Consider the following 57,671-nt stretch of genomic DNA (forward strand, 5'->3'; position numbering starts at 1 on the left):
AATAGAGGCTAATGATTTAAGTCCTTTCTTTTGCATTGACAAGGTTGTTAATGCACGACCAGGACCAACCTCTAGTAAAACAGGATCTTCCAATCCTAAAACCGTTTCCATAGCACCAGAAAAATTGACCGCTTCTCTCAAATGATTGGTCCAATAGGTAGAACTGGTTGCTTCTGCATCGGTAAGCCAATCTCCTGTGACTGTAGACACAACCGGCAAACGCGGCACATTTAGAGTCACTTTTTTAACTTCGTCTTCAAAAGCTCCCAAAACCGGATCCATCATTGTAGAATGAAAGGCATGACTCGTTAATAACAACATATTGGCAATACCCTTGTCATTTAGGGTTTTTGAAAACGCTTCGATGGCTTGATCGGGACCTGAAATCACCACTAAGCGATCAGAATTTATCGCTGCAATTGATAAGGTCTCAGGAATACTACCATTGAGACTTTCAATATTTGCACGTACCGATAACATACTTCCTCCAGGCAATGCACTCACTAATTTTCCACGAACGCTGATTAAATGCAAAGCGTCTTCTAATGAAAATACACCTGCTAAATGAGCGGCTACAAACTCCCCAATACTATGTCCGCAAAGTAAAGTCGGTTTTATTCCCCAACTCATCCAAAGTTGAGAAAGGGCATATTCTATTACAAATAAAGCCGGTTGGGTAAATTGGGTATCTTTTAATTGTAATTCGGCATCACTGCTATTAACCTCTGGATATATAATTGTTCTTAGGTCTAATTTTAATTCCGGTTTAAGTAACTCAGCACAATGATCTACAGCAGCTTTAAAAACAGTTTCGTTATCATAAAGCGCCTTCCCCATTTGTAAGTATTGCGAACCTTGCCCAGGAAATAGAAATGCCACCTCGCCAGGACTCACTTTTAAGCTATTGCTCTTAACAGCCTTAGATGCCTCAGAGCTTAATAATTCACTCGTTTCCGTAGCCTCACTAACTACAGCAAAACTACGATGCTGAAAAACTTCTCTTGTTTTATGTAACGAATAAGCAATATCTGCGCGTACGGTTTCGGGATTGTTTTGTATAAAATCTCCTAAAGCCTTTTGGTAGCCTTTTTGACTATTTTCTGATTTAGCCGACCATGTAAGGAGTTGTAATGGTCGTCCTATGTCAGATTTTTTTTCTTGGTTTTGGTAGTCTTCTAAAACAATATGAACGTTTGTACCACCAACGCCAAACGAGCTCACTCCTGCAATTCTAGACGAATCTGAAGTCCAATCTCTTAATTTATTATTGACATAAAATGGGCTATTTTCAAAATCTATGGAAGGATTCGGTGTTTCAAACCCTAAGGACGCCGGAATCTGACGATACTTCATAGCTAAAACTGTCTTAATAACACCGGCTACACCTGCTGCTGCTGTGAGGTGCCCTATATTACTCTTAACAGATCCTACAGCACAATATCCTTTAGTGTCTTGATCTCCAAAAGCCAAACGCAGACCTTCAATTTCAATAGGATCTCCTAAAGGAGTAGCGGTTCCGTGAGCTTCTATATAACTGACTTGCGAAGGTTTAATCCCTGCGTCTAATTGCGCACTCTTTATCGCTCCCGCTTGCCCCTCAACACTAGGTGCTGTAAAACTTCCTTTAGCACTTCCATCGTTATTAATACCGATACCTTTTATAACCCCGTGGATAATATCTCCATCGCGTTCAGCATCCTCTAAACTTTTTAGAAGAACCACACCAGCGCCATCACAGAACATGGTTCCGGTCCCCTTGGCATCAAAAGATCTACATTGTCCATTAGAACTCAACATAGAACCTTCTTGGTATAAATGACCACTATACATGGGCGATGTTACGCTAGACCCTCCCGCTAAAGCCATATCACATTGTCCATTCCGAATAGCTTCCACAGCCTGCGCTATAGCAAGTGAAGACGTCGAACATGCAGAATGTACGCTAACCGCAGGGCCTTTTAAATTTAAATGGTAAGCCGTACGTGTTGCGATGTAGTCTTTATCATTAGTGGTATTCGCCTGAACTTCCCCAATTTGACTCATTAATTTTTTGTTGGGAAACACATTATGTAAAAAATAGGTATTGGTATAGACCCCTGCAAACACTCCTATTTTACCATCATAAAGACTTGGCAAATAGCCTGATTGCTCTAAGGCTTCCCGCGCTATTTCTAAAAATAAACGCTGTTGCGGATCCATGGCCGAGGCCAACTTTGGGTTGAGTCCGAAAAACTTCGCATCAAATGTTCTTGCCGAAGGCACAATACCTCTAGCGCCAACATAAAGCGGATTATTACGAATCGATTCTGGAATACTTTTATCTAATTCTTCTGGTGTAAAAAATGAAATAGTTTCTTTGCCTTCTCTTAACACCTCCCATAATTCTTGGATGGAAGAAGCCCCTGGAAATCTTCCTGCCATGCCCACAATTGCAATATCAGTATTTGTTCGTCTTTTGTGTTTGGGTTTAGCTTCTGAAAAGGCCGTTTTATTCTGATCTCTATCAAAAAAATTAGCAAGTCCAAAAATCGTAGGGTATTGATAGATTTTAGTTACCGGAACCTTCACTTTTAGGCTTTCCGCAATTAAACTAGCTACTTTTTGCGTTAGGAGTGAATTCCCTCCCATTTCAAAAAAGTTATCATCAATACCGATCTGTGGAATATGTAAGGCTTTGCTCCAAATCTCTGCAATACGCTTTTCTGTAGTTGTCCTAGGCTTTCTTAAAAGTGGCGCATTAGACGGTCGTTGAAACTCAGGAACCGGAAGATTTTTTTTATCAATTTTACCGTTTGTTGTGGTCGGAAACTCATCAACCCACATTATTAATGAAGGGATCATATAAGCCGGAAGAATCTCGGAAAGTTGCTGACGTATGCTATTGGCATCCTTGTCCGTATGTTCAGACTCTATATAAGCCACAAGCTTGGCCTCATCAAAATTATGACTAGAAATTACACAAGCTCTTTTTATATTGGGAAGCGTGAGCATAGCCGCTTCAATTTCACCTAACTCAACGCGGTACCCTCCTATTTTAACTTGGTCGTCTTTTCGGCCTATAAACTCTATATTTCCATCTGGAAGCCATTTGGCCAAATCTCCAGTTTTATACATCAGGCTGTTTTCCTCAAACGGATTCGCGATAAAACTTTTAGCAGACAGTTCTGGTAAATTCAAATACCCTTTAGCAAGAGCATTTCCAGATAAATACAAATCACCGATCTCACCGATGGGCACTAATTTTAAATCTTCAGAAAGAATGTAGGTTTTTGTATTAGGTATTGGCCTTCCTATGGGTAACAAATTACCATAATTATCTTTTGGGTCGTACTTATATAATAGAGAGGTTACAGTGGTTTCCGTAAGACCATAAGCATTATAAAAGTCGCATATTTCACTTAAGCGTTGCGCTAATTTAATGGAACAGGTTTCACCCCCCGCAACAATTCTTCTAAGTGTTCTTATTTGTGATAAGTCGGCAATTGTTTCAAGATAACTAGGAGTACTATTAAGGTGCGTTATGGCATTTTTCTCAATAAAATCTAGAATTGTATAATCTTTAATGGTTTGCTTATCTACAATAATCGTGGTGGCGCCATTCAGTATGGCTAAAAAGATTTGTTCTATAGACGCGTCAAAAAAATAATTAGAAAACTGTAATATTCTATCGGTACTATCTAAGCCGTAATTTTTAGTCTGAAAGGTGATTAGGTTAACGACAGATCTATGTTTAATCATCACACCTTTTGGATTCCCCGTCGTCCCAGAGGTGTACATAATATAGGCGAGATCATCAGGTGTATTGCCAATATTTAAAAGTGGAGTGTCATCGTAGTCTGCTATAGAATTTCTAAACGTTGTAAGTATTGAATCATCAATAGTGAATTTACAACTACTATCGGTTTTAATAAAGGTTTTACGAACAGCTGGAGCTTCAATATCAATAGGCACATACGTGGCACCTGCCTTTAAGATTCCTAATATGCTTATTATAATCCATTCGCTTCGCTCTATCATGAGGCCAACAAAATCGTTTAATTCTATAGAATGCTTAGCAATTAAATATTTTGCGAATTGATTTGAAACCGCATCCAATGTTTGATAGCTGATTTCCTTGCCTTCAAAAATGACAGCGCTATTATCAGGAGTTTTTTTTGCCTGATTTGAAAATAAATCTACAATTGTTTTATCGTTAGGAAATTCAGCGTTAGTCTTATTAAATTCCCCTAATGAAGCAAGTATCTCTGGTTGGGTTAAATCCATAGTATGACATTATAATGTATAAAGAATTAGGCATTTAGCGTGTTCTTTAATTCAATTTGTATTAAATAGAGAATATTATGAGGGGTAGACTAAAGTTAGTACTAATATTCATTTAAGTAAAAACTATTAGTCATAACACATTTTTCTCTGTTAAATAACACCACACATATGTCCTGCAAAGTGATTTTTTTTCACAAACCTGTTTTTGATGCTGAATTTCATTAATCGACTGACTTATAACGACCTAATATCTACGTTTGTTTAGGCTGATTTAACAAAACAGAATATTGGTTATTTTACGTCTGAACATCGCCGGTATGCTGCAGGTAAACTCCTCGGGTTTGAGATAAATTAAGGGAAAATGAAAGAAGATTTTATACTAAGTATACCTTTAGACGTACACTTTTTGAACAAACTTAGAACTTAACAATCGCGCTACTGCGATATAGTTTAATCTGAATTTTATTTTATCACCGACTTTATACTTTGTGGTATTCGCTTTGGTCTTGTTATCACCTACATCAATAACCACCATATCCGAAGTGGCCCCTACAAATTGAAAGGTATCTTCAGCTTGCAAATCGGCTCTATCAACATCTAATAAGCCGAAGTCTAAAATTGCTTTATAAGATTTAAGCGTCTTATGATTGTTACAAGGTTTTATAGCAGATCCATGACTATCCTCTGCTGTATGACCTCCTGGCAGGATCTCTTTTTCTATAAGCTCAATGATATTTGCATAAAATTCAAAGGTATCTTTATGTAAGCCTTTAAATTTCTTACCTTCTAAAGGACAGATCCCTAAAAATGCAGCTTCACCGACCCTAAAGTGATTGATTGCTTTGGGCACTAAATCGGCTTCTAATAATGGAAGTGTTATAGACGTTCCTCCCGATATAAATTTCAGGTTTTTATTGCATTTTGAAGCCACAAGCTCTTTACTTCGATCTAATTGCATTAACTTATTATAGCTTGGCTCTACCCCAAACATACATCCTAAATTTGAACCAATGCCAATAACTTCGATATGCGATAAGTCAGCAACCTGTTGATAAAACGCTTCTACATCGTCATTGCTAATCCCTTCACGCAACTCCCCTAACTCTATCATTATAATTATTTTATGAATGATATTTTTTTTCTGGGCAGACGCATTTAATGCGGTAATGGTAGCAACGGAAGTGTTTAAGGAAATATCTGCATAGGCGATAACCTCATCGATATGGGTTAATGCAGGAGGATTGATATAAATGGTTTCTAAACTGGGATAGACTGCTTTTAGTTTTTTTAGACTCTCTAGTTTAGAATCACTAACCGACTTTATATTTTCAATAAGATCCTTAGTTAAAATGGTTTTAATAAATGTGTCATCTCCGGAAAACACTTTGGTCACCAAACTCCATTCAATATTATGCGTTTTAAAATAATCATTTAAAAACTTAATATTGTCTTTTATTTTTTCGGAATGTATAATTAACTCTGCCATTGCAATGTGTTTTTATCTAAAAATTGAAAAGCATTACTTATTTAATACATAAGCGACTTCAGCATTTTAGATGCCACAACTTTTATTTTTCTAATCGCATTTCTAAATACTTATTGGTAAATCCTAACTTTTCATAGAGCATTTTAGCAGGATTATCTTTTTCGCAATGCAAGGCTATACTCCCTTCACAATTACGAATTGCATACTCCATTAATTTTTGTCCGAAGCCTTTTCTTCTATGGTCTTTATGGGTTGCGATATAGACCAAAATATTCTCTGGAATATATTCATCCATTCCGGTTTTATTAATCACTACAGCGCCTACAATCTTTTCGTCCTCTTCCATTACAAAGACATATCCTCCTAAACTGGGACGATCTTTTACCGCATAGTCAATGGCCTTTTTTATGGCCGTTATAGGGTCACCGTATTTTTCGAGATGGGTAAATATAAAATCTGCAACACGCTCCCTTTCGGAGGCGTTTATTTTGTTTAAAGCGTCATATGTGGTTGTCTTCATTTTCTAATTATTAGGTTAGTTTTTAACAACTTTTAAAACCTTTTCATTCAAATTGCTATTCTGAAAATTAGGCTTAAAAGTTTTTCGCCCCTACAATTCTTATCTTGTAAGGGTGTCCAGCTTCATTTTTTGCATCTGAATACCAAACATTGAATTTCTCATCTTTAAAAAGCTTTTCGTAATTATGAGAAAACGACCCTTCTACACCATAGACTTTAGAATTTGGAGACGTTTCATAATTATGTGCTGCATCTGTGGGTTCTATAGCAAAGAATATAATAGATCCTAAAGCATTTAGTTTTTCGAAAAATGCGGTTAATTGTTGTTGTGTAAAATATTCTAAAACTCCTCTAAAGGTTAAGAATACATAATTACCTTGCTGCTGCTGTTCTAGCCAATCGAGAACATCACCTCCAACAAATTTCAGCTTAGGATTATCTTTGTAATTTATTTGGTTAATTTTGGTTTGTTCCTTACTAAGATCAATGCCAATAAAGTCTTTTACACTAGGAAAAGTGGTTGATAAATAATTTAAAACACTCCCATTACCTGTCCCGATCTCTACCAGTTTATCAAATGCCAAAGGCGCATTTAATATTTCAGCATTAAGAACCTCGAGTGTAGCCTTATACGCTGGCAAGTGAACATTTTTCAAATTAGCTTCTGTATTGTTTACAAAATCATCGCCTTGTTTGGCCCAGTAGGTTTTATGCAGTTGCGCTAACTGCTCGTAGTCTTCATTTTTTTCGATGTTATTAAGAATAGCTCTTCGCATTAAACGCTCTGATAAACTTAAATTATCGCCCAATACTAAAGTTAATCCTTTTTCGGACAACTGTTTTACTTTTTGAGGACGTAAAGCCACGAGCATACGCCCTACAGTATTTGTAAGAAACCCCACGAAAACAGACCTAATTTTTCCTTTCATCTTAAATTAATATTGAACAATAGTTATGAGCGCTCTAATTGCAATGTTTTCTTTTTTTTATGTTTTATAAGGTAATCGCCGCCCCAAAGTCCTAACATGGTTAAAAAATAAATAATTCCGAAGGTCGTATATGTAGGCGCACCACCATTGGTTGGTGAAATAGGAAAAGACACCAAGGTTAAATTCACCATAGATTGTAATAGCAGTACACAGAGGCCACTTTTGGTATGGCTATAAATAAAGGCACACATACCGGCCACACCGAACATAAAAATAAAGGCTGAAACAATAGGTATTTCAGGCAATATTCCCTCACCCAATAGAATTACAGGAATAAACCACAAGGCCCAGAATACAGCAACAATCTGACCGGCATAAAATGGTTTTATATTTTTTGATAATTCGCGAATACAATAACTTACCCAAACCACTTCTCCAAGAAAAGCCCAAACAAAGAAAGCGATATAAGCCCTAAGCGTTGTGATTTTGATGGTAATAAACGTATCTACTTCAACATCATAATAAACACTTTTTAAGACTAAAGTTATAAGTGCTATAGTCGAGGGAAATATTAAACTTAAGAGATACCATTTTGGAGGCACTTTCCAAGTTAACATTGGTTTAAACAAATTAACGACGCCTTTGAGGCCTCGGGTGTAGAGCAACAAACAAATTAAAATAAATAAGAGGATACAAAACCGACCGGTATTATATATCGATGCTGAAATCAAGCCTTCTATTCTTGCCTGAACAAAGGGTACGTTTACCAAAGGGCAAAGCACTAAAAATATCCAAACTTCATATTTTTTTATAAAATCTCCCATACGTTATCTCCCATAATTATTGCTTCATAGTTTACAACCTGCAAATTCATTTTGCACCAAACAATTCGAAATCAAAAACTTAAATTCAAGTCAAACTCCGATAATGGAAGTTCAAAAAAAAGTTTAACAAATCAATATATTTCCTATGAAAAGCGAGAATTTAGGCTGAGTGACTAAGAATCAATTCGCAAGCAAACAATCTTCGCATTTTTCAATACCCCAAATCAATTCTAAGCTGAATTTTTGTTGCATTTAGATTAGCAAATCCAAAATCCTGTTGTACATCTTAGTTTAGCGCCTCGTAGTCTCAAGCGAAAGATTATCTTTGAGCCATATATGGATTCACTCACACAAATTGTTTTAGGAGCCGCTGTTGGCGAAGCTGTTTTAGGTAAAAAAGTTGGAAACAAAGCCTTGTTGTATGGTGCTATTGCGGGTACCATTCCAGATTTGGATGTTTTTGCGTCTCATTTCACCGATACGGTGACGGCCTTAGCCATTCATAGAGGCTTTACACATTCCATCTTATTTTCTGTGCTCTTTGCTCCCTTATTGGCTTGGTTGGTCTCTCGCTATGAAACTTATAAAGATTTTAAAGGTTGGGCTTGGCTCTTTTTTTGGGCTTTAATTACACACCCTCTTCTTGATGCGCACACCACTTGGGGCACACAGTTTTTCTGGCCTTTAGAATTGCGATTAGCCTTCAAAACCATTTTTGTGATAGACCCTTTATACACCTTACCTTTTTTAATATTTTTAATTCTAACCATGTTTCAAGGTCGAACCACAAAGAAAAGACGTCTTTATAATGGTTTAGGGCTTGGATTAAGTACGGCCTATTTAGCAGTCACCTTTATGTTGAAGGATGTGGCTCAGACCCAATTTAAAGCGGAATTAGACAAACAAAACATCAGTTATAAAGCGCTAGATACAAGACCATCCGCTTTAAATACCATTTTATGGAATGCCAACGTAGACACTGAAAATACCTACTTGCTAGGACGCTATTCATTTTTTGATACACAACCCATTCAATTTGAAGCCTACCCTAAAAATCATCAGCTGTTAGGCGATTTAATTCAGAATGAAAAAGTACAACGTATGATTGCCATTTCCGAAAGTTGGTATACCATAACCCGTGAAAATGAGCAGTTATATTTTAACGACTTACGCTTTGGTGTGTTAAGTATGGAACCGCAATCACAAGACTTTGTATTTAAATATTTAATTAGCACCGATGCCTCAGGAGAAGTGTTCTTTACGGAGCAGGAAAAAGCAACACGACAAGGTAAAAAACTCATTGCCGATTTATGGGAACGGCTTCAAGGGAATTAAGACAGCGCTTACTTACCACTAAACCACTTAAACTCATTGGTTCTTATAACATAACCAATCCTGATCATACTCTGTGATTGTTGGTAGTCTAAGAGGCCTTCCGCTTGCCCTACATACCACTCGAGCATGAGGTACTGATTAGAAATATTATTGTCAAAAGGATTAAAATAAATTCGTGTACGCACGGAACCTTTCCCTTCAAAATTAAGTCCTTTTCGTAATCTTAAATCAAAAATAAGTTTATCCGGTTGGTAAGTATGTGAAATATTAATTTGCCCTAAACCTACGTATTCTAATAGATCTGGGTTCCCTTCTTTATAAGCAAAAGGCAACCAAGCTTTAAACGTCGCAACGGTATTTTTAGCCACATTGGTGGTGTACTCTGCACTAATCCGGTTCCAGCTTCGCGAAGCAATACTATCTCTACCATTAGATTCATGCTCAAAAGATAAAGTCCCAATCCCTTTCAAGCGATTATCTTTTCCATAAAACGCCTTTCCTAAAGCGATAGACGGATTAAAATTAATATCGTTAAATGGAAAGGATTCAGCATAGATATTCCAAAATGACTTTTGGGTATAGGTTAAAAATAAATAGGTATCTAAAGGTAATTTACTTCGCGTTAAGATCTGCTTAAAACTAATTTGATATTTTGCATTTGCCGTTTCGCTATTAATGCCTCTATTGGTAGGCACACCTGTAATAAAGTAATTGTCCTTATGAATAGAAAAATAAGGTTGCTTGGCTATTGAGTCTTCCAAAGCTTCCTTGGTATAGGCCTGAGAAAACACCGATGTGCCTGCTAAAAGCATAAGAATTAAACTATAGGTGTTGCGAATTACTGGGTTAAAGATTGTTTTAAACATAGAAAAACGAATAAGATAAAAGGGTTGATTTCAGGTTACAAATTTGCGTAAATCTATTGAAGATGCTTAACTCATGTCGTGCTAATGTGAGTCTATTCCCTAAACTGAAAGGTCATTAGAAAGGCTATAGACCCATCATTTTTTCGTAATTATAGCAACGAAATATTGATTTGAGCACCTTTTCTATTTTTTCTTTAATTAACTTTAATAGCATATCATTATGCCATGGAGCTTTCAATATTATTGGTTTTTATCATTATCGGTTTAAGTATCATACTCTTTGTTACTGAACTTTTTCCTGTTGATAAAATTGCCTTTTTTATCATTGTTGCTTTGGCCCTTCTTCAACTCACAACACCAGAGGAAGCCATTAGCGGTTTTGCCAATCCGGCCACCGTAACTGTACTTTCTTTAATGATTTTAGCGGTAGGTCTTGAAGAAAATGGCGTTATCCAGTGGCTTTCTAATGGCATTAAAAAGTTAAGAGTCTTACCGCTCCTCTTGCTTACACCAGCCTTTATGATTATTTCCGCTAGTATTTCAGCCTTCATCAGCACGACAGCCGTGGTAATTATTTTTATAAAAATCATTAATAGATTATCCATTGCATATGGGTTTTCATCCTCACGTTTGTTAATGCCCATTTCATTTGCAGGAATTTTAGGCGGAAGTTGTACCTTAATGGGAACCTCAACAAATTTAATTGTCAATGCTATTGCTCAAGATCAAGGCGAAGTAGGGTTTCGTTTTTTCGAATTTTCAGGTTATGGTATTGTATTTTTCACCATTGGATTGGTGATTATGACCATCGCTACTCGTTTTCTCCCGAAAAACAAAAAAAGTAATTTATCCTCGGATTACGATATTGAATCTTACATGTTTACCATTAAAGTTAACGAAGATTCCCCATTTATTGGACAACAATTTGGAGCTATTGATTTTTTAAATGCTGAAGATTCTAGAGTTTTAAAACTAATTAGAGATGAACAAGTTATTAATGATCCCGGAAAATACATTGAATTGAAAGCTAATGACAATTTAGTTTTAATGAGTAATCTAGATAATTTTCAATCCTTTCTTAAAGAAAATGGATTTGTTTTAAATGAAAAACGTCAGAAGCAACATATTGAGAACTTTAATAGCGGCGACCAAGACCAAAAACAATCTGATGTCACTTATATTGAAACCCTGATCCTTCCTGGTTCTAATCTTATAGGAAAAACCTTAAAAGGTTTAAGACGAATTTCTTTTGAAGGGGCTTTCCCCATAGCCATTAAAAAACGTCGCAACTTAAGAAACACCAAAGAACGTCTACTACGTAAAGACATTGAAGACATCAATTTAAAACCCGGCGATCGGGTCTTGTTAGAAATGCAAGAACACAAAATATCTGACCTTTATCATATTGAAAATATTGCCATTTTAAATGAACATGATTTTAAACCTCAAGTCCCAAAATCTAAAACCATAACCGCTTTAATCATTTTAATTGCAGTAATAAGTTTAGCCGCCACAAGTGTGCTTTCTATCTTAACAGCCGCTTTAGCAGGCGTCGCCGCTATGTTATTAACGCACTGTATAAAACTAGAAAGTGTCTACCAGAAAGTGAATTGGCAAATTATAGTCTTATTAGCAGGTATGATTCCACTAGGAACCGCTATGACTAATAGTGGTGCCGATATTTGGCTCTCCGAACATTTATTAACATTAATGGACAATCAGAGCGCTACGGTGGTTTTAAGTTTAGTCTTTGGCGTTACAATTTTATTATCTGGAGTTATTTCTAACAATGCTACAGCTATTATAATGACGCCAATAGCTATTGCTGTTGCTAGTGGTTTAAATTTAGATATCAAACCTTTTTTACTCGCTGTAATGTTCGGTGCAAATTTTAGCTTTTTCACCCCGGTTGGCTACCAAACCAACACGCTTATTTACGGAACGGGCGCCTATAGGTTTAAGCACTTTTTGTATATCGGAGGCTTATTATCCTTTACCTTATGGCTGGTAGGCTCCTTAATGCTCTCTATAGACTTGTAATTTAAAACGGAATCAAAAAATACGAATCAAAAATTAAGAGGCATTTTTAAGCTTTTCGTTCTGTGCTTCATTAGCCAATTGACGTCGCATTTGCTTTACCGTTAAGGTGCTTCCATCATGACTCCAACCTGGAGGTCCAAAAACGTACATCCATTTATGGTACCAATTTTTAGATTTCTTCATATCCTCCCAAATGTTCTTGTATTCATGAGTTAAGATCACAAATATATTGTAAGAATTTGGAGGTGTAGACACACCATATTCAATGTCAATAGACTCATCAAGTTCTTTCCAAGTACCAAAAATTCGGTCAAAAACATTAAGAAACCCGCCATGGTTTTTATCCATATACTCCAAGTTTCTTGCATGATGTACTTGGTGCATAGTATGAGTATTCAAGATTTTTTCAATGAATCCCATTTTCTTAATATACTGGGTGTGCAGTTGAAATTGCCATAGCGCCTCAATCCCCAAACACACCACAAGCATTTCTGGCGGAAACCCAATCATCACAATCCATACATAAAACAAAGGCTTATAAAAAATAGTAAACCAACCATTACGCACTGCCGTACCTAAATTAAAATTATCTGAAGAATGGTGCACAATATGTGCTGCCCAAAAGAAACGCACCATGTGGTTTTGTCTATGAAACCAATAATAGGTGAAATCATCTAAGAGCATACAAATCACCCAAATATACCAAACATACCCAAAGGACTCGTATCCCATAATATTGGTACGCACGCCATTAACCATCGGATTAAAAAGGTCGTAAGCAAAATTAAAAATCACGACGATTGACACCGTTTTGATTAAGGCACCAAGTATGGCCGATCCCACACCAAGAGAAACACTAGAAATTAAATCTTTCCAATGGTATAGCGACTTATTATCATCTAAAACTTTACTGTATGAAAGCTCTAAGGCAATAAGACCTAAAAAACACGGAACTCCGTATACTAAAGGGTTAGTAATGTCCATTTATTCTATTTTTAAAAAAAGGCTGATTGGTTAATTTGTGTATGCATTAAGACCCTATAACGTAGTTTAATACCCCGTATTTAGCGTCTTTTGGTTATTTTAAGAGCGTGAATATACAGCATCATGCATAGAAATCCGAATTTTACACCTAGGTTTTCTTTAATTCTGAAATTCTTGATCTTTAATCGATACCTTAGAGTAAGTTAACCGCATTGACCTTTTATTATTTTATATCGGTGCCATTTTTAACACAATTTTCTTATTTAAAACCTCGCCCTTGTGGCTTCACTTTTCCTAATTCAACTTAAAAAACCTCTAAAATTGAGTCTTATTTCTGTTAAACTGCTTAAACGTTTTATCAGCTTTACATAGGCTTTATTTACAATATTAACCGAAATATTTGTAGGATTAACCTTAACCCTTCATTTCATGTTAAAAAATACTTAATTGGTCAACGGCTTACTTTGTTCGCCTCAGAGATTATTAACTTAGACCCTCACCGAAAACCCATAAACATGAAAAGTAAGTACCCTGTTTCACGACGCGATTTTATTAAATTATCAAGTATGGCAACTGCCGGAGCCATGTTTTTACCTTTCGATGTAAGTTTCTCTGATAAAGCACCCGCTGCAATGATGAGACCTTTTGGCCGAATGAAAAATAAAGTAACCACATTAGGTTTAGGCGGACAAGCCTCTATTCAATGGACGCCAGATGATGTAGATCCGGTAGCCATCATTGAAAAAGCTTTTGACTTAGGCATTAATTATTACGACACCTCTAATGTCTATGGTCCTAGTCAGATGTATTTCCATAAAGCTTTTGAGAATTTAAACCTTATACCAGGAAAACCCAATTACAACAAGAAATTAAGGGAATCCATTACCTTAACAAGTAAGACTTTAATGCGATGGGGAAAACCAGGTTGGAAAGAAATGGAAAATGTTAGAAATAAATCTAACGGCGAGGATGTAGAAACGGCTGCACAAGATATAAAACGAACCATGTCTCAAATATTTGGTGATGGCAAAGGCAATTACCCTGAAGGGTCTTATGTAGACATCTTTTTAGTACACAGTCTTACAACTATAGAAGAGGTTGATGTGCTTTACAAAGGTTTAGAAACACCACTTCATCCCGATGAAAATTGCGGTGCTCTAGCCGTTTTAAGAGATTACCGAGACGGCACCGACCTTACGGGAACCAACCCGAAAAATGAAAAATTAATAAAACATATTGGTTTTTCCGGACATAACAATCCTGAGGCCATGATAGACATGTTGCAACGTGACGATTATGGTTTATTAGATGCCTTATTAGTGTCTATGAATTCTAATGATCACCTGTATTTTAATATGCAACATAACGTTATTCCTCTGGCCAAAGCTAAAGGTTTAGGCGTTATAGGTATGAAAGTCTTTGGAGCAGGAACCATGTATAATGAAGTTCCTGGATTCTCTAGAGACCCTGACCAAATTTATAGAAAAGTAGGATCGCCAACCTTACCAAGTGATAAACTCATAGAATACGTCTTAACCTCTGAAGGCATTGATACCCTAATTATCGGAATTGGACAAATTGATGACGATCCGTTAAAGTGCCAACTGACTCAAAACTATTATGCTTCTCAAGTAAAACCAAACGCGATGTCCTTAGAAGAACGCAAAGCGATAGAAGTAAAAACAGCACAAGTCTCTGGTGGTCGTACCAATTTCTTTCAACTTGATAATGTGGGACTCACCCCACCTAGAGCGGTTAATCAAGTTGAGGTAGACGGCAAAACCAGACTGACATGGCAAACGGCTTATGCGGGTGCCAATCCGATTTCGCATTACGAAATTGTGAGTAACGGAACCGTTTTAGGTACCGTAAAACACCAACCCCAAGTATTAAAACGCCAACCCTTTGTATTTGAGAGCAGTCAGCTGAATCTCACTAATATCACCGTTAAAACCGTAGATTCTGAAGGGAATAAGGCCTAAATCTAAAATCGCTTAAGCCCAAATGGCCTAAGTAAAAAACAGCATAACATATGTCTAAATTAGCTTTGCTAAAACAATGGTTTAAAGACCATAAAGGAACGGTTACAGCCTTTTCTGGAGGTGTTGATTCCTCTCTAGTTTTGTATGTTTCAAAATTAGTGCTTGGGGATGCTGCTTTAGGCTTAATTTCAAATTCTGAAAGTCTAAAATCTAAGGATTTTAAAGTGGCCACGGATTTTTGTAAAACCCATCATATTCACTTAGAAGTCATTAAAACTTCAGAATTAGAAGACCCGAATTACACCGCGAATCCGGCTAACCGTTGTTTCTTTTGCAAAACCCATCTTTACGAAGCTATGGTAACTATAATTCAAGACCGTTATCCCGAGTATACCATTTTAAACGGTACTAATTATGATGATTTGGGGGATTACCGCCCTGGCTTAGAAGCGGCTAAAAATCATCAAATAAAATCGCCCTTAGCGGAACTGAATATTACCAAAGCAGAAGTTATTGAAATGGCCAAGGCCTTAGGTTTAGAAACAGCTTCTAAACCACCAAGTCCTTGTTTAAGTTCAAGGATTCCTTACGGTACAAGGGTTAATAATGAACGCCTAAAGCAGATTGAACACGCCGAATATGTTCTTAATCGCTTCGGTTTTCAAAATGTAAGAGTTCGTTATAAAGGCGAAGAAGCTTCCGTAGAAGTCCCTATAAACGAACTAGAAGCCTTAAAAAGTCAATTCAACCCCATTACAGAAGCCATCAAAGCCATCGGATTCTCTAAAGTGACTTTAGATGAAGAGGGATTTGTTTCTGGTAAACTAAATCGTGTATTAAATGAATAAAGCCTTTATCATTGATGAAGATAGAAAACGCCGATTAGGTTTTGAAGAAGTCATCTTCGGAGCCTCAAAAAGCGTGGCATTACTTTCAGATTTATTGAAAGATTATGTTGAAAAAAATAAAAATGTATTAATCACAAAACTACAAGCTGAGAAAGCCAAACACTTATTAGAAGACTTTAAAACGGCATTTTACGATGATGAGTCTGAGATTTTTATGCTCTCTCATCATGAAATTTCTGATGAGAGCCCAACGAGAATAGGAATTGTTTCCGCCGGAAGTTCAGACATCGGTGTAGCCAATGAAACTTATTATACCCTGGAATATATGGGTGTTAAATCGGAAGTTATACATGATGTCGGCGTAGCTGGCTTACAGCGATTGCTCGATCATTTAGAGCATCTAAAAACTTTCGATATTTTAATTGTTGTTGCAGGTTTTGAAGGCGCTTTACCTACAGTTGTAGGTGGACTTCTCCCCCAGCCTATTATTGCTGTACCAACTTCGGTCGGTTACGGCACTGCCAAAGCAGGAGAAACGGCGCTGCATGCCATGCTGACTAGTTGTGCCAATGGTATTACTGTGGTTAATATTGATAATGGTTATGGAGCCGCCATGAGTGCTTTTAGAATGTTAAATCTTATAGAAAAATGAAGACCATATATATAGAAGCCTTTTCGGGCCTCTCCGGAAATATGTTTTTGAGTGCGTTTAGTGAATTACTAGGCGATTACGACCAGTTATTGGACCTTCCAAACAAATTACATTTACCTGATGGTAAAATTGAAATTAAACAGGCCGATAAAAACGGAATTACCTGCCAATATGTGGAGGTAATTGATTTAAATGACCATCCGGATTCAGACTCAGACGCCACAACGCATAACGGTCATGACCATTCACACAGTCATGAGCATTCTCATGAGCACGATCACCATCATACGCATGAGCATTCTCACGAGCACTCTCATGAACATCATCATGGTGCACATCGGCATTTAAGAGATATTCAACGCATCATAGACCATGCGCATATCAGTGCTAACTCCAAAAAAATAGCACATGAGATATTCTTGATGATCGGTGAAGCGGAATCTAAAATTCACGATATGCCCTTAGAAACCATTCATTTTCATGAAATCAGTGGCGTCGATTCTATTATTGACATTGTGGGTAATGCCGTGCTTATAGACCAACTCAACATCTCCAAAGTCTATTGTACTCCGATTTGTACGGGGTTTGGAATTGTAAAAACACAACACGGTATGTTACCTGTACCTGCTCCGGCTACTGCCGAACTTTTAAAAGGGATGCCACTCTATCCTGGTAACGAAGAAGGTGAAAAAATTACACCAACAGGAGCCGCAATTTTGCGCTATTTAAATCCTGATTTTAAAACGAAGGCCTATACGCCATTAAAAACAGCCTATGGTCCTGGTAAAAAGGATTTTCATAACGCTAACGTTGTCCGAATTTCATTAATTGAAAATGACGTTGAGAAAGACAATTACTTACAATTAGAAGCTTCTATAGACGATATGTCTCCAGAATATCTCGGTAACGACTTTCAAGATGGTTTATTGGCCGTTGGAGCTGTAGATTTTAGTATAACCCAACAACTTATGAAGAAAGGCCGTTTTGCCTTCTTATTACGTGTCTTACTCCCTAAAGACGAATTAGAGGCGGTCTCTAATTATCTTTTTGATAACACGAGCACTATTGGACTTCGGTATTTTCCGATTCAAAGAATAGAGCTGCCTCGTGTCCAAGAAACAACGACTACCGAATTTGGTGATATTGCGATTAAAAAATCGACCACACCAACACAACATATAAAAGTAAAGCCAGAATTTGACGATGTGCAACGACTGGCTAAAGCAAACAACCAAACCGCTTATCAAGTTATAAGTAAACTTAATATTAACTCTTAAAACTCTCAAAACGATGAAAAAATCATTATCAATTTTAACGCTCGCTATCAGTTCTCAAATTTTATTAGCCCACCCAGGGTCGGATCATCATTCGCATAGCTCTTTTATTGGAGAATGGGCTTGGTTACTTATTCCGGCTATTGCTTTAGTAGGCTTGGTATGGAAATTTAGTGCCAATAAAACGGCATCAGAAAAAAGTAAAAAATAACCTTCGTTCATAAAAGTTAATAAAAGCCCTTAAAAATCTTAAGGGCTTTGCTTTTTTTAGGCTGAATTATAAGAATTTTCTAATGAATTAAAAATTTGGCTACAAAACCACTTAGTCTACTAGTATAGAATAAGATACCTTAAAAAAGGGTTCAAAATCATTTTAAAACGAATTCGGCTTTTTCGGCTATATCCCTAAGAAAATTCAACTTTAGCTATATTTTAACCCTGCTTTATATGTTATTCAACGGAATAATTATATTTTCGCCTTTCAAATTAAAATTTTTAACAGAAAGAACATATGAAAGATCTTATCGAAAACATCCAAAGCACAATTGAATCATTTCAAACTGATGCTAACTTACAATTAGAAAGCGGTAACAAAGCAGCTGGAACTAGAGCAAGAAAAGCTTCTTTAGCTTTAGAAAAGCAATTAAAAGAATTCCGTAAGGTTTCTGTTGCTGAATCAAAAAAATAAAAAAAATACACCTCCCCTTTAATTTTAAAGGGGAGGATTTTTTTATCCCCTTTCCTAGACTTTATCTTAAAAGTCCTGACTATAACTTGATGATTCTTTCAAAGTCTATAGTCCTTTAAAAATTCCTTTTTATTTCTTTATTTTATATCTTACTGTAAATAAGCCTATTGATTTTTATTACAAAATCACTTTAAAATTCTAGGGCATTTAATTAGGATTTGAATATAAATTATTTATATATTTGCACCCGCTTACCAAAATTGCGAGAGTAGCTCAGTTGGTAGAGCGTCAGCCTTCCAAGCTGAATGTCGCCGGTTCGAACCCGGTCTCTCGCTCTAAAGATTTCTTAGGAGATCTTATATAATTTGAAATATTGAATTCAAGTATTGGGGAGATACTCAAGCGGCCAACGAGGGCAGACTGTAAATCTGCTGACTACGTCTTCGCAGGTTCGAATCCTGCTCTCCCCACTATATTTACAAGCCGTTTACTTTAGTCAACCTGACTTTATTTATTTGAATAAAAATTTAATTTCGTAGGCACTAAAATAAAGCAAAACGGTTTTTATATTTTGAAACACCTTTAATTAAAGCAATTTAATTATAAAACGCGAGAGTAGCTCAGTTGGTAGAGCGTCAGCCTTCCAAGCTGAATGTCGCCGGTTCGAACCCGGTCTCTCGCTCTAAAGCAAAAAGACTTCATAATAATTATGAAGTCTTTTTTTTTGCTTTATACTACGTTATAAACTAGGCGTATTTAAAAGGCACTTCGCTATCTACCTCATCAAAATTACGTTGAGATACTAATTTGTTCTCTAATGGCTCGTAGATTTCAGATTTCATATTGCTACCATTAAATTTAGAGGTCCAATACACCAATTTTCGTAGGTTAAGATTCCTAAAGTCTTCGGATACTTTTTCAGAAAATTCACAACCACTAATACTTAATACGTCTAGCTGTGTTAATGAAGCCAATTCTACCGGCAAAACCACTTGTTTAAAATTATTTATTCCTAAAACACGTAGATTTTTTAGATTCGCAATCCAAGTTGGTATTTTTTCCTCTCTGTTATGTGCGCTGATAAAAAGTGTTTCTAAATTTAATTTAGAAATCGATTCAGGATATGCGCCTCCATTTTCATCCAAGCCTTCTAACCAAAGGTGTTTTAGAGAACTCCAACGCGATATGGCTTCAATACTTTCATCGTTAATCTGATCACAATGTATTAGTTTTACGGCTTCAATAATGTCTACGTTTAAATTATCTATGGTTTTAAGCGCGACACTCTGCATTCTAAATTTCTTAAGCTGAGGCAATGTTACCGCAGGAAAAGCATCAAAACCTTTGGCTTCAAATATCCCTAAAAATTCAAGGTTTGGTGTCTGGCTTAATAAACGTTCTAAAGCTTCGGTAGTTCCGTTATAATCATCAATTCTTAATACTTTTAAATTGGTGTGTTTAAAAGCCGTTAATGCATTGTTATGTTCTGGATTGGCTTTTTTGAATGTGATGTTAAGCTCTTTTAAATTCACGAAGTTTTTAAGTAAACTACCTAACTGACTCACATCACTGGTAAAATCAAACGATTCAATTTTTTCTGGATGCCTAAAGGTTTCAAAATTTAAAACATTATTGACGTCATTATTTCTATGTCCAAGATTAAATTTAGCCGCGCTAATTACTGCATAAAATTCCTGTAAGTTAAGAATTGGTGTAGCATTAATTTCCATATTAAACACATCAAACGGTTCTGTTCCTGCTTTTATGCCTTTAATTTCAGAAATAGTCAAATTGGTAATCTTCTTTGGCAAGCAATCGGTATTTACTACTAAGGCACTCGCATTTTTAATGGTCAGGTTTTCTAACTGTGCTATTTTTGAAAACACATTTGGAAAAACTCTAACCGCTAATTTTATATCTTTAGTATGCCACTCTTTAAATCTGTATAATTCGACATTTTTAAGTTCTGTACATTGCTCAACCCCTTCAAAAAGCCAATCTAATTTATGCTCTAATTTGTAATTAAGCGTTGTTAAATTTTTGAATGCTGCTAATGATGTTTTATGTGAGGTTTCTGGTGCTTCACAATCTACTGTTATCGTCTTTAAATTAGGGAAAAATGAAGCATTGTCTAACACAAAATGAAGTAGTTTGGGCGAATCTATTTCTATAGACTCTCGCAGACTCACCTCTGTCATTGGTGCAATATTTATATAGCTATTGCCAATTTTGGTCACTAATTTAGGTCTAGACGCATCACCAAAAAACAAGGTAGCGGATATGGAATCTATTTTAGGGGCATTAAGCTCAAAAAGTTCTAATTTTGGTAAATCTTCAAATCCATTTGGTAAGTTATCTATGCTTTTAGATAAAACCTGAAACTTTTTTAGTTCCTTTAAATGGCTCACATCTTTAGGTAACGCTGTTAATTCATTTAAGTAAAACAATTCTATACGCTTTAAAGATGCAGGAAACACGACTTGAGATAGGTCTTGCACGCCTACATAACGTAGTTTGAATACCTTTAGTTTCGTAAGATTTGTAAGCCAATTAAAATCAGTTAAATTCATATTAGGAATAATCTTTCCAATCCAATAATCACCTTCAATACGTATTTTTTTTAAGGCTGTTAGCTGAGACATTGTACTTGGAAACCTTTTTAAACAAGGCGCAACAAGCTTTAGTTGTTTTAAATTTGATAAATTACCAAAATCCTCTGGTAGTTGTTCATAATCACCTTCTAGATCTAATTCTTCTAAAGACGTTAATTTTGATATCTCATTAAGAATACTATCATATTTATTACCTTGTCCTTTTAGATGAATTTCTAAACTTTTTACGCCGTTAAATCGTCTTAATATATGTGGATGTTCTAACAAGCGATCTAAAAAATCTGTCGAAGAATGAAAAAGCCATAGTTTTGATCCTCCACCAATTAGGTTATGTAGTTTAAGAAGATCTAAGTCTTCAGATAGCAATCCATATTCTAAAATAGAAATCATTCTGGCTACACGCTTTCCTTTTTGTGTTATTTTTTTTCGACTTTTAAAAGCTATTTGTAAAGCTTCTGGGGCTTGTTTTTTTATGATGTTAGCACACTCTGTTCTATTTTTTTTATTAGATGTTGCTTTTGCAATCACAAAAATTTCATAATAAAAATCCTCAGGAAAGTTTTTATACTTTTTAATGTCTTCATAATACTCATCCATTGTATAAAACTTGAAAACAGGTGTTTCTGTTGGCTTTGTCATAGTAATCGTTAATTTTTTGGGTATAAATTTCTTTTGAAAAAAGGGTTTTAGATTGCGGTACGTTGTGCTTAAATTTCTTTAGCAGTAGAGATTGTATTTTTCATATCTGTTATCAAAATCCTCTTTTAATATTTTATTTCCAGCTAATGCGTAAAATTTAGACGATTTCATATTGTTTCCATTAAATTTTGAATACCTGTAAATCAAATCATCTAAATTCAAATTCTTAAATTTATCAGACACTTGTTCTGTAAAATCACAGCCTCTAATGCTCATTATTTTTAACTGGGTTAATTCGGCTAATTCTTCTGGTAATGGACAACGATAAAACTGCTCTATTCCTAGAACTCGTAAGGATTTCATTTTCCCTATCCATTTTGGTATTTGTCTTTTAGTTAAAAACCCATCAATAAAAAAGGTATCTAAATTTAAGTCTGCAATGGTCTCCGGGTAGGTTTCAAGATCTCTACTAATGCTTTCTAACCAAAGGAATTTAAGCGTTTTCCAATGCGATGCCGTAACCATAGCATCGTAACCAAAATTGTCACACGATAAAACTTTAAAAAGTTCTATGTTGGGCACTGTTAAGTTTTCTATAGACTGTATATCATCGCTATAAAATAATTTAAGTGTTTTTAGTTTGTTTAAAGTAACTTTAGGTAAGTCTGCAAGACCTACACACTCGTAAATTTCTAAAAATTCTAGATGAGGCGTATGCTCTAATAATAACTTAATAACACTAGTGTCACCATTAAAATTTTTAATGGTTAAGTTTTTTAAATTATGGTGCGTATAGGCGGTTAAACCATTGTTTTGTTCGGCATTATCTTTATTAAAATCAATGGTTAGTGATTGTAAATTACAAAGTGTTTTTAATGCCTTATCTAAGTCTTTTACATTACTATTAAATATAAAATCTTTAAAGCTTTCAGGGTCTTTAAAATTATCAAAATCTAAAGTCTCATTTTTAACACTGTTTACATCGTCTAACGTAATTTTTTTAGCACGTATTACCGAATAAAATTTTTGCAATGCGGTAATAGGTGTACCTGCTACTTTTATATGATTTACCTCAAAACCTTCAACACCTGGCTCAATGACTTTTATATCTGTAATGGTAAGACTGTCTGTCTTTATAGGTAAATAATCTGTATTTAAAACTAGTGCTTTTGCACTTTGTAGGCGTAAGGTTTGTAAATGCTTTACTCTAGAAAACTCTTGAGGGAAATTAGTAACGTCAGCGTTCGTTATTTCAGCATCAGCTCCATTATATAAACCATAAATAAAAACGTCTTCTAGCTTTTTACATTCGTGAATATCCTCTAAAACCCATTCTAAATGATGCGCTAACTTATACTTAAGGTTTTTAAGTTTTTTAAATGCAGAAAACGTATGTGTACTTCTTCTTTGTGGTGCTTCACAAGTGATTTCTATCTCTTTTAAATTAGTAAAAGACAAGGCATTATCTAATACAAAACTAAGAAGCTCTGGATGGGTGAAAACGATTCTTTTTAGCTTAGTTACAGGTGTTTCACCATAAGGCATAAACTCAGTATACAAACCTAGTAAACGTTTAATATTTGGTCCAAAAATAAAAGATGCAGGAACTTCCTTTAATTTAGATAAATGAATAACTTCTAAAACCTCTAAGGTTTTAAATTCACTCACAGATGCAGGAAAGTGTTCTAGCTCCCTCATACCACTTAGCCTTAATTTTTTCAATTTTGGCAAGTGACCAAGTGTTTCTGGTAAAGCGGTTATATTTTCTAGCCTAAAAAACTCTAATTTTTTTAAACTTGCTGGTAGCTCTACATCAGAGAGGTCTTGTACCGTAAAAGAACCTATTTTTAAATGCTTTAAACTTGTCAATTCTTTAAGCCAAGTAAAGTTAACTATGTTAGGGTTAGGCTCGTCTTCACCATAAGGAAAACTCCCCCTAAACTCCAACTTTTTAAGTGCTTTTAACTTGGTTATTCCTACGGGAATCCATACCAAGTTAGGTGCTGTTAGAATAAACTCTTTTAAGTTAACTAATCGCTCTAGTTCTTCTGGTATGTATTTATAATCAATTTCAAGCTCAAGTTTTTCTAATGAGGTAAGTTGCGTTATGTTGTTTACAACGCTACTAAAACCTTCTTTCTGTCTAGAGGTGCTAATTGTTAATTCTTTAATACCATTAAACTGACTTAAAAGACGTGGTGTGTCTATAAAAAGTTGAACCACTTCTTTTTTTGAATATGTAATGGAAAGTGATAAACGCTTACAAACAAGTGTGTATAGTTTACAAAGGTCTAAGTCTTCTGAGAGTACGCCATACTCTAATATAGCAATAAGCTTCTTGTCAAAAGAAGAAGAATCTTCTATTAACGTTATTTTTTTTCGACTTTTAAATGCTAATTGTAAAGCTTCTGGCGCCTGTTTTTTTATGATATTGGCACATTCGGTTCTAATCTGCTTGTTTTTAGTAGATTTAGCAAGTACAAAAATCTCGTAGTAAAAATCTTCAGGGTAATTTTCACATCCTTTAATTTTTTCAAAAGATGTTTCGTCTTCATAAAAGTTGAAACCAAGTTCGTGTGTAGCAAATATCATAAGGCAGTTTAATTTTGGTTTTACAAACCTATTTTAAAACACGGTGTTATTTGTCACTGTATTCTGTGATATTTAAAACGTAAAAAAGGCCCTTATAAAAATCACTAAATACCGTGAGTTTAAACAAACAGATTTCTTTTACCTTGCCATCAGTAATTCGGTTTGTTCAGAAAAAGACAAATTATTGTTAATGACCATAGTTAAAAATATTTAAGAGATATGATCCCTATAGAAGATGCTAGAAAACACTTAGAGCAATACGCAAAACCAGCCGTAGACCGGTTTGAATTTCGTGCCTATTCTGAGCCTTATCGTGTTTTAGCAAAAGTACTTGGAGGTATAGAAAAAGAGAAACGCGTCTATTATAATCAGTACGATTTTATTGCCGCCTTTGAAGATCCATTCAATATAAATCCTTGGACCACACCAGAAGGAATGCGTTTAGGGATGCAATTATATGGTGTTATTCAAGCGCCATATTTAGCTGCAATGTGGGATTTTATAAACACCTTACCGTATCAAGATTCTTATAACAGGCAGGCCTTTAGATCGCGAGATGGCGAAGATGTGATACATAAAAAAATAGTCAGTTTTAGAGCATTTCTGAATTCCAGCAGAATGGGATTTGGTGGCTTATCTTTGGTAGAACACTTTCAATACAACACGTATTTTTCAGGGAACCAAGACCTTTTTCTAGCCATTGTTTTACACAATGCAGAAGGCGCGTTTGATGCCTTGCTAGACGATATTATTCAGGGAGAAGATGAGATTGGTGGCGTCAGTTCAGATACTATCAAGGCCTTGTTGTATTCCGAAGAGGAAAAACATTGGGAAATGGTTGCCAAATTACTACTTGCAGCGCAACGTCAAGAAGGTTTACGCCAAACCATAATAGAAGCTTTAGATAGCTGTAGCCTTGCTGCGTTTAAATATATGTTACAGGTTATTATAGATAATGACTTAGCCCGTTTTAGTAGTGTGAATAGAGCGGTTTGTACTTGGTTTAATTTGAATTGGGAAGCGCCTAAAAAAGCGCTTATCAATCGTATATTAACACTTGCGCAATCTTTAATTTTCAACTTAAAAGAAGTAGATACTTATTTAAAAAGTAAAGATAATATTGAAGTGCTTGTTGGACTTTGGGCCATTGGTATTTTAGATGTCGATACAGCCAATAGAAAAGCCTTAGACATTGTATTTGACCACGACGACCGAAATAAAAAGATACTCGCCTTGTATTTTATAAGTCAAACCGATAAAACAAACGATGCGCTAGTCCCTTATTTTATAGAAAACATCGGAAAAGATTACGCCTTAGACCATTGGATGGCGGTAAACTTACCAGAAACGTCTTTAGATGATACCACTTTTGAAAAACTACTTACTGTCGCTAAAAATGCCTCAGAAAAAGGAAAGGTTTACGAAAGTAAAATATTCTCGTGGTGGAGTTTTATCCCAAGGTCAGATTATTTCTTCAATTTTATAATGAATAGTGCTACACAAGCACAATTAGAATTAATGGCACCTGATTTTGAAGACTTTCCTTCAGAATTTAGAGAGGCTTATTTTAGAAAGGTATTCCCTAAAAACTACAGCTATTCATTATACTACAACAAAGAACAAATAAAGCACAAAGTAGTATTAAATTACGACCAAAATTCTTGGAAACGCGCTTTAGCAAGACGTGCCATTTACAACAGAAACGAACTGGTAATGGCTACAGGATTAAGCCTGTTCTATAAAATGCACTTGTACGATACCGAATTAGAGATTATTGAAGATTTATTAAGGCGAAAAAGTAAAATGCTACGGACCTCGCTAATACAGTTATTAATAAACTTACCTGTAGATACTTTACGCCATAGCACCACTAATTTAATTCAGGCTAAAAACATAGAACAACGCATAGCCGCTTTAGAAATTTTAACGATTTTACACGATAACAACAGACAATCTAATTTTACTGAAGAGCAAATAGCGCTTTATAAACAGCGACCTAAAATCACTAAAAACGAACAAGTTTATCTTGATAAATTTTCTGACAATACAGAAGAATACAACTACAGTAATGGTTTTGGAGCTATAGATTATGATAATTTATCACCACTTTACATCCCACAGTCGCATTTTAAAACCAAGACCAATATTTTTGATAAGCTAGGAATTACCACTTCCGAGGCTTCTGGGTTTAAATTCAAAGATTTTATTGATGTAAAGAAAATTGTGACTCAAGTCAATCAGTTAATTAATTTGGTTACAGAACATCGCAATCACGAATATCAGATGTTAGCTTATGATGGTGAAATGCACACCACGTATCTTAATAAAGGGGTTCACGATATGAAAAAGTTAAGTGAAGATGCTACAGCTTTAGAGGAGCTGCATAACATACCACTAGCCGACCTTTGGATTTCTTGGTATGAAAAAAGCGAGCTTAACGATTTTGAAATGTATTCGGTTATTCGCTACATCAATAATCGAGAAGCGCCTTTTGGAGCCTATACCATTCTTCAGCCGTATTTACAGCAATATTATCCAGATTTGGCGGGCTTAAACTTAGGAGAAGTAGAACGCTATTATTCAAAATCTAAAACCTATAACAAAATTTTAAAACGTTTGTTTTGGGCTTTTGCAGACCAAAGAATCGTGGGCGATTTTAAGTTTAAGATGTATGAGGATATGATTGCTAATTTCCCTGATAAACATAAACTCATCCAATTTCAAGAGCAAAGTACCTATTACAGCACGGTAACTCATAATTGGACAACCATAATTCAAGAATACACGCCAAATTTTGGTTTAAATCATCTAGACCAATTAACCAACGAGCAACTGTATAAGTATTGGGCGATTCAAATGTATTTATCGGCTCAAAATATGGAACATCCTAGCGAGGCCACTACCATTAAAGTGCTTACGGAAGAGAATATCAATAAGAGAACCTTAAAGTTTCCAGAGGTAGAAATCACCTTAAAATTATACAAAGCCGGTTTAATAAATGATGACGATTTATTATTCCAATCGCTAAACAACCATTCTATAATGAGCATTATGGATGGTGGTTTTAATTACAGAATGAACTTTAAAAAAGGAATAGAACGTAACAGCATTCCAAAACACGTGTTTCTACCTTTAAAAACCAACCTACTAGAAACAGAATTAGAACGTGGTGATTTAGCAACACCGGCTTCTGGGTATATTAGTAGTATTCACCGTGTAGAAGGTGTAGATTATGTGTTTCGCGTTTTAGAACGTTTAGGAAAAGATACGTTTGAGCGTGGTTATAGTTATTATGGCGATAGTAAAAAATCAAAATTCAGTACCATTCTTAAACGAACGGCCTTTAAAGACACAGAATCTTATGCCGATTTTGCCAAACTAGCCGATACTTCTAAAGTGAGTAAAAAACGCTTGATAGAGTTAGCGTGTTACGCTACCCAATGGGCCAATGTTGTGGGGGAATATTTAAAAATTGAAAACCTTGAAAATGCCGTTTGGTGGTTTCAAGCGCACGCTTCAGAATATATGAATAGTGAAAAAGAAACCATTATCGCACGTTATTCTAACATTCCTAAAAACGACTTTGCACTTGGTGCCATAGATATCGATTGGTTTAACAAAGTGTACAAAAACTTAGGAAAAACCAATTGGAAACTGCTTCACGATGCCGCGAAATACATTACCGATGGAAACGGACATAGACAAGTAAAACTCTATTCTAGCGTGATGCTTGGTGAAGTTAAAATCACCGAAACGCTGAAGAAGATTAAAGACAAACGCGATAAAGATTATGTGCGTGCTTTAGGCTTAATTACGTTAAGTAAAACCGTACCAGAAAAAGATTTATTAAAACGTTATAACCTACTTCAAACCTTTTTAAAAGAAAGCAAACAATTTGGGGCACAACGTCAAGAAAGTGAAGCGACTGCTGTAGAGATTGCATTAGACAATTTATCTCGTAACGCTGGGTATAAAGACCGTGTGCGTTTTAGTTGGGCAATGGAAGCCAAAGCCACACAAGCCATTATGGAAAACGCGGTAGTCACCATAGACGACACGGTTATAGAACTTGGTATTACAGACTTAGGTAAAACCACAATTAAAGTCACCAAAGCTGGTAAAACTTTAAAAAACATACCAGCAAAATTGCGTAAAGACAAGCAAGTGGTCGCTTTAAAAGACAACAAAAACTACCTATCTAAACAATACAGCAGAACGCGTTTATCACTTGAAAACGCAATGGTTAATGAAGATGAATTTTCGGCGAAAGAAATTCACGAGTTAATGCAACATCCTATTGTAAAAGCAATGTTGCAAAACTTAGTATTGTATGTGCCTGAGAAAGAAATTTCAGGATTTTACAACAATGGCGCGCTGGTAGATACCGATGGTAAAGTACAAGCATTGGCAGAAGACGATGTGTTGCTTATTGCACACGCCTCTCATTTACATCAATCAGTGGCTTGGGACTTGTATCAGAAATATGTGTTTGCCGAGCGCATAACACAACCCTTTAAGCAAATTTTTAGAGAGTTGTATTTAATCACGAACGACGAGCGTGAGCATAGTAATCGTTCTGAGCGTTACCAAGGACACCAAATTCAGCCTAAAAAAACCGTCGCATTATTACGTGGTCGTGGTTGGACGGTAAGTATGGAAGACGGATTGCAAAAAGTATATCACAAGCAAGGTTTTATTGCTACGATGTACGCGATGGCAGATTGGTTCTCACCCTCAGATACAGAGGCACCAACCTTAGAAGTGATTCAATTTCATTCTATAGACAGCTATAAAAACATTCCGCTTACAGAGATTCCGCCAGTAATTTTTAGCGAAATTATGCGCGATATCGATTTGGTGGTAAGCGTTGCCCACGTTGGTGGTGTAGACCCAGAAGCCAGCCATAGTACAATGGAAATGCGTGCTGCATTGGCCAAAGCTTCGGCTCAATTATTCAAGCTTCCAAACATCACGGTTAAGGAGCGTCATATTTTTGTAAAAGGAACTTTAGGCGAATATACCATCCATTTAGGTAGCGGTTTAGTCAGCAAAAACGGATTGGCATTATCCATCATTCCTGTGCACAGTCAGCATCGCGGACGTATGTTCTTACCTTTTGTAGACGAAGACCCAAAATCGGCAGAAATTATTTCAAAAATGAAATTACTGTCAGAAGATAATAAAATCCAAGATCCAACAATTTTGGCACAAATTAATAGTTAATAGAATCATTAGGGCGTTACCTCGCTTAGGCGAGGTCGGGCTTTCTGTTGCAAGTCCTCGTGCTATCGCACTGTGGGCTTTCCACGACAATCCCTAACGCAAAAAAAATCCGTATACCAATGGAACTGACCTTACAACTAAAAAGATTAGGAAAGAAAAAAGTAAAAGAAGTGCCTTTTACCTTAGAAGCGCATCCTAAAAACCTAGAAGACTTATTAATTGGTTGTGTTAAACATCAAGTAGAAGCGTATAATAAAAAACGAACCGAAGTCAACGTCATCGGATTTTTAAGTCCAGCCGAAATACAAGAACAAGCCCAAAGTGGTAAAGTCGATTTTGGAGAAATCACCAACACAACGCTAGCTAATCATCAAGAAGCTATAGACAATGTGTTATTAGCCTTTAAAGACGGATTATTCGTGGTTTTTGTAGACGATGAAGAAATCACCGATTTAAATGCACCACTACAACTCACGTCTAATAGTGTCATTGCTTTTATCAGGCTTACATTTCTAGTGGGCACCTATTGGTAAATGGTAGCTATGGAAACACTTAAACACGACTTAGCAGAACAAATCACGAATGAGCATTCGGTGTGGTCAACATTATTAGCGAATACTAATTTTGGGAATTACGCTTCAAGTTTCTGGAACGTTACTCTAAAACCAGAAGAGGTTACGATAAACCGAGATGAGAACACCATCACATTTGAACAAGCTAATTTTCAATTTGATGTAGAAGCTGGATTATCTTTTGGTGATGACCATTCCCTATATACAAAACAAGTTTCCGGACACGGCACATTTCAAACTATAGATTCTAAAACTATTCAACTTAAAACTTTAACTTTAGATACCGATTACAAGTACTAAATAAACAAATTCAAAATACAAACATCATGAAAAACTATTCAAACGCCATTATTTTTGGAATAGCCATCGTTGCCGCTTCCATTTTTTTAGGAAAAGCCTATACCGACCGAAATAAAAAAGACGGTGAAATTCAAGTTACAGGACTAGGAAAAACAGATTTCTCTTCCGATTTAATTGTTTGGGAAGGGAGTTTTGGATCTACAAGTAGCGATTTAAAACAAGCTTACATCTCTCTAGAAGAAAATAAAAGTATTATAAACAGCTATTTAGAAAAGAAAGGAATTCCAACTGAAGAGATTGTCTATTCTGCTGTGCAAACCCGACAAAGAACCAAGCAATTATACACTATTAATGGTGATTATGCAGGCGAAGAATTTGTTGGTTATGAATTGACACAATCTTTAGAAATTAAATCTGAAGACGTCGATAAAATAGAGAAAGTCTCTAGAGAAATCACTGAATTATTAAATCAAGGGGTTCAGTTCTATTCGCAAGCACCACGCTATTATTACACCAAACTAGCCGATCTTAAAATTGAAATGATTTCTAAAGCCACTGAAGATGCCCGATTACGTGCAGAAAAAATTGCAGAGTTTTCAGGAGGCGAATTGAGTGATTTAGAATCGGCTAAAATGGGAATCTTTCAAATTACAGGACAAAATTCAGGCGAGGATTATTCTTGGGGTGGTACGTTCAATACGAGTTCTAGAGAAAAAACAGCTTCTATTACCATGAAATTGGTTTATAAAGTAGACTAATCCCCTACTCGATTTATATGTTAAAAAAGGTATTCTTATCCATGAGAATACCTTTCTTTATATCTGAAACTGACGAACAAAAAATCTTCAATAAAGCGAAGTAAAACATAATGGTTGAAATTATAAAAGCAAACGCCACGCATTCGGATCTCATTGTAGAGATCGGAACTCAAGCGTTTAGGGAGTCTCACGGACATAGTGCTTCTAAAGCCGACATAGAAACTTATATTTCTAAAACGTATAATAAAGAAGCTATCCTTGAAGAATTTAACAACGAGAAAGTCCGTTATCATCTTATTTATTGTGATGGTGTTATTGCAGGATTTTCAAAAATTCAATTAGATACGAGCAACAAAAACATAGCGGATTTAAACATTACGAAGTTAGACCGCCTCTATCTTTTAGAAGCCTTTCATGGCAAACGATTAGGCGCTAAATTGTTTCAATTTACTATGGAATTATCAAAGAAACTGGATCAAAACGGTATTTGGCTTGCGGTTTGGACAGAAAACCAAAAGGCGGTAAAGTTTTATCAGAACATGGGTTTTAAGATTGTAGGCGCTTTTGATTTTAAAATATCTGAGACGCATAGCAATCCCAATCATATTATGTATTTAGAATACTAAACCAATGCAAAGTGCAGGTCTAGAAACGGTAACGGATAATTCTTCAAAAAGAAATTTTATGCTCCTGACTGAGTTTATAGAAAAGAAAGACAACCAATACCTATTTAAAGGCATAGGCGACACACGGAGTAACGTCATCATTGAAAATTATGTGGGTTAATTTTCAATTGTGTTATTAGACTGTCCGCAGATCAATTCAACCTAAAAAACCATCCTTATCACAGTTCATCAAGAGATTCTTATCCATAAGAACCCCTTTAATTTTAGGAAATACCTTACAATTAATCTATTTAAACGAAGAATTGCATCTATAAATGGCTGAATACCGTGATAAAAAAAACTTACTGTTGCGCTAATTTTGTCCAAGACAAAAAAAAATAATTATGAGTAATACCATTTACGGACCAGAAAAAACACCAGAAGAAATAGCTAAAATAGTAGAGCAAACTGAAAATAGCGATCAAAAAATCTATCCTATTTTAAAACCTGGCGACTGGGTTGGATTAAAAGCAGGCGCGTTGAGTTCAACTTTAATTCCGTCTGAAGATGGTGCTGAAGTTGTAATTGGTTACGGTATGGATACACCAGACAACTTTGTGTTTTTAACCAAACAGCATTTAGAAACTATGGATGCTAAGCAAATTACCCAAGAGGCTTTTACCAATTTAGAAGCTTACGATACCGATTTCGAATTTGTTGAAGCTCTAAACAACAAAGCTCTAGCCTCTAGTGGAAATGATTTTTCTAGTGAACGTATTCTTTCTAAAGCGCATATGTTAAAAGCACATGCTATGTTAGAAGCCGAAGAATTATTAGTTTCTATTCCTAGACGTACCTGTATGATGGTGATGTCTAAAACAGCCGATGAAGATACGGTGAACAAATTTGTTTACTTACACAACCATACTTGGAATGACGACAGCTTTGGAAATGCTCCTATTATCAACGCACTTTTCGTTGTAAAAGAAGGTAGCATTGTTGGCCATATTCCTCTATAATTTTATAGTATAAAATATTGAAAAAAAGGCGTTTTAAGTCGCTATTTCGTTTCAACAAAAAAAAGGTGTTTACGTAACGTAAACACCTTTTTTTTTAGGCCTAAAATTCACCAAAATTCTGCCAAAAAAGCAAACCACTAAATCTTCAAATGGCTGAATACCGTGATTAAAACAAACAAGTGTTGCGCTAATTTTGAAATAAATAAAAAACAAATAATATTATGAGTAATACCATTCACGGACCAGAAAAAACACCTGAAGAAATAGCTAAAATAGTAGAACAAACTGAAAATAGCGATAAAAAGATTTACCCTATTTTAAAACCTGGAGACTGGGTTGGATTAAAAGCAGGCGCTTTGAGTTCAACTTTAATTCCGTCTGAAGATGGCGCAGAAGTCGTGATTGGTTACGGTATGGATACGCCAGATAACTTTGTGTTTTTAACTAAACAGCATTTAGAAACTATGGATGCTAAGCAAATTACCCAAGAAGCCTTTACAAATTTAGCAAACATTGATACAGGATTAGAATTTGTTGGTGCTCTAGACAATAAAGCAGTTGGTGCTAACGGAAACGATTTTTCTAGTGAAACCATTCTTTCTAGAACACATATGCTAAAAGCACATGAAATGTTGGATGCGGAAGAATTATTAGTCTCTATCCCAAGAAGAACGTGTATGACTATTATTTCAAGACAAGCAGATGAAGATACCATTAATAAGTTTGCGTATTTACACAACTATACTTGGGAAGATGATAGTTATGGAAACGCCCCTATCACAAATTCATTTTTTATTGTAAAAGATGGTAACATTGTAGGCCATATTCCATTATAATTTAAATAAGTAAAGACTTATAAAAAAAGCATTCTTATCATTAAGAATGCTTTTTTATACGTCCAAGTTTATATAATCAAGTCTAATAACTAATTTATGACAATTCGAAATAGCTGAATCCCGTGATAGAAATCAACGATTGCTATTCTAATTTTGTATTAATAAATAAACACACAACACCATGAGCAGTACACTTCAGGGACCAGAAAAAACAACAGAAGAAATAGAAAAAATAATAGAGCAAACTAAAAATAGTGATCAAAAAATCTTTCCTATTTTAAAACCAGGAAATTGGGTTGGACTAAAAGCTGGAGCGTTAAGTTATAATTTAATAAATACGGATGCCGGACCAAAGGTTGTTATTGCATACGGTATCAATACACCAGATAATTTTGTGTTTTTAACGCAGCAACATTTGGGAACTATGGATAGTAAAGACCTTGCAGATGAAGCATTTAGAAATTTAAGAAATTATGAAACTGAATTCACCTATTCTAAAGTCCTTCAAAATAAGGTTCTAACCTCTAGCGGACACGATTTTTCAAGTGAACGTATTCTTTCTGAAGCACATATGTTAAAAGCACACGCGATGTTAGAAGCCGAAGAAATATTGGTTTCTATACCAAGACGAACGTGTATGATGGTCATTTCTAGAAATGCTAACGAAAAACTACTCGGCGCATTTTTAAGCTTACACAAAGATGCTTGGGAAGACGATAGTTATGGCAATGCGCCCATCGCCAATATTCTTTTTACGATGAAAGCAGGCCGAATTACAGGCCATATCGCCTTAGATAGTATAACAAGAAATGAATAAAAAATAGCTAAATCTTGTTACTATTTTCTGTATCAATTTTAAATTATCAGCTAAACTACTAAATATTTAAATAGCTGAATACAGGGATAAAAAAAACTATATGCTTCTTTAATTTTGTAGTAAATCTATAAGGTGTAGCATTATAAGTATAACAAATTACTGCCACTTATATCTCTTTATCTCGTTGGTTGTAAATAGCGAACGATACATATTTAAAAAACTAAAAATTGAAAAATCTAGACTTCAGCATTAACGGTAGAGTACAAAATTTAATGGTAGACATTTTTGAGGCTATAAGTACCCAAAAAGAAACCGAAATAAAAATCAGTGAGCTTTTAGATACCCGAAGCATTTTTGAACTCATTTTTGAAATTGTAAGAACCTCTGGTTTTTATAGTGAAGACGAAAACTTCAAATTAATAAAAGCCTTAAATATTGACACTGATGAGGCTAGTACAGAAGATGCGTTATTCAATACTTGGATGACTATGGGCACCAACCTCAACACCTCCAAAACTCAAGAAGAATTTAATGCCAAATTCGCTTTGTTTGTGCCAATTATTTTAAAACGCATGGAAGCGATTAACCGTATGTCGGCTTAATAGTTCATTACATTTATAGACCTTATAACCACCAATCGTCCAAAACAACACTATGAACATAGAAAAATTAATTAAAACTCGGGAGCCTTACCAAGAAAGATTATTTGAGAGTTTCTTAATCGAAAACATAAAGTCGTACGAGGAACTTATGGACGTTTATCAAACTTATAAACAAAATCATCCTGACAAGACTGTAATTTTAACCCTTGATGATTTAGGTCAAGCTGAATATACCAGTGGTCACGCTTGTGATTACAATTCTCTGCTAGATACAGACGGTTATGATTTATCTGGACTAGATGAAGCGTGCTATGATGAAGATAACGAGCATTTGGGGCATCTTTCTACACCATCAGAATATTTTATTATCCGAGAAAACTTTTTGAAACAAACAAAAGGGATCGATTTTAAAACGGTTTGTGAAAAAGGCATAGACAATGCTGAAGACGATGTTTTAGATTTAGAAAACATTAATGAATCTCCATTAGCTTTTTTAGACCAACAGATTATCTTGAAAATTCTTCCTGTTGAAAAGCCATACGAAGGACTTACTGGCTTTCCGAATGGATATTTTGATGCCGACTTCAGTCCTTTTGAAAATTACGCGCTATCAAAACATCTATTTGAAACCTATAATCTTGAACTTTTTGGCATAGGCGCTTCCTTTTTAGGATTTATTAGAAATGAACCCTTAAAAGACAATGAATTAAAAGCATTGGTAATTGACTTAGCAAAATTGTATAACACCACCGAATCAGAATTTGAAAAATTAGCAGACATCATTAAAAATAAAAACCATTTATTTTTAAGATATACCGAATAATTTCAATTATAAAAAAACTAAAAAGCCCAATTATAAAATTTATAATTGGTTTTTTTTTATTATTTATGCTAAGCACCTAAAATTTACTCAGAAAATTGTTTTATAATTTCAAACAAGGTTAATTTAGTTCTCTTTATACTACCATCATCGTGACGAAATAAATGTACTTTAGTATTATCATAGCAACCAAAAAACAATAAATCACCTTCAGAATTAGCACCAATAGCTTTACCTAAAGCTAATTTTTCTAAACTCCACCTGTACCCGTCTAAATCTTTAAATGTCGGGTTCATAAATTCACTTAACGTTTTAACATACGGATGTAATGCGTAAATACGGCTAACTTCCATTCCATCTATGTTGGTGCGTTCCATCATCTTTTCAAAATTGTACAAGGTAAATTCTTCTTCCTCAAAAATTACAGTCCTTGGTTTTTCTGCAATAAACTCCCTGTAATTTTTTCTAAACATTGGTTTTAGTTCATCTACCGAGGTTATAATTAAATTTTCATTCATAGTTGTAACTTTTAAAAGTATTAGTTCTTAGTATTTTCTTTTGTTTTAGTATCTACAATCTGTAGTAATGTTGGCATTCGGTATTTACCGTGCATACGTTCTATGGCTTTAAAAACCTCATCTCTATCTGTGCCAATAGCCGTGACATATAATGGTTTTTTACTTTCGCCACGAAACACTTCTTTAAACACCGCTGTTTTAGACACAAACTCAGATTTTGCAATACCTACAATCGGAATTTTATGGTCTAAAGCTTGGTACAAATAGCCACCTAAACCCAAGTGTTTTTCTTCTAGAATCACATATCCATCTACAATAATTAATTCTACCTCATTTAAATTCACTTGTTTTAGTAAACTTAAAATACACGGCAATTCGCGTTTATAAAAGGAACCTGGTTCGTACGGTGCTACACCTTCAATAATATCGGTGTAAATTTGCGTTGGAGCTTCGTCTTCCCAATCGTTAAAGCTTACCGCAATGGTTTTGGCTTTTCCGTCGTAATAATAAGTATCAAAAGCGAGTATCATAGAGTATTAGTTTAAGGATGACATTTCAAAATTAGAACTAACCTAAAACCGGAATAATATGCTCCCAATTCAAAGCAGTCGCATAATTTAAGGCTGTTTTTCCGGTATTGCTTTTTGCATTTTTATCGGCACCCAATTCTAATAAAATCTCCACAGCGATTTTGTTACCCGCAATAGTTTCTGTGTGTAATCGCGTCACGCCATTTTCATCTGCAACTTTAACCACATCTAGATTTCCTTCAAAGTAATCTCTAGCCGGTTGTTCCATCACTTTACTCATTGGATGCTCAATAAGATTTTCTTCATGTTCTTCCTGCTGATAAGCTACTAGAATATTGTTAGGGTCTCCAAAATCTAATCCCCAAGCATCATCGTGTTGCTTTCTGGCGTCTTCTGTCATATCTGAACGTAAAACCTGAATGGTGTAACCGCCATACGTTTTACGGTCTATGGCTAGCATCCAATCTGATATTTCAGAAACTTTTCTAGTTACGGTATCACCTTCAGCAACATTGGTTAATAGGTTAGGTGAATTCATTAAAACACCTGTAATATGTTCCCCATCAAAAGCGATTTCGCTAATCCACATATGTTCTACAGTAGGTTGGTCATCACCTTCTGCCATTTGTTGAAAAGGAATTTTTACCAATGCTAAATCGTGCGCAGGAACAACTCTTTTTGCTTCCCAATACATTTCTCTCCAGAAATAGTTAAACGTGTCTTGTGCTTTACGATAAGCCGCTTTCATTTTTTGATTTTGTTCGGCAAAAACGATATTGTTATCTTGACTCATAGTTTTTTAATATTTTAAATTAGATATATTTTCAGCATTGGATTTTCATCCGAAATACATTAGTTTTTTTAATAAAAATCATAATACAAACTCCACTTTTTGGTGTCGTTATTTTTGGCGAACATTAAACTACCACCATCAACCACGTTGAAATTCGCCTTGTAATCTGACATAATTTGAAACACAAACTGAAAACCTTTACCAAACCCCTCTGCATCACCAATTCCAGATTGGCAAAAAGAAGGATAACCGCCTATTTTATGGTAGTAGATGTGGTCGGTAATATCAAAATAATCGTCAATAATGCCTTCATCTTCTAATTTTAAAATTTCGTCTGTATCTTCTAGAGATAAACCACCACCATCCCACAACGGAAAATCATTGTTGTCTAATTCGGCTTGTAGCGGAAAAGGCTTTATAACCGCATTAGGAGTTTCTAAATTTTTAATTTTTATGTTTTCTAGACTGTCATATTCTCTAAGGAGCCAATGGTCTCCCATCTCTTCAAAACACTCTGGCCATTCTGCGGAAACAAAAACAGTGATGAGTTTCGTATACTTAAGACTTGGATGAACGTAAGGCAAATTAGGTAAGTAAAATTGCGCCAACGGAAACATCTGATTTCCGTTTTTATCTAACGGAATCTCTTCATCTTCGTGATACGCAAAGACATTACCAATCCAACTTTCATCTATCGTGTTTTTCGGTCTAAAACCACCAGTCGTAAATTTAGTAACCGGTTTAGATATTTTATTTTTTAGCTCTTCTACAGTCATTTTTTCACTATTTATCCAAACATCGTGGTATCGACAAAATTTTCACCGTCATAAGATTGCGCAATTAAATAATGATTCCCAAACATTCCATCTTCGGTATAAATGACGTCTATCAAGTCTTTTGCATAAAAATTAATAGCCGTTATTGTTAGCTTCTGTCTGAATTCTTCCGCGTTTAATACAGGATAACCATTCTCTTCATCTGCCCAGTTTTCATTGTAATTTTCGTGAAACGCACTCACGATTTCATCGGTTGCTTTTTTCTCCTTATTCTCAAAGTCCTCTAAAAATGAATTTCCTAAAGCCATCATTTCATCTAAAGAGATTTCATCTAAATTTAGACTGATATTGATTTTCTGCTGTCCAGATAAAATAGTTGCTCGATAACAATCGTTGGTTCTCGGATCTTTTGTGAGCGTATCTTTTGATATTTTCATACTTGTAATATTATCCTAAATCGGTTCTAATGTTAGAGAAGTCACCTTTGGCGAGTTTGTCTTTTTCAATAAAAAACATTAGAAACTCATCCATATCCCAGTCCCAAGAAAAAACATTATTCCATCGTAACGTAAGTAAAGACGTCCATTCATCCGTTTTACGAGGATCGTAGCCTAAAGTGTTGTAATACGGATATCCAAATAAATAGCTATATGTTTTTTTGCTCACCATATCTGGTACTTTACTACATACGTAATCTAGTTGCCTTTTATTTAACCCCTTGTATTTATACAACTCTTCTCTATAAGGAATATCTACATTTTCTTGCAAATCAATGCGTATACAGTGGTCTACATAGAAGTAATTTAAATTAGGGTTTACATAGGTCTTTAACGGTGTACCTTCTTCAAAATAATAGACTTTTGCATAATCTTTAGCTCCGAAAAACACGTTTTTATCATCGTCATTAGCGATAAAAAAACTTAACATCCCTGTTTTTGGTAGTGGCGTTTCAAATTTAATTTCACTTAAATTAATTTGTAATGCAAAACGATAATCACCAAACTCGTGTTTAGGCCATTCAAAATCTTCAGGTACTTCTGGATAGCCTCCTTGTTTACTTAAACCTACATTTTCTTTGCTTCGGTTTTCTCCTACTATTTTGATAGAGGGTAAACTTACAGATCTTAGATAGGCTTCTTTTTTATATAAATCGTATTTTTCAATTTTAACTATCTCTTCAAACTTAGCTTTGTCCATAAAGTTATTTTTAATCGTGGTACATTACAAAGATGCTGTTTTGCTTAGGTTTTTAAGTCACGGTTTTCAGTGATATTAGAATCTCTACACTTTACAATTCGGCTTTACGGGCTTGGACCTTTTTAATAAGTAAATCGATAAATTTTAGTTTCTCTTCATATTCACGTTTAATTTCTTCTTGAGAGATCTCCATAATTTTTTCCGAATCAAAATCTACGGCTTCAACCTTTGCTTCAAAACTTCTGTTTTTTTCTACATCTTCAGATTTAAATAACACCACCGGCATGTCTTCTCCTTTTTCTAAGGCTTTTATGGAAATGGTTTTAGAGGCTCCAAATTGTGCCAATTCAAGGTCTCGAGATTCTTCAAATACCGTTTCAACAGCAAATTTAAAATTGGCCTCAGCAGGCGTACGATAAACAATTCCTTCTATAGGCTGCTGATTTATAAATTGTGACATTCCCGAAGGCTCTGGCTGTGAAAATTCAAAAGTTAATTGCTCATTTAAATTCCCTTTCCCCTTAAAAATATGCTTTGGAAAAATGGTATGATACATTTTGTTCCCTTCAATATTAGACCAACGTCCTTCTTCAGAATAAAGTGCTGTAGGATCTATAATAACCGTGTATTTTAGTTTTGATTTTTTTAAGTAAGGCTTAAAATTTTCATTGAGTAATGTAAACTGACTCTTGTAAAAAGAAATTAGTTTTAAGGCCATATCGGCTTCATCTTTATTGCTGATTTTATCAATATTCTCCATTAGTTCCAACACTGCCGAATACGCTTCAACCTCAATACTAGAATCCGTTAAAGAGGCTGAAGGCAATCCATTATAAGCTTTCATTTTTGTTGAAGGAATTCGTAATATTTTTTCTTGACCGTTAGTCTTTTCATCTGCATTATAAAAGACAGACTCGGGTAAAGCCTTACCTGAAGCTATAAATGTCTTTGAGGTATCCGCCACTAAAATTGGAGTGACTATGATAGGATCTTCGATAGTAATTTTAGTAGAGCTTGAAGTCAAGGCGAGGTCTATACCATTTTTTAGCACTCTAGGCTCATTTAACGTATAGGTCAACTCTAATTTTAAGACATGTTTTGGCAAAAAATAAGGGGTCTCTTCAGAAGTCGTTATCGTTTGCTCTTGTAATAAGCGGGTATAAGTTTTCTGACTGCATGATGATAAGGTAATGCATAAAAGAACGAAGACGTATAATTGATGTTTCATGGTAATTGGTTTTACTTAAATGATAATTTATTTCAGGTATATTTAGAGCTAGCGCTCCCCTAGCCTACTCTTTTTTAGAGCAAGCTGAATAGTATTTTATGTGTAAGATTTATGCGTTATGCGCTCCTTAAAGTTGAAGCTCTAGCTTGGATTACCAGGTTAAAATCGGCTCGTCTTTCCAGAAAACCATACGAAAGTCTTCGTAATGATTAGCGGTACCAATAGTGTGGTCATCTCTTACGCCTTGATTTAATTGTAATTTATGAAGCATACCAGATGCCGCACCAACCCATAAGGTTTTTTCGTCGTCAGAAATAGCAATGCCTGTAATTGTAGATCCTAAAAAGTGTCGCCAAATAGAATTTCCTTTAGTATCAACAGCTTTGATATAGCCAAAAGCGTCTCCTAAAATATAGTAGTCTGACGTTGAAACGCCACAATACACGCGCATTCCATCTTCAATAGTGATACAATCTTCACCGCCTTCATAAGCCGGAATATTAATGTTTTCAAAATCGGAAGTAGCCACGCCAATAGTGATCCCGTTATAAAAGTGACACGAATTGGTGATTAACTGTTTATCGTCTTTAGAGAACATACAGAAATCGGGATAAGCAGATTGGGTTCCTATTTCTGTAATTTCATGACCATCACGATCTAAAACTCTATGGTCATAAGCTTGGTCGCCCACCACAATATATGTATTGTCATTAGAAAGCGTTGCATTTTCCATATCTATATAAGGTTCCCACTCCTCGTCTTCAGGGTCGGGTAATGGGTGAATCATAGTTTCATCGGTGTTAGATATAATATAAATGCCGTCTGAAGATACCAATAGCACTTTAAGTCCGTCGTTAAAAGGAATTAATTCTGTAATTCCAATATCCTTGGCTTTATCAAGAGGAAAGGTTGCAATAATAGGGCCTTCCCAACCTTGTGTGGTACTAATGCTGTTATTTGCTGCAATGGCGAACACATTATTTTGTTTCGATTTTCCTACCGCAGCGATAGACGCATCAAGCTCTAAAATGTCCTTATTATTAAGGATGTAAGCCTGTCGTTGCTCATAGGCTGTACCGGATACGAATACAATTTTCTGCGCGTCTATAAATTGCAACTGCATAATACTTTGCCCTTTTTCTTTCATTAGCTCAACTAAAGGCGTGTGCGCAGGCGGAAAATCTGCTCTAAATTGCGTAACTGTATTATGCGCATTGGCCGCTTTTAACCCTTGAAAAACCACTTCTGCTAAATGCCCTCTATCATCCTTAGGTTCTTCGCCTTTCCAGTTTTCCCAACCTTTAGTTTCACCAAATTCAACCATGGCATTGACATCAGAAGCGTATTTACGGCCCTGTTGATTCCATTCGTCTTTAATCTGTTGTATATCTTTATTTGTTATTTCCATTGGTTATGATGTTGAAATAGTGAAACTAATGTGGCGTTATTTTAATAGTGGGCTTAGTGAAATAAGATGGCTGTTTTGTTGATAAGGCTAAATTTAGCAGCATCTAAAAGTGTAGCACAAACCAAGGTTTCTACCCAAAAATCACCTTTATCTTGTATTTTTTGATTGATTTCCGACAAATTAGAGATGATATCGTCTTCATTCAACTGAATATCTAAGTACTTGGTTAAGCTTTTTAATTCTCTCAACAAATCATAAGAAGATCCAATCATCGCCCCAGGAACAGGATGCTCGTCGTTATCAAAAAGAACCTCAGGTAATTCTACAGGAAGATAAAACCCTTCAGAATCAGAATGGGTTAAAAGATGACTAGACATGTACGAATAATGCTCTTCTAAAATAGGGTCTTGTCCAGGTTCGTCATCAATAGGAAATGGTGTTGGCGTCCAATCCCAGTTTTCATTATCTCTGTTGTCCCAAGCGTGCGCTGCAAAACGTCTTAAAAAATGCAAAAATACATAAGAAAATCCTCCTGAATGTAAAGGGGCTCGATCTAAAGTTTCTGGTTCTTGGTGTGGTTCTATATTATTTTTGGCTAAGATGCTATTGATATTTTCAAAAATCACTTTATAAGCCTGATAACCTTCTGGTTCGTTTTCTATAAAGTCTGCTAAAATGCCGCTCGTAATTGCTAATCCCATAATATTGCTTGTTTTATTTTACATGACAAAATTAGAGCTGAACGTGATGCTTTTTATCACTGAATCTAGTGATAATTATAAATCGTGAATATTTGCCTTAGACAATTAAGGCCCTAAAACGCACAAAAAAACACGCTAAAAAATAGCGTGTTTTTTAAATCAAACTAGTAAAACCCAGCATTAGAAACCCCTTATCTTTCTATGCCAATTAATCCCCGTTATTCCTTACATTTTAGACGTAATAAACGTTCCATTATTCTCTTCAGCCAAAGTTTGCATAAAATTTAAGTCTGCATCTTCCCCGAAAGCAATGGTATGAATAATAACATCATTTGTATTTCTTTTTTTAACTTCCTCTAATACCGTATTTGGATTGTCATTAGGCAAGCCATCACTCATTAAAACAATTTCCTGAACGTCTTCCGTAGCAATAGCCTGAAGCAAGCCTTGTAAGGTATCAGTCCCGCCTTGAGCCGTTAAGTTCTTTACAAATAAATTAGCTGATGTTCGCGCCATATTATCTGCAACCTTAAACGCATTAGCTTGTTTTGTAACTGAGTTATTAAACGCAAAAACTAAAAACTTTTTACCATCTGGCAAACCTTTAATTGCCGGTATTAAATTACGTTTAACAGCCCCTAACTTGGTAGCCTCTTTAGTCACTTGCTTCCCTAATATGCTCCCTATTTTTCCACCGATAGCTTTACTAACTTTGCTTCCTGCTGTATTTCCAACTTCTCTCATCACCTGATCTTCAACAGAACCTTCATCAATACCTTCCATACTTCCTGAAATATCAATAAGGTATAGCGTATTTAATTCTGAAGTTTTAATGTCATAAAATTCATCGGATGTTTTCACAGCATAACATGAATGTAATAACACACACAAGGTTATTAATGTGACAGCTTTGGTTATGGTTTTAAAATCGATCATCAATTAAATTTATTTTAGAGCGCAAATTTAACCCTATATCATATTATTATAGGCTTGTATAAGAATTTGACGGTAAGTATTTAGGAAATGCCTTACTTGAGAGAGAATTCAATTAGACCAAAGCATCGATATAGTCCAACAAACTTTTTTTTCGACTTTGAGACACAGGAATCGCATGGTTTCCATCTAAAACAACTTCTTCTCTACGCTTGTGATAAGATGAAATGTAATTTAAGTTAATAAGAAAACTCTGATGCACACGAAAGAAATGATCGTTCTTTAATTTTTCATCAAAAGACTTCAGTGGTTTAGAGACTAAAATTCGACTTTCATCTTTGAGTAAAAATGAGGTGTAGTTATTATCCGATTGGGCAAATAAAATATCCTTAAGCTCTACGATATGAATGGCTTCAGCAGTTTTTAAAACCAGTTTTTTTGAAGTCGTTTGTTCAGAAACATTATGCATTAACGCTTGTAGCTGACGTTGGTAATTAGTTTTAGATAAGGCTTTAAAAACTTTATCGATAGCTGTTATTAAGGCCGTTTCTTCATAAGGTTTCAACAGATAATCTATTGCGCTAAACTTAAACGCCTCTATGGCGAATTTAGAATAAGAGGTGGTAAAAATAATTTTAAAATCAATGGACTTAAACAAGGCGAGGAATTCAAAAGCATTGCCATCTTCTAGAAACACATCCAAAATTATAAAATCGGGCTGTTTTAATTGTATCGCACTAGCCGCCTCTACAATAGTTTTGGCATTTCCGATGATATTAATATTGTCATAAGCTTCTAAAATGGTTGAAGCATAAGCCAAAGCTTGCGGATCGTCCTCTACTATAAAACAAGAAATTTGTTGTTGCATAAGACCACAAAGATACTATATTTCAATGGTCTTAAAACTTAAAATCACCTTTGTTCCTTGCGTACCTGAGTTCACCGAAATAGTCCCTTTAAAACCCTTTGAGCTTCGATTAAGATTTTTTAGTTGCTCACGAATAATGGCCATACTCATGGATTTATGTAAGCGTCTGGCCTCATCCTCTTTTACCTCAAACCCTTTACCATTATCTGATATAGAGACATATAAAACATTCTCCTTTTTATAGTAAGCTATCACAATATGCCCTTCATGATCTGAGTTTAAACCGTGTAAAATCGCATTTTCAACAAAAGGTTGTGTTATTAATGTAGGCAGCAAATCAAAATCCTCGGTAACGGAGTCTGCAACTTCAATACTGTAAGTAAAGGCCTTATTGTAATTCAGTAATTGTAAATTAAGGTAAGACTCTAGAGCCATTTTATCATCTTCAACACTAATAAAATCCTCATCTGACTTTTCTAAAACAAGCCGAATTAATTTTGCATAACTCGTAAGATAGGTTTTAGATTTTTCTTTATCATTTTGCTGAATAAAATTTTGAATACTTTGCAAGGCATTAAATAGAAAATGAGGATTTAACTGTGTTTTTCTTAAGCGTTGCTGTAACAAAACTTTATCCAGCTGTTGCTTCATTTTGTAATTTTTAAACCCAAAATAGCCCAATACAGCAATCAGAACCGCAAATAATCCCAAGGCCAATAACAGATTATGTTGTTGCGCAATGGTAAGAGCTTGTAATTTGTTTTCTGTGTCCAATACGGTAATACGCTGCGCTTTTTTTTCAGATTCATATTTTTCTGTGAGTTCCGCTACCTTTTCCTTTTGATGGGCCTCTACAATAGAATCCTTTATCTCGTCTTTTAAATCGGCATAATACAAAGCCTTTTCATTCTGCTGTAAACCTTGATGCGACGCTTTTAAACTGTTATAGATATGAGGCTTTAAATTAATTTCCGCCCCCACAAGCGCACTATCTAAATATCGTATCGCCGTTGAAAATTCTTTTTTCTCTAAGTAAGCATAACCAATATTATTATAGGTTTTACTTAGCGTATTAATCTTGTTGGATGCTTTTTTTAAACGGAGCGCTTTTTCACCATAATAGATTGCCTTAGTATAATCCTTAGCCTCTGTAGAATAGTATAAGGACAAATTGGTATAAATGGTGGCTAACACTTTAGTCGCCTGAAGTTCTAAGGCCAATTCTTCGGCTTCAAATATGCGTTTTAGGTATTTTGAATATTCCTTCTTACTGTAATAAACACTCGATAAGTTCACCAATACTTGAAGCTTTATACCGGTATTAAAGTCACTTAACTCTAAGGCTCTTTCAAAATAAACCTGAGCATTTTTTAAATTTTTTAAGGTCGCATTTATGGTCCCAATATTAGAGTACGTACTCACTAATTTTTGAGGATTTTCCGTTTGCTCTAAAAGTTCTGCAGCTTGCATAAACAAACTTAAAGCAGCTTCAAAATTTTGTTTGTAATACTGAATCGTTCCTAAGTTATGTAACGCTAAACCTTTAAAACGGTTAGCCAAAGGAGCTGCCATCATTTTCTGAAGAAGCGCTTCCGATTTTGAAAAGTCGTTCTTTAATATATACAGTCCACTTTTTTGTAAACGCCCTTGAGCTAATAAGGTGTCGTTTTCTAGAGTCGTTGCAATTTTCAAAGCCTTATCGACGTACAGAAAGGAACTGTCAATTTGCGTTTGTGCCAACGTTTTAGAGCGCTCTAAAAGCTTAGCGATATCTTTAGGATTGTTTTGTGCGTACACATGAGACTTACCACATAGGACTACAAACCATAGCAGGAAAAAATACCTCATCCTATCTAAAACCATTCTTTATGTATAAAGTGAATATTATCTTCTTTGAATTCCCCCTGTTCCATAACTTAATTAATCTATAAAATACGATACCCGTGAACTTGGGATTTCAATTTTCATCAAGTACACCTGCAAAGAAAAGCCAAGCCTCATTTCAGGGATAAAAAAGGTCTTACAACCACTCCGCTTCAATCCCCATCTGTTCAAACTCCTTATAAGCTTCATCGGTAGCATAACACAAAGTTACTTTTTTTAAGTTAGGAAATTGCTTGGCATCTATAGCGGTTTTAATATCCCAATACTCTACATCGCCACCTGAGAACGGGCATAAATTCATATAAATATCGTTGCCGCCATCTTGGTAAAAATCGGTGATTTCAGAAGCTAAGCGTTTTGGTATAGGTAGGTCTTTAAAATATTGCGTGACTTCAGCTATTGGTTCGTAGCCTTCTTCATCAATATCAATGTCTCGAGCTTTATACCAATCTGCAAATTCATATAAATCAAATACAGGTTTCATAAGCCCTTTCATATACATCAGCTCTTCAATTATAGATAATTTAAATCCAAAATCTACAAACGTCAGGACTTCTTCATCTAACGGTTTTATGTTGTATTTATCTTTAGGAATGTCCGCTCCACGTACGTAAGGCGTGTAGTCACTAATTTCAATAGCCTCAATTTTTTCGCTTCTTACAGAAAACCAAGCACTAATGTCATTGACCACCAATGCACCACTTCTATCTCCTTTAAATAATTTAACGTGCTGCTGTTTATGCGACTTATAGTACCGTACAATATCTTGATTGTTAAAATAAAATATACCTCCGAAAGTTTGCTTCGGACTAAATTCATAATCCTCTAATTCTAAAGCTACAGTGATCGAATATGCCATTTCTCCATCTTTAGAATAGGCTAATAGTCCTAAATCATCCCAAGTGAAAACGGTTGTCTTTTTTCCTTCTGTAGTTCTGTAATTTTCATTCAAACACGTTTTTAACTGTGTTAACGAGACTGGAAAAGTGATGGTTTCTGAATTTATTTGGAATCCTTTAGACGATAAATGTAATGCAATCATAATTTCGGTTTTATACGTTTTCAAAAGTAAGTCCCTTCCAGAAATAACTGATGCCTGTATTCCGTGATTTTTTCTTCGGAAGTAGTCCTCATAAATTAATATCACTGTTATCAGGGATAAAAATCAAGACCTCGCCCACTAACTTTGTAAAAAACCTTTTTTTATGGAAGATAACACCAAAACGGCTGCGTTTTTAGAATCTTTAAAACGCAACAACGATAAAATAAGAGACGACCGCGCTCACGCTATTGCGGAAGATGCACAATTGATGTACAAACGTGAAACGGAAGATTTAGCCTTGGCTTTAAAACGTTTAAAACGCGAACAAGAAAATATGCTTGATATGAGCCCTACAGATGCCAACAGTTTGGTTTTAGCCTCTGATTTTGATGCGAAAGACTATGTGGCTAAAGACTTAGACATGTCGGTTAAAATAAGAAATTTAGAAATTAAATTAGAACTCGCCAAAAAGCGTTATGCGCATTTATTTGGTGGCACAATAAACGAATTATAATTATGGGAGGAGGAAGATTTAGTCACGATGCGTATGCAAAATTACGTCGCTCTAAAGGCTACAGCAATAAATCTAGAGAAGAGATATTTACATCGAGAGCAATAGATTCTGAAATGGATCCGTCGGAGATCATTTTTAGAGAATCTAGAGATTCTGAAGAACATCCAGAAACGGTATCTATAATTGTAGCTTTAGATGTGACCGGTAGTATGGGATTTGTGCCGGAGCATATTGTTAAGGAAGCTTTACCCGATTTAATTGGCTCTTTAATGGAAGCTGGAATCGAAGACCCGCAAGTCTTGTTTTTAGGGATTGGCGATTTTGTATACGATAGAGCGCCTTTACAAGTCGGACAATTTGAATCGTCTGCCGAATTACTAGACCGTTGGTTAACCCGCGTTTACCTGGAAGGTGGCGGTGGCGGAAACAATCAAGAAGGGTATAACTTAGCCCATTTATTTGCAGCGAGACATACAGCGATTGATTGTTGGGAAAAGCGACAACAAAAAGGCTTTTTATTGACCATTGGTGATGAACCTGTGTTTCCTACCATTCCTGCAGAAATCATTAAACGTTATACTAGCGTCGATGAAGCGGCAACCATCACTACGGAAGCGATTATTGAAGAAGCACAAGAAAAATACAATGTCTTTCATATGCATTTAGAGCATAACGATTGGTCTAAACAAGAACGTCGTAAAGGAAACTGGAAAGCGCTTTTAGGAGATAACTTCCTTGAAATTGCAGATTATAAAACCGTTGCCAAACGCATTGCAGACGTGGTGATTCAAAACCACAAACCTAGTGCAACAACATCTACCAATACTTCTAATGGAAGCACTTCTATAGATGTAGAAAATATGTTATAAATGCCAAAATGTAGTTTAGTTATAGATTTAGGATTTGGTGATGCTGGAAAAGGATTAACCACCGATTTTCTAGCATCGCAACATCCTGAACAGAGTCTTGTAGTTAGGTTTTCTGGAGGCCATCAAATTGGGCATACGGTTAGTACGGAAGCACGAACCCATACCTTTAGTAATTTTGGTTCAGGGACGTTTTTAGGTGTGCCCACGTATTACTCAGAACACACCACGCTGTTTCCTCCAGCTATTTTAAATGAAGGGGAATTTTTAAAAGCATATCAGCCAAAATTGTATTGTCATCCTTTAGCGATGATTACCACGATTTATGATATTGCTTATAATCGCGCTTTAGAAAAGCAACAGCATCACGGTTCTTGTGGCTTAGGTTTTGGAACGACCATTGCGAGAAACAAAGCCGAAATTTTCTTTTACGCCAATGATTTACAGTTTGAATGGGTGGTAAAACAACGTTTAAAAAGTATTAAAAACTACTACGACACCTGTTTAGAAAGTCAACCAAAAGCAGTACAAGTGTATTACAACAACGAACTCGAAGATTATAACGAAGACTATTTTATAGACAGTTGTTCCGCCATTCAGAAATTCTACAGCATCGCTTTATTATCTGATTTAGAACATAAATTCGAACATTTCATTTTTGAAGGCAGTCAAGGTATTTTGCTCGATACCCAACACGGTTTTCATCCGCATACGACGTGGAGTTACACCACTTCTAAAAATGCCATTCAGCTTATCAAATCACATTTAAAAACGATTTCAGAAATTAATATTTACTATGTGACGCGCTGTTACCAAACGCGTCACGGCAACGGCCCAATGACAAAAACTGAAGCTGTAATTCTTCAAAATAATGAAAATGAGGCGAATGTCACTAACGAGTTTCAAGGTGTATTTAGAACACAAGCTTTAGATGCCGAATTATTGAATTATGCCTTAACTTGCGATGCCATTCATCATCAAGATTTGGACTGTAAAAAACACCTTATCATAAGCTGTTTGGACCAATTGCCTCGTTTTTCTTATGCTAATTTGCTTCAAAAATTAGATTTTAAATTCAACACGGTATATGGAAGTTATGGCCCTCGACGAGAATGTATTCAGAAGCTTTTAGACTAAGGGTTTAAAGAACTCAACACAACGTTAAATCATTACAGAAAAAAAACACTAAAATTTATTATGACCAAAACAGACAACGACTCTGGGATTGAATTAAGTTCCAAAGCAAAATATAAACCCTTAGTTTTTGCATTATTTATGATAGGGCTTTGCCTAATTTCCCTACAAGATATATCTATAGAATCAGTGATTCCTTTAGTCGGTGCTATCGTATTTTTTGGTCTCTATGCCTTTAATAAAAAGCTTAAAGTTTTCAATTTTTTGGAAACCCATTTTGTGTTTCAACCAGGAGTTATAGGTAAAACAACGGTGCCTTATAGCGCACTTAAATCTTTTGCTGTTGAAAAAAAAGTCATCGTGATTACGTATGAGAATTCAGACGGAAAAGAAAAGAAAATTAAATGTCTTGTTAGTCAGATTGAATCTAAGCAATTTCCCATATTAGAGAGCACATTGAAAAGTAAAATTAGCGACTAAAGAAGTCGCTAATTTTATAAAATCACTAGTTTCAGTGATAAAAACTACGAGGTTCCAAAGTATCTTAGCATTCTAAATTTACACGCGTAAAATGACTAATTATACCGCATATTCAGACGAGTTTAAAGATTTAAAATGGACAGATTTCAATTTTGAAACCATTCAAATCGATACCTTCCCCGTACTTGACAATCCAAAGCATCACACTAACTCTTTTACATTTAGAGATACCCTTTTAGACGCTGTAGAAAAAGCATCTGGAAAGCCGCTATTACAGCTCATTCTTATTACACCAGATTATGAAATCATCCATAAATTCTATGCTGTTGGGTATTTAGAGGACAAAACGGTTTTTACTGTTGATATAGAAAACACTGCCGAATTCAATGCTTGGTTTACCGTTATTCACGATGAACATCACAAAAGTGCTACAGTGTATAATTTTAGTGCGAATGGTTTTAGTTCGCAACCCATTTCAAACTTAAAAGACATTCCGTTTTTAGAACACACGGGCGCTTTTATAAATAATTTTATTCCGAATGCCTTTATAGCAGAACAATTGGCCAAAGAGAAATCAGACTTTCTAGCACCACATATTCAACTTGATGCGGAAATAGATATGAAAGCCTTGGTTGCCTCTTTTATCGGTTTAATTTCAGAAAAAAGATTAACGCTTCATCCGCCTACAAATAACGAGGCGATTTATGAAACATTTGAAAAAGAAGCCGGCTATCCGTTTCCCCAAATCATTAAAAATTATTTAAGCTTTCATAACGGTATAGACCGTTGTGCGATTATGGGCGCAGAAGCCATTTATAATGAATGGAAACAGTGGAAAGACATTTACGATGATTGGACGCAAGAAGACTTGTTGGATACCTACTCTACCAACCAAGGGAAAGCCCTATTAATGTATACCACACCGTATTGGATTCCGTTTTTCGATTTAGAAAACGGGAATTTTCTAGCCTTCGATTTTGCGCCAAATACTAAAGGTAAAGCCGGACAAATTATTCGTTTTGGTGCCGATCAAGAAATTGGATATATCGAAGCCGACGACCTTGTTTCATTTTTTGAAAATTTAAGAAAACCAGATAGCGAAATTGAAGACAACGAATGGTTTTATATCGCTCAATAACCTTCGTATAAACCTATAAATTTAGAATACCACCCAGCATATGTCTGCCATTTTTAAAACACATATCATCCCAAATCTAAAGCTCGATACTTTAGAAACTTCAGAAACAAAAGCCCTACTTCAGGTTTTAGAAATTTTGGAAGCCACAGATACGGATGTTTATAAAAACATACAAAATAACAGTGATTTCAGCGGAATTACTGCCGATTTCACAACGCAAGTTACGCAACAAATTTACTTTCATCCTAAACGTTATACCGACACCGCAGAAGGTATTGCTTTTGTAACGGCTTGGTTGCCTTTATTAAATGAAGGAATTTATCCAGATGAAAAAAGCACAAAAAAACTAGTCGAATTTCTGACTTTTAATCTGGGGTGTTTTCAGTCGGAAGCCTTTTCCGAAACCACTGCACAGCCACTTTTTCAAGCGATAAAGATTTTAGTTGAAAGTCCATCGGAAGCCGCATTGCCTATCACTCAGTTTTTAATACAACGTATTTTTGACATTCGTGATGTGTTGAGTTCTGAGTATCTCATTCAGAATTGTTTAAAGCACAATTTACTTTCCGGAACTTATGCCGTAAAGCAAGACGACGAGACCATAAGCACGTTTCCTTTCACCATAGATTCCAATTTCATTAATTACTTTTTTGAAGGGAATTGGGAACTGTTTATTCATAAATTCCATCAATTATTACCAGTTGGTCGTGTGTATGAGAAATCAGCATACGATATTATGACACCTTGGTTCAGTAACGATTTGGCCGCTTTTTACGAAGCCAACCCAAACAGTACTTTGACTGCAATTGAAACTTTAAAAGAACGTTTAATTTGGGCAGATGCTGAAAGTGACGCTCTGTTACACTTAACAACTTCTGAAGGCAACTACCCGTTAATGCAGACATTGGCGAACAAAAAGTGGGATTCGGGAGATGTGTTATTATTCAATACGCGAGACACAAGCCTTCCGAAGGAACAACAAGATGCAGGTTATATTAATTTTTTAGACTGGTTAATTGCCGATGGTGGCGCTAATTTAAATTCCGAAGCTTTTAAAGATTACGGTATTAAAATTTTAAGCGAAAATACCGCTAACAATTTACCTATAGAATGTATTCCGTTTTGGTTTCAAATAGCACATCCGCAAACGGGATTTAAAAATCATTATGAAACCTTCAATGCTCTTTTTTCTAAATTATTTTTAGAAGATGACAGTTTCGGTTTACTACCCACAATGCGATTGAAAGGTGAAGATGTTCAGGTTACAGGAGCATTTGTAATTCGCACCATTGCACAATCGCATTCAAACGTATTGCTTTGGTTTGAACGTTTACAAAATGATGGTCTAAAAAACCCTTTAAATCAGTTTTTAATTAGAGCCTTTTGCGATGCTGGCGAAGCTTTATTAGAATTATTTACTGCGAAAGAGCAAGAACATTTACAACGTTTATTATTAAACTTAGCTTACGCTACACGTGATGCGAGCGCTATTGTTAAAGCAAAAAACATTCCATTTATTGCAGAAACTTTAGGGTTCTTATGTATAGAATCAGGAAACTTTACGCGCGTTAACGAAATTTGGGCACTTAAAGATTTAGATGCTAGTGCGACTGATGTTTGTAACCAATTTGCGCGCAAGCATTACATCAACGAAAATCGTCCGCTAACCTTAAATACTATTCAAGCCTTGTTTAATTATTTAGGCGATTATTATTACAGCTTAACAAAAGAAGCCGTTTGGGTTCCTGAAGCCTTAACCACGCAAGGTACACGCATAGCACAGTACTTTAACGGTCATAATGAAGATGTTGGTTTCTTTATACACCGCTTGATAGACCGTGTACTTAGTTTTCATAAACGTTGTAAAAGTAAGGAAACATCTAATCCTATTTTTAAATCTATTTCCGCAGATATTGAAGTCTTTTTAACTGATTTTCTAGGCAAATTAAATAACGAAAAACTTCACCTGAACACCATCACAAAACTATACGAATACAGTAATAGCGACGATTCTCGTTTCAGTAGTAATGATGCTTTATACGACCAAATAGAAAGTTATAGTCAGTTTGTTTTAGAAACCGAAACAACCGAATCTGAAGAAGCCACAGAACAAGACGCTGAGGACACTCAAGAATCAGAATCCGCAGAGGAATCTATAAATACTGTTCCGACTTCAAAAATTGATATAAATGCTATTGAAGTGAATCAGCATTATGTGGAGGCGCTACTTACCAATTTAGAAACTTATAAATCGGCAGGTTGCGAAACCGAATTGTTAGACTATTTCAACACGCATATCGAAGATTTAAAAACATGGTTAACAAATGACAAAACTGGTTTAGAAATGCGATTTGGTCAAACGCTATATATGACTTTATTAGATACCGATTTAGCACCCGGAACCGCATTAGAAACATACGGTAACCTTAGCAAAACCATTTTTGTACACTTGGTAAAAGGGAGCAATTTAGCGACCTCTTATGCTATGGGATTAAAGACGATTGCAAAATCTGGAGCGTATTCAGACCCACTAACCAACGCATTATTGCAAGTGGCGGACCAATTAAATGCTTAACATAATGACACAAGATATCACACCCGAAATTCAAGACCAATTAAATTTATCGGCCTTGATTTTAAAGAAAAACCATAAGCAAGCCAACTTAAGCAGTTGGTCTGGCTTTAACCTAGACGATAAAATGCACGTGAAGCAAGCCGAAAGATTATTAACCATTTTAGGTATAAAATCAGGCTTACATTTGCGCAATAGTTTAATGCGTTACGAAAGCGGATTAATGGTTTCTCAAGCTTTTGAAAAATTAGCTTCTGAATTTAGAAGAGATACCACAAAAACGTTTGAAGCCAAATACCAATCGTTAAATAACCCGCAAACACAAAACACCTATAAAATGGTGTGGAAATATCGTTTTAGTTTAAAAAAACAAAAACTAATTGGGTACGAAATGGCGATGTCTATTTTTCAAATGCGCTTAGGATTGGTCTTAGGTTTTATCACTACCGAAGAAATAATTTTACGCTTAGAAGAAGTTAATGCCACCGTAAAATCTACATTTTCAAGTTGGGGAGAATTTCATAGAAATGTATGTATAGGAGATGAATTCATTTTAGGCGCTACAGAACAAGACGTGAGTGCATTTCCTAATATGACCACCTTATGGGACCACTATCAACGCTTACATATTGAACACGCCGATTGGTTTAAAAACTGGAACAAATGATTATATCATCAAACGACATTCTCAGCTACATAGAACGCGCAGAAGCGCATTATAAAAATAATCAGTACCAAGCCTTAAAGTCGGTAATTGATGATATTCAAGAATATGTAACGTTACTAAGTGAACCCGAAGATTTTGCAAGATACTACCGCATTTATATGCTGTATTTAGGCGTTTACGAAGAAATGAATATGCCTGTCTTAAAGTCGTATTTAAAAGGTTTAATCGATTATGGACAAGTACAAGCATCAGATTTTGAATACGTCTGTAGCTTTTACGAAGAGTGTGAACAAAGTGTCTACGAGGATGCTTTAGTTCGCTATCCCTACAACGATACCATACTATTGCATTATGCTTTTAAATTGCAAAATGATAAACGCTACCAAGACGCCATTTTGGTTTTAAAGTATCTTTTAGAGTGCTATCCAGCCTTAACAGAAGCTCGTTTTTTACTTTGGGATATCCAATCTGCGCAGTTAGAACATATCTGTGATTCTGATGAAGAAGCAGATTGTAACGAATTGCTAGATTTAGCTTCGGCAACGCATAATAAATCCGTTTTAAAAGGTTTACAACTTGATGAGCGTTTAGATTTACCTAGCCAAACCTTAGCCAATATGCACGTGGCCATGTGGGAAAACAAATCTATAGACAACAAAGCCTTGTGGAATTCTGAATGGAAACATTTAGAGATTACGGATAGAACCCGAATGTTGTTGGTAGATTATTTTCAATCGTTTATGAGGTACGATATGGTGGCTCAAATTATAAAAGACCCAGGAGAGCCACAATTACCAGAAGAAGACTATAGCAATTTTGAAGAGTTTAAAATCTATATGCAAGATTTTGCAAACTCGGGATGGCAACTGGCGCAACATTATTACTTACGCTATGGCGATTCTGCTTACTATCATACCAAAGACAGAAATGTTTTAAATCAATGTGTACAACAGGGGTTAACTTTAAATCCTAAAAACCCGAATCTATTCGTTTTAAAAGCACGTGCCTTTTTCTTTGTTAAAAATTACCAACAAACCGGAGAAGCCTATCACGAAGCCTTTAGAAACGGCCTTAGAATGAGTGAGTATCTATTTTATTTACTAGAAGTGAATAGCCGTATAGAAAGCTGGCAAGGGATTTTAGATATTGTTGAACAATTTCATAGAAGACAGCCTGCAACGCTTAAAACCTTATTTTTTAAAGCACGTGCTTTGGTGAAATTTTCCCGATTTGATGAAGCACTCGTTGTTTTGAATGAGGCCCTAGAAGATTTTCCGTTACCATCACACTCGTACGCGCCTTGGTTGTATAACTTAAGGATGGTTGTTCATATGAATAACCAAAACTACACCGCATTTTTTGAAGATATGCAATCTGAAATCAATTATTATAAGATTGGCGATCCAGATTACTGCAGTACAATGAATTTATGTGTGGAAGCGCTTTTAGAAATGAACGATTATAAAGAATGCCATAAATACGCCATTTATAATCACGAACAAGGACAATTAGCACCAGAATTGTATCCTGTTTTTAAGTGGATTTGTTATTATGATTACCTACCAAAACCAGATGATTTAGCTCCGGCCTCTGAAGATGATTTGGTTAAAAATCCAACTACGTTTATCGAGTTTAGAAATAATGGACTAATCCACTGGATTTTAAATAATTTTGATGCCGCCATCGGGAATCTTAGTCAAGCTGCACATATGGCCGAAAACAAAGCCTTTTATCTAAAAATGGTAGCGAGTTGTGCTGAAGATAGTTTTAATAATGCTGAAGCTTTATCAGCTTACAAAACCGCAAAAGATCAAGCCCCAGAAGCGAGTGATTACAAAACGTTTTTTAAGTTATATAATTTTTACAATGAAGAAAACGAACCGAAAAAAGCCTTAGAAACACTGCAACATTCCATACAAAGTTATCCCGATTACACCTTTTTTGATTTCCCGAGGGACGAATTTAATATGATGTTGAGAAGCCGTAAATTACTCGCTCAACAATTAGAAGATGTAGACGGATTTACCAAATACAGTGCTATGTTCTTAAGTAAGGACCAACCCTCGGTTCAGGCCTTGTATGACCATTTAACACATATAAAAACCCATTTTGCATCAGATGATTTTTTACTTCATAATATATTAGAAGAGCTTTCTCAACGTGATGAGGACTTTGAGGAAGCAGATTCAGAAATGTTAAAAGCCGTGAAAACTAAGATAAGAGCCAACTATTTCGCTTAAAGAGATTAAGTTTGCTTATTCATATGAATTTCTTTACAAAATATACAAGTCTATTCCTGTTCGTTTTCTGCGGATTGTGCGGCGGCATGCAAGCGCA

General features: G+C 35.4%; 50 protein-coding genes and 3 tRNA genes (2 of these 53 only partly in view). 31 read left to right on the forward strand and 22 right to left on the reverse strand.

Features of this window, described 5'->3' with window-relative positions; genetic code table 11:
- The 5 genes from ACFQ13_RS05565 to ACFQ13_RS05585 all read right to left on the reverse strand — a co-directional run.
- Positions 1-4,263, reverse strand: the 5' portion of a protein-coding gene (locus ACFQ13_RS05565) for an amino acid adenylation domain-containing protein (protein WP_386114971.1). It extends 2,454 nt beyond the left edge of the window; 4,263 of the gene's 6,717 nt are visible here — the first part of the coding sequence; its start codon is at positions 4,261-4,263; its stop codon lies beyond the left edge, outside the window.
- A gap of 391 nt (positions 4,264-4,654) precedes the next feature.
- Entirely contained in the window at positions 4,655-5,749 is a 1,095-nt protein-coding gene (locus ACFQ13_RS05570; protein WP_386114973.1) for an alanine racemase, read from the reverse strand.
- A gap of 82 nt (positions 5,750-5,831) precedes the next feature.
- Entirely contained in the window at positions 5,832-6,269 is a 438-nt protein-coding gene (locus tag ACFQ13_RS05575; RefSeq protein ID WP_114309211.1) for a GNAT family N-acetyltransferase, read from the reverse strand.
- A 73-nt stretch (positions 6,270-6,342) separates the two neighbouring features.
- Positions 6,343-7,197, reverse strand: a complete 855-nt coding sequence (locus tag ACFQ13_RS05580) for a methyltransferase domain-containing protein (protein ID WP_386114976.1) — start codon at positions 7,195-7,197, stop codon at positions 6,343-6,345.
- Positions 7,198-7,220: 23 nt separating this feature from the next.
- Entirely contained in the window at positions 7,221-7,814 is a 594-nt protein-coding gene (locus ACFQ13_RS05585; protein ID WP_386114978.1) for a hypothetical protein, read from the reverse strand.
- Positions 7,815-8,357: 543 nt separating this feature from the next.
- Between ACFQ13_RS05585 and ACFQ13_RS05590 the strand changes: the two genes are divergently transcribed.
- Complete coding sequence (locus tag ACFQ13_RS05590; RefSeq protein ID WP_386114981.1) at positions 8,358-9,356, forward strand: metal-dependent hydrolase; 999 nt, start codon at positions 8,358-8,360, stop codon at positions 9,354-9,356.
- A gap of 8 nt (positions 9,357-9,364) precedes the next feature.
- On the opposite strand, the gene ACFQ13_RS05595 is transcribed toward ACFQ13_RS05590, so the two are convergent.
- Entirely contained in the window at positions 9,365-10,222 is an 858-nt protein-coding gene (locus ACFQ13_RS05595) for a phospholipase A (protein WP_386114983.1), read from the reverse strand.
- A gap of 225 nt (positions 10,223-10,447) precedes the next feature.
- Between ACFQ13_RS05595 and ACFQ13_RS05600 the strand changes: the two genes are divergently transcribed.
- Positions 10,448-12,262 (forward strand): SLC13 family permease, encoded by a 1,815-nt coding sequence (locus ACFQ13_RS05600; protein ID WP_386114986.1) that lies wholly within the window; start codon positions 10,448-10,450, stop codon positions 12,260-12,262.
- Between the two features lie 33 nt (positions 12,263-12,295).
- On the opposite strand, the gene ACFQ13_RS05605 is transcribed toward ACFQ13_RS05600, so the two are convergent.
- Positions 12,296-13,246: a sterol desaturase family protein gene (locus tag ACFQ13_RS05605; RefSeq protein ID WP_386114989.1), complete on the reverse strand. Its 951-nt coding sequence runs from the start codon at positions 13,244-13,246 to the stop codon at positions 12,296-12,298.
- 515 nt (positions 13,247-13,761) lie between these two features.
- On the opposite strand from ACFQ13_RS05605, the gene ACFQ13_RS05610 reads away from it, so the two are divergent.
- The 9 genes from ACFQ13_RS05610 (at position 13,762) to ACFQ13_RS05650 (ending at position 19,372) form a co-directional block, all read left to right on the forward strand.
- Positions 13,762-15,228: an aldo/keto reductase gene (locus ACFQ13_RS05610; protein WP_386114992.1), complete on the forward strand. Its 1,467-nt coding sequence runs from the start codon at positions 13,762-13,764 to the stop codon at positions 15,226-15,228.
- 50 nt (positions 15,229-15,278) lie between these two features.
- Positions 15,279-16,076, forward strand: a complete 798-nt coding sequence (gene larE / locus ACFQ13_RS05615; protein WP_386114994.1) for an ATP-dependent sacrificial sulfur transferase LarE — start codon at positions 15,279-15,281, stop codon at positions 16,074-16,076.
- On the forward strand, positions 16,069-16,728 hold the full coding sequence (larB, locus tag ACFQ13_RS05620) for a nickel pincer cofactor biosynthesis protein LarB (protein WP_386114997.1): 660 nt from the start codon (positions 16,069-16,071) through the stop codon (positions 16,726-16,728). The genes larE and larB overlap by 8 nt, the downstream gene beginning before the upstream one ends.
- Positions 16,725-18,005, forward strand: a complete 1,281-nt coding sequence (larC, locus tag ACFQ13_RS05625) for a nickel pincer cofactor biosynthesis protein LarC (RefSeq protein ID WP_386115000.1) — start codon at positions 16,725-16,727, stop codon at positions 18,003-18,005. The genes larB and larC overlap by 4 nt, the downstream gene beginning before the upstream one ends.
- Before the next feature lie 13 nt (positions 18,006-18,018).
- Positions 18,019-18,213 carry a hypothetical protein gene (locus tag ACFQ13_RS05630; RefSeq protein ID WP_386115003.1) on the forward strand — a complete coding sequence of 65 codons (195 nt, stop codon included), beginning with the start codon at positions 18,019-18,021 and terminating at the stop codon, positions 18,211-18,213.
- A gap of 300 nt (positions 18,214-18,513) precedes the next feature.
- Positions 18,514-18,690 (forward strand): histone H1, encoded by a 177-nt coding sequence (locus ACFQ13_RS05635; protein ID WP_114309175.1) that lies wholly within the window; start codon positions 18,514-18,516, stop codon positions 18,688-18,690.
- Positions 18,691-18,952: 262 nt separating this feature from the next.
- Positions 18,953-19,025: transfer RNA gene (locus ACFQ13_RS05640), tRNA-Gly, on the forward strand.
- A gap of 53 nt (positions 19,026-19,078) precedes the next feature.
- A tRNA-Tyr gene (locus ACFQ13_RS05645) sits at positions 19,079-19,160 on the forward strand.
- A gap of 139 nt (positions 19,161-19,299) precedes the next feature.
- A tRNA-Gly gene (locus ACFQ13_RS05650) sits at positions 19,300-19,372 on the forward strand.
- A 64-nt stretch (positions 19,373-19,436) separates the two neighbouring features.
- On the opposite strand, the gene ACFQ13_RS05655 is transcribed toward ACFQ13_RS05650, so the two are convergent.
- Both ACFQ13_RS05655 and ACFQ13_RS05660 read right to left on the reverse strand, forming a co-directional pair.
- Positions 19,437-21,941: a hypothetical protein gene (locus tag ACFQ13_RS05655; RefSeq protein WP_386115006.1), complete on the reverse strand. Its 2,505-nt coding sequence runs from the start codon at positions 21,939-21,941 to the stop codon at positions 19,437-19,439.
- Between the two features lie 78 nt (positions 21,942-22,019).
- Complete coding sequence (locus tag ACFQ13_RS05660) at positions 22,020-24,533, reverse strand: leucine-rich repeat domain-containing protein (protein ID WP_386115008.1); 2,514 nt, start codon at positions 24,531-24,533, stop codon at positions 22,020-22,022.
- A gap of 219 nt (positions 24,534-24,752) precedes the next feature.
- Here ACFQ13_RS05660 and ACFQ13_RS05665 point away from each other — a divergent pair, with 219 nt between their 5' ends.
- The 11 genes from ACFQ13_RS05665 (at position 24,753) to ACFQ13_RS05715 (ending at position 36,088) form a co-directional block, all read left to right on the forward strand.
- The gene (locus ACFQ13_RS05665) at positions 24,753-29,756 is read left to right on the forward strand and encodes a DUF4132 domain-containing protein (RefSeq protein ID WP_386115010.1); all 5,004 of its coding nucleotides are present in this window, start codon (positions 24,753-24,755) and stop codon (positions 29,754-29,756) included.
- Positions 29,757-29,875: 119 nt separating this feature from the next.
- Positions 29,876-30,289, forward strand: coding sequence for a hypothetical protein (locus tag ACFQ13_RS05670; RefSeq protein WP_386115012.1), 414 nt, complete (start codon positions 29,876-29,878; stop codon positions 30,287-30,289).
- A gap of 9 nt (positions 30,290-30,298) precedes the next feature.
- A complete protein-coding gene (locus ACFQ13_RS05675) occupies positions 30,299-30,628 on the forward strand; it encodes a hypothetical protein (RefSeq protein WP_386115015.1) in 330 nt (109 codons plus the stop codon).
- A gap of 26 nt (positions 30,629-30,654) precedes the next feature.
- A complete protein-coding gene (locus ACFQ13_RS05680; protein ID WP_386115018.1) occupies positions 30,655-31,386 on the forward strand; it encodes an SIMPL domain-containing protein in 732 nt (243 codons plus the stop codon).
- Between the two features lie 110 nt (positions 31,387-31,496).
- Positions 31,497-32,012: a GNAT family N-acetyltransferase gene (locus ACFQ13_RS05685; RefSeq protein ID WP_386115021.1), complete on the forward strand. Its 516-nt coding sequence runs from the start codon at positions 31,497-31,499 to the stop codon at positions 32,010-32,012.
- A gap of 4 nt (positions 32,013-32,016) precedes the next feature.
- Entirely contained in the window at positions 32,017-32,172 is a 156-nt protein-coding gene (locus ACFQ13_RS05690; protein ID WP_386115029.1) for a hypothetical protein, read from the forward strand.
- A 223-nt stretch (positions 32,173-32,395) separates the two neighbouring features.
- A complete protein-coding gene (locus tag ACFQ13_RS05695) occupies positions 32,396-33,010 on the forward strand; it encodes a DUF1444 family protein (RefSeq protein ID WP_386115031.1) in 615 nt (204 codons plus the stop codon).
- Positions 33,011-33,231: 221 nt separating this feature from the next.
- Positions 33,232-33,846, forward strand: coding sequence for a DUF1444 family protein (locus ACFQ13_RS05700; protein ID WP_386115033.1), 615 nt, complete (start codon positions 33,232-33,234; stop codon positions 33,844-33,846).
- 181 nt (positions 33,847-34,027) lie between these two features.
- Entirely contained in the window at positions 34,028-34,663 is a 636-nt protein-coding gene (locus tag ACFQ13_RS05705) for a hypothetical protein (protein WP_386115034.1), read from the forward strand.
- 227 nt (positions 34,664-34,890) lie between these two features.
- Entirely contained in the window at positions 34,891-35,265 is a 375-nt protein-coding gene (locus ACFQ13_RS05710) for a hypothetical protein (protein WP_386115036.1), read from the forward strand.
- A 52-nt stretch (positions 35,266-35,317) separates the two neighbouring features.
- Positions 35,318-36,088: a hypothetical protein gene (locus ACFQ13_RS05715; protein WP_386115038.1), complete on the forward strand. Its 771-nt coding sequence runs from the start codon at positions 35,318-35,320 to the stop codon at positions 36,086-36,088.
- An 83-nt stretch (positions 36,089-36,171) separates the two neighbouring features.
- On the opposite strand, the gene ACFQ13_RS05720 is transcribed toward ACFQ13_RS05715, so the two are convergent.
- The 13 genes from ACFQ13_RS05720 to ACFQ13_RS05780 form a co-directional block, all read right to left on the reverse strand.
- Positions 36,172-36,603: a hypothetical protein gene (locus ACFQ13_RS05720; RefSeq protein ID WP_386115041.1), complete on the reverse strand. Its 432-nt coding sequence runs from the start codon at positions 36,601-36,603 to the stop codon at positions 36,172-36,174.
- 20 nt (positions 36,604-36,623) lie between these two features.
- The gene (locus ACFQ13_RS05725) at positions 36,624-37,133 is read right to left on the reverse strand and encodes an endonuclease V (RefSeq protein ID WP_386115043.1); all 510 of its coding nucleotides are present in this window, start codon (positions 37,131-37,133) and stop codon (positions 36,624-36,626) included.
- Positions 37,134-37,170: 37 nt separating this feature from the next.
- Positions 37,171-37,926 (reverse strand): DUF2314 domain-containing protein, encoded by a 756-nt coding sequence (locus ACFQ13_RS05730; RefSeq protein ID WP_386115044.1) that lies wholly within the window; start codon positions 37,924-37,926, stop codon positions 37,171-37,173.
- 68 nt (positions 37,927-37,994) lie between these two features.
- The gene (locus ACFQ13_RS05735; RefSeq protein WP_386115046.1) at positions 37,995-38,702 is read right to left on the reverse strand and encodes a DUF1963 domain-containing protein; all 708 of its coding nucleotides are present in this window, start codon (positions 38,700-38,702) and stop codon (positions 37,995-37,997) included.
- Between the two features lie 11 nt (positions 38,703-38,713).
- Positions 38,714-39,139 (reverse strand): DUF2262 domain-containing protein, encoded by a 426-nt coding sequence (locus ACFQ13_RS05740; protein WP_386115048.1) that lies wholly within the window; start codon positions 39,137-39,139, stop codon positions 38,714-38,716.
- A 10-nt stretch (positions 39,140-39,149) separates the two neighbouring features.
- Positions 39,150-39,899 (reverse strand): DUF1963 domain-containing protein, encoded by a 750-nt coding sequence (locus ACFQ13_RS05745; RefSeq protein ID WP_386115050.1) that lies wholly within the window; start codon positions 39,897-39,899, stop codon positions 39,150-39,152.
- A 91-nt stretch (positions 39,900-39,990) separates the two neighbouring features.
- Positions 39,991-41,127: a hypothetical protein gene (locus ACFQ13_RS05750; RefSeq protein WP_386115053.1), complete on the reverse strand. Its 1,137-nt coding sequence runs from the start codon at positions 41,125-41,127 to the stop codon at positions 39,991-39,993.
- Between the two features lie 151 nt (positions 41,128-41,278).
- Positions 41,279-42,535, reverse strand: a complete 1,257-nt coding sequence (locus ACFQ13_RS05755; protein ID WP_386115056.1) for a hypothetical protein — start codon at positions 42,533-42,535, stop codon at positions 41,279-41,281.
- A gap of 53 nt (positions 42,536-42,588) precedes the next feature.
- Complete coding sequence (locus tag ACFQ13_RS05760; RefSeq protein ID WP_386115059.1) at positions 42,589-43,236, reverse strand: hypothetical protein; 648 nt, start codon at positions 43,234-43,236, stop codon at positions 42,589-42,591.
- Positions 43,237-43,461: 225 nt separating this feature from the next.
- A complete protein-coding gene (locus ACFQ13_RS05765; RefSeq protein ID WP_386115061.1) occupies positions 43,462-44,097 on the reverse strand; it encodes a hypothetical protein in 636 nt (211 codons plus the stop codon).
- 187 nt (positions 44,098-44,284) lie between these two features.
- Complete coding sequence (locus ACFQ13_RS05770; protein ID WP_386115063.1) at positions 44,285-45,037, reverse strand: LytR/AlgR family response regulator transcription factor; 753 nt, start codon at positions 45,035-45,037, stop codon at positions 44,285-44,287.
- A gap of 15 nt (positions 45,038-45,052) precedes the next feature.
- Positions 45,053-46,885, reverse strand: coding sequence for a tetratricopeptide repeat-containing sensor histidine kinase (locus tag ACFQ13_RS05775; protein WP_386115065.1), 1,833 nt, complete (start codon positions 46,883-46,885; stop codon positions 45,053-45,055).
- A 172-nt stretch (positions 46,886-47,057) separates the two neighbouring features.
- A complete protein-coding gene (locus tag ACFQ13_RS05780; protein ID WP_386115067.1) occupies positions 47,058-47,963 on the reverse strand; it encodes a DUF6892 domain-containing protein in 906 nt (301 codons plus the stop codon).
- Between the two features lie 163 nt (positions 47,964-48,126).
- Between ACFQ13_RS05780 and ACFQ13_RS05785 the strand changes: the two genes are divergently transcribed.
- From ACFQ13_RS05785 to ACFQ13_RS05825, 9 genes are all read left to right on the forward strand, one after another.
- Positions 48,127-48,477: a hypothetical protein gene (locus ACFQ13_RS05785; RefSeq protein WP_386115070.1), complete on the forward strand. Its 351-nt coding sequence runs from the start codon at positions 48,127-48,129 to the stop codon at positions 48,475-48,477.
- Positions 48,478-48,479: 2 nt separating this feature from the next.
- Positions 48,480-49,346: a hypothetical protein gene (locus ACFQ13_RS05790; RefSeq protein ID WP_386115072.1), complete on the forward strand. Its 867-nt coding sequence runs from the start codon at positions 48,480-48,482 to the stop codon at positions 49,344-49,346.
- Entirely contained in the window at positions 49,347-50,480 is a 1,134-nt protein-coding gene (locus ACFQ13_RS05795) for an adenylosuccinate synthetase (RefSeq protein WP_386115074.1), read from the forward strand.
- 60 nt (positions 50,481-50,540) lie between these two features.
- The gene (locus ACFQ13_RS05800; RefSeq protein WP_386115075.1) at positions 50,541-50,957 is read left to right on the forward strand and encodes a hypothetical protein; all 417 of its coding nucleotides are present in this window, start codon (positions 50,541-50,543) and stop codon (positions 50,955-50,957) included.
- Between the two features lie 91 nt (positions 50,958-51,048).
- Positions 51,049-52,095, forward strand: coding sequence for an SMI1/KNR4 family protein (locus tag ACFQ13_RS05805; protein WP_386115077.1), 1,047 nt, complete (start codon positions 51,049-51,051; stop codon positions 52,093-52,095).
- Positions 52,096-52,135: 40 nt separating this feature from the next.
- Positions 52,136-54,670: a hypothetical protein gene (locus ACFQ13_RS05810; protein ID WP_386115079.1), complete on the forward strand. Its 2,535-nt coding sequence runs from the start codon at positions 52,136-52,138 to the stop codon at positions 54,668-54,670.
- 4 nt (positions 54,671-54,674) lie between these two features.
- Positions 54,675-55,334, forward strand: a complete 660-nt coding sequence (locus ACFQ13_RS05815; protein ID WP_386115081.1) for a DUF1266 domain-containing protein — start codon at positions 54,675-54,677, stop codon at positions 55,332-55,334.
- Positions 55,331-57,574 (forward strand): tetratricopeptide repeat protein, encoded by a 2,244-nt coding sequence (locus ACFQ13_RS05820; RefSeq protein WP_386115082.1) that lies wholly within the window; start codon positions 55,331-55,333, stop codon positions 57,572-57,574. Before ACFQ13_RS05815 ends, ACFQ13_RS05820 begins: the two co-directional genes overlap by 4 nt.
- Positions 57,575-57,597: 23 nt before the next feature.
- Positions 57,598-57,671, forward strand: partial view of a tetratricopeptide repeat-containing sensor histidine kinase gene (locus tag ACFQ13_RS05825; RefSeq protein ID WP_386115084.1) — the start only. The gene runs 1,897 nt beyond the window's last position; 74 of the gene's 1,971 nt are visible here — the first part of the coding sequence; it begins with the start codon at positions 57,598-57,600; its stop codon lies off the right edge, out of view.

Origin of the sequence: Winogradskyella rapida (assembly GCF_042675845.1) — a bacterium.
Taxonomy (GTDB): Bacteria; Bacteroidota; Bacteroidia; order Flavobacteriales; family Flavobacteriaceae; genus Winogradskyella; species Winogradskyella rapida.

Coding starts and splice junctions, on each gene's coding strand:
- ACFQ13_RS05570 (WP_386114973.1), bottom strand. CDS start 5,749: ATGGCAGAGTTAATTATACATTCCGAAAAAATAAAAGACAATATTAAG.
- ACFQ13_RS05575 (WP_114309211.1), bottom strand. CDS start 6,269: ATGAAGACAACCACATATGACGCTTTAAACAAAATAAACGCCTCCGAA.
- ACFQ13_RS05580 (WP_386114976.1), bottom strand. CDS start 7,197: ATGAAAGGAAAAATTAGGTCTGTTTTCGTGGGGTTTCTTACAAATACT.
- ACFQ13_RS05585 (WP_386114978.1), bottom strand. CDS start 7,814: ATGTTAACTTGGAAAGTGCCTCCAAAATGGTATCTCTTAAGTTTAATA.
- ACFQ13_RS05590 (WP_386114981.1), top strand. CDS start 8,358: ATGGATTCACTCACACAAATTGTTTTAGGAGCCGCTGTTGGCGAAGCT.
- ACFQ13_RS05595 (WP_386114983.1), bottom strand. CDS start 10,222: ATGTTTAAAACAATCTTTAACCCAGTAATTCGCAACACCTATAGTTTA.
- ACFQ13_RS05600 (WP_386114986.1), top strand. CDS start 10,448: ATGGAGCTTTCAATATTATTGGTTTTTATCATTATCGGTTTAAGTATC.
- ACFQ13_RS05605 (WP_386114989.1), bottom strand. CDS start 13,246: ATGGACATTACTAACCCTTTAGTATACGGAGTTCCGTGTTTTTTAGGT.
- ACFQ13_RS05610 (WP_386114992.1), top strand. CDS start 13,762: ATGAAAAGTAAGTACCCTGTTTCACGACGCGATTTTATTAAATTATCA.
- larE (WP_386114994.1), top strand. CDS start 15,279: ATGTCTAAATTAGCTTTGCTAAAACAATGGTTTAAAGACCATAAAGGA.
- larB (WP_386114997.1), top strand. CDS start 16,069: ATGAATAAAGCCTTTATCATTGATGAAGATAGAAAACGCCGATTAGGT.
- larC (WP_386115000.1), top strand. CDS start 16,725: ATGAAGACCATATATATAGAAGCCTTTTCGGGCCTCTCCGGAAATATG.
- ACFQ13_RS05630 (WP_386115003.1), top strand. CDS start 18,019: ATGAAAAAATCATTATCAATTTTAACGCTCGCTATCAGTTCTCAAATT.
- ACFQ13_RS05635 (WP_114309175.1), top strand. CDS start 18,514: ATGAAAGATCTTATCGAAAACATCCAAAGCACAATTGAATCATTTCAA.
- ACFQ13_RS05655 (WP_386115006.1), bottom strand. CDS start 21,941: ATGACAAAGCCAACAGAAACACCTGTTTTCAAGTTTTATACAATGGAT.
- ACFQ13_RS05660 (WP_386115008.1), bottom strand. CDS start 24,533: ATGATATTTGCTACACACGAACTTGGTTTCAACTTTTATGAAGACGAA.
- ACFQ13_RS05665 (WP_386115010.1), top strand. CDS start 24,753: ATGATCCCTATAGAAGATGCTAGAAAACACTTAGAGCAATACGCAAAA.
- ACFQ13_RS05670 (WP_386115012.1), top strand. CDS start 29,876: ATGGAACTGACCTTACAACTAAAAAGATTAGGAAAGAAAAAAGTAAAA.
- ACFQ13_RS05675 (WP_386115015.1), top strand. CDS start 30,299: ATGGAAACACTTAAACACGACTTAGCAGAACAAATCACGAATGAGCAT.
- ACFQ13_RS05680 (WP_386115018.1), top strand. CDS start 30,655: ATGAAAAACTATTCAAACGCCATTATTTTTGGAATAGCCATCGTTGCC.
- ACFQ13_RS05685 (WP_386115021.1), top strand. CDS start 31,497: ATGGTTGAAATTATAAAAGCAAACGCCACGCATTCGGATCTCATTGTA.
- ACFQ13_RS05690 (WP_386115029.1), top strand. CDS start 32,017: ATGCAAAGTGCAGGTCTAGAAACGGTAACGGATAATTCTTCAAAAAGA.
- ACFQ13_RS05695 (WP_386115031.1), top strand. CDS start 32,396: ATGAGTAATACCATTTACGGACCAGAAAAAACACCAGAAGAAATAGCT.
- ACFQ13_RS05700 (WP_386115033.1), top strand. CDS start 33,232: ATGAGTAATACCATTCACGGACCAGAAAAAACACCTGAAGAAATAGCT.
- ACFQ13_RS05705 (WP_386115034.1), top strand. CDS start 34,028: ATGAGCAGTACACTTCAGGGACCAGAAAAAACAACAGAAGAAATAGAA.
- ACFQ13_RS05715 (WP_386115038.1), top strand. CDS start 35,318: ATGAACATAGAAAAATTAATTAAAACTCGGGAGCCTTACCAAGAAAGA.
- ACFQ13_RS05720 (WP_386115041.1), bottom strand. CDS start 36,603: ATGAATGAAAATTTAATTATAACCTCGGTAGATGAACTAAAACCAATG.
- ACFQ13_RS05725 (WP_386115043.1), bottom strand. CDS start 37,133: ATGATACTCGCTTTTGATACTTATTATTACGACGGAAAAGCCAAAACC.
- ACFQ13_RS05730 (WP_386115044.1), bottom strand. CDS start 37,926: ATGAGTCAAGATAACAATATCGTTTTTGCCGAACAAAATCAAAAAATG.
- ACFQ13_RS05735 (WP_386115046.1), bottom strand. CDS start 38,702: ATGACTGTAGAAGAGCTAAAAAATAAAATATCTAAACCGGTTACTAAA.
- ACFQ13_RS05740 (WP_386115048.1), bottom strand. CDS start 39,139: ATGAAAATATCAAAAGATACGCTCACAAAAGATCCGAGAACCAACGAT.
- ACFQ13_RS05745 (WP_386115050.1), bottom strand. CDS start 39,899: ATGGACAAAGCTAAGTTTGAAGAGATAGTTAAAATTGAAAAATACGAT.
- ACFQ13_RS05750 (WP_386115053.1), bottom strand. CDS start 41,127: ATGAAACATCAATTATACGTCTTCGTTCTTTTATGCATTACCTTATCA.
- ACFQ13_RS05755 (WP_386115056.1), bottom strand. CDS start 42,535: ATGGAAATAACAAATAAAGATATACAACAGATTAAAGACGAATGGAAT.
- ACFQ13_RS05760 (WP_386115059.1), bottom strand. CDS start 43,236: ATGGGATTAGCAATTACGAGCGGCATTTTAGCAGACTTTATAGAAAAC.
- ACFQ13_RS05770 (WP_386115063.1), bottom strand. CDS start 45,037: ATGCAACAACAAATTTCTTGTTTTATAGTAGAGGACGATCCGCAAGCT.
- ACFQ13_RS05775 (WP_386115065.1), bottom strand. CDS start 46,885: ATGAGGTATTTTTTCCTGCTATGGTTTGTAGTCCTATGTGGTAAGTCT.
- ACFQ13_RS05780 (WP_386115067.1), bottom strand. CDS start 47,963: ATGATTGCATTACATTTATCGTCTAAAGGATTCCAAATAAATTCAGAA.
- ACFQ13_RS05785 (WP_386115070.1), top strand. CDS start 48,127: ATGGAAGATAACACCAAAACGGCTGCGTTTTTAGAATCTTTAAAACGC.
- ACFQ13_RS05790 (WP_386115072.1), top strand. CDS start 48,480: ATGGGAGGAGGAAGATTTAGTCACGATGCGTATGCAAAATTACGTCGC.
- ACFQ13_RS05795 (WP_386115074.1), top strand. CDS start 49,347: ATGCCAAAATGTAGTTTAGTTATAGATTTAGGATTTGGTGATGCTGGA.
- ACFQ13_RS05800 (WP_386115075.1), top strand. CDS start 50,541: ATGACCAAAACAGACAACGACTCTGGGATTGAATTAAGTTCCAAAGCA.
- ACFQ13_RS05805 (WP_386115077.1), top strand. CDS start 51,049: ATGACTAATTATACCGCATATTCAGACGAGTTTAAAGATTTAAAATGG.
- ACFQ13_RS05810 (WP_386115079.1), top strand. CDS start 52,136: ATGTCTGCCATTTTTAAAACACATATCATCCCAAATCTAAAGCTCGAT.
- ACFQ13_RS05815 (WP_386115081.1), top strand. CDS start 54,675: ATGACACAAGATATCACACCCGAAATTCAAGACCAATTAAATTTATCG.
- ACFQ13_RS05820 (WP_386115082.1), top strand. CDS start 55,331: ATGATTATATCATCAAACGACATTCTCAGCTACATAGAACGCGCAGAA.